Origin of the sequence: Lysobacter sp. GX 14042 (assembly GCF_021390425.1) — a bacterium.
In the GTDB taxonomy this organism is placed as follows: Bacteria; Pseudomonadota; Gammaproteobacteria; order Xanthomonadales; family Xanthomonadaceae; genus Novilysobacter.
On sequence record NZ_JAJUWY010000010.1, the window covers coordinates 1 to 57,671 of the forward strand.

Here is a 57,671-nt window from a genome sequence, read left to right on the forward strand (position 1 = left end):
CGCACCTGGTTCTCTCTCCCCTCGTTCCTCGCCGTTTGCCCCCCCAGCGCCCCGCCGCCGACAATACCGGCCCCATCATCCCGGCCCAGGAACTCCGCCCATGTCCATCCTGCGAATGACCGACCTCGAGTTGTCCGGCAAGCGCGTGCTGATCCGCGAGGATCTCAACGTGCCGATCGATGCCGAGGGCCGGATCACCTCGGAGCAGCGCATCAGCGCGGCGTTGCCGACGCTGAAGCGGGCGCTGGAGAAGGGCGCGGCGGTGATGGTCATGTCGCACCGCGGCCGCCCGGTCGAGGGCGAGTGGAGCGAGGCGGACTCACTGGCCCCGGTCGCACGCCGGCTGTCGGAGCTGCTGGGCCAGGACGTGCCGCTGGTGCGTGACTGGGTCGACGGCGTCGAGGTGCGGCCCGGCCAGCTGGTGCTGCTGGAGAACTGCCGGATGAACCCGGGCGAGAAGAAGGACGACGAGGCGCTGGCGGGGAAGTACGCGGCGCTGTGCGACGTGTTCGTCATGGACGCTTTCGGCACCGCGCACCGCGCCCAGGCCTCCACCCACGGGGTGATCCGCAAGGCGGAGGTGGCCGCCGGTGGTCCGTTGCTGATGGCGGAGCTGGACGCCCTGGGCAAGGCGCTGGACAACCCGGCGCGGCCGCTGCTGGCGATCGTCGCCGGTTCCAAGGTCAGCACCAAGCTGGAACTGCTGTCCTCGCTGGTCGGCAAGGTCGACCAGCTGATCGTCGGCGGCGGCATCGCCAACACCTTCATCGCCGCGATGGGCCACGGCGTGGGCAAGTCGCTGGTCGAGGCCGACCTGGTCGACACCGCGAAGCAGATCATGGCCGATGCGAAGGCACGCGGCGCGGAGATCCCGGTGCCGACGGACGTGGTGGTCGCACCGGCCTTCTCGGCCGATGCGACGGCCACGGTCAGGCCGGTCGACGCGGTCGAGGCCGGGGACATGATCCTGGACATCGGACCGGAGACCGCCGCGCGCTACGCGCAGATGATCCGGGCCGCCGGCACGGTGGTCTGGAACGGGCCGGTCGGGGTGTTCGAGTTCGATGCCTTCGGCAAGGGCACCGAGGTGCTGGCGCGGGCGATCGCGGACAGCGACGCGTTCTCGATCGCCGGCGGGGGCGACACCCTGGCGGCGGTCGACAAGTACGGGATTGCCGACCGGGTTTCCTACATCTCCACCGGTGGCGGTGCGTTCCTGGAGTTCCTGGAAGGCAAGGAGCTGCCGGCGGTGGCGGCACTGCGGGCGCGGGCGGGATAGGCCTGCATCCGCATGCAGGCCGGCGCGCCACGATGCTGTGCTAGCGTGCGGCGCATCCTGAGCTGACGAACGGTTCCATGTCCAAGCTGCGCCGCACCAAGATCCTCGCCACCCTCGGCCCGGCGACCGACGCGCCCGGCGTGCTCGATGCGATCCTCGCCGCCGGCGTGGACGTGGTCCGGCTGAATTTCTCCCATGGCACCCCGGGCGAGCAGCGCGCGCGGGCCGAAGCGGTACGCGAGGCGGCCGCCCGGGTCGGGCGCGAGGTCGGCATCCTGGCCGACCTGCCGGGCCCGAAGATCCGCATCGAGCAGTTCGCCGAAGGCCGGGTGCAGCTGCGCAGCGGCGCGCCATTCGACCTCATCGCCGGCGCCGATGCGCCTCCCGGCGATGCCACCGCGGTCGGGGTCAGCTACCCTGGACTGCCCGGTGACCTGGCGCCCGGCGACGTGCTGCTGCTCGACGACGGCATGGTCCAGCTGCGGGTGGAGCGCATCGAGGGCGAGCGCATCGCCACCACGGTGCTCAACGACGGCGAGCTGTCCGACCGCAAGGGCCTGAACAAGCAGGGCGGCGGTTTGTCGCTGGGGGCGATCACCGATCGTGATCGCGAGCTGATCGCGGTGGCTGCCGACGTGGGCGTGGACTTCATCGCGGTTTCGTTCTGCCGCAACGCCGGGGACATGGAGGAGGCGCGGCGGATCGCCCGCGGAGCCGGGAGCCAGGCCGCGCTGGTGTCGAAGATCGAGCGCGCCGAGGCGATCGCCAACCTGGCGGAGATCATCGAGGCCAGCGACGTGGTGATGGTCGCCCGCGGCGACCTGGGAGTGGAGACCGGCGATGCCGAGCTGCCCGGCCTGCAGAAGAAGATCATCCGCGAATCGCTGGCCCGCAACCGGGTGGTGATCACCGCCACCCAGATGCTGCAGTCGATGGTCGACAGCCCGATGCCCACCCGCGCCGAGGTACTGGACGTGGCCAACGCGGTGATCGACGGCACCGACGCGGTAATGCTCTCGGCCGAGACCGCGGCCGGCGGCCATCCGGTCAAGGCGGTCGAGGCGATGGCGCGGATCTGCCTGGGCGCCGAGCGCCAGTTCCACCACGACAGCGATTTCGAAGCCGCCCCGCGCGGCCTGCAGCGGGCCGACCAGGCGATCGCGATGGCGGCGATGTTCCTGTCCGAGCACATCGACCTGCGCGCGATCGTGGCCATGACCGAGTCCGGCGGCACTGCCCGCTTCCTGTCGCGCTTCCGCTCCAGCGCCCCGGTGTTCGGCCTGTCGCGCCACGCGCCGGCCCGGCGCCAGATGGCGCTGATGCGCTCGGTGGTGCCGCTGGCCTTCGACAGCCGCGGGCTCGACCTGCACCAGGCCACCGAGCGCGCGATCGCCGAACTCGCCGGTGCCGACCTGCTGGCCGAGGGCGACCGGCTGGTGTTCACCGGCGGCGACCACATGGAAACCCATGGCGCCACCAACACCCTGCGTTTGCTGCAGGTGGGGCCGGGTGCCCAGGCCACGCCGATCGCCGCGCTCTGAGGCGACGTAAGCTGCTGTTTCGCAATGGCCCGGGGGCGCCGGCGCGGCTATACTCGCGGGTCCATCCAACCCCCTCATCAGGACGTCCATGAGCATCGAACAGCTTGCCGAAACCGCCCAGGCCATGGTGGCCGCCGGGAAGGGCATCATCGCGATCGACGAGTCGACCGGCACCATCAAGAAGCGCTTCGACAGCGTCAACGTCGAGAGCACCGAGGAGAACCGCCGCGCCTACCGCGAGATGCTGCTCACCGCACCGAAGCTGTCCGAGTACATCTCCGGCGCGATCCTGTTCGACGAGACCCTGCGCCAGTCCACGAAGGACGGCGTGCCCTTCACCAAGGTCATGAACGATGCCGGGATCATCCCGGGCATCAAGGTCGACAAGGGCACCCATCCGCTGGCCGGCTTTCCGGGCGAGGTGGTGACCGAGGGCCTGGACGGCCTGCGCGCGCGCCTGGAGGAGTACTACAGGCTCGGCGCCCGCTTCGCCAAGTGGCGCGCGGTGATCAACATCGGCGAGGACATCCCGACCGGCACCTGCATCGATGCCAACACCCACGCGTTGGCCCGCTATGCCGCGCTGTGCCAGGAGCAGGGCCTGGTGCCGATGGTCGAGCCGGAGATCCTGATCGACGGCGACCACGACATCGACACCTGCTATGAGGTGACCGAGGTCGTGCTGCGCTCGCTGTTCGCCGCGCTGTACGAGCACAACGTGATGCTCGAGGGCACCATCCTGAAGGTGTCCATGGTGCTGCCGGGCAAGGACGCCGACGAGCAGGCCTCGATCGAGGAAGTCGCCGCGGCGACCCTGCATTGCCTGAAGGCCTCCGTGCCGGCCACCCTGGCGGGGATCGTGTTCCTGTCCGGCGGCCAGTCCGACGAGGACGCCACCGCGCACCTGGACGCGATGAACCGCATGGGCGAGAAGCCCTGGCCGCTGAGCTTCAGCTACGGCCGCGCCATGCAGTCCGCCGCGCTGAAGATCTGGGGCGAGGACATGGGCGGCAACATCGCCAAGGCGCAGGAGACCGTCTACGCGCGTGCCCGCGAGAACGGCTTGGCCGCACTGGGCGAGTGGAGCAAGGACGCCTGATCGACCACGCCATAGCGGTACCCCGGACGCCGGCCCAGTGCCGGCGTCCGTGTTTCCGCCGTCGGCCCGTCCGGTGCGCCTACTACCAAAGTCGTCTGTCGGCGGCGAGCGGGCCCCTCCTACATTCGATCCGCGGATCAACCGTGGGAGGGACACGCAATGACAGGTGACATGCTCGACCGGGTGCTGGGGCACCCGGCCTACCAGGAACTGGTCCGGCGGCGGGGCAGGGCCAGCCTGGGCTTCTTCCTGCTGATGCTGGTGGTCTATGCCGGCTTCATCCTCACCCTGGCGTTCTGGCCGGAGGTATTCGCCCGGCCGATTGGCGCCGGATACACCATGAGCGTGGGCGTGCTGTCGGCCAGCGTGGTGGCGGTCAGCGCGGTGCTGATGATCTCCGCCTTCGTGCACCTGTCCAACAAGCACTTCGATCCGCTGATCGAGGCGATCGTGAGGGACATGGAATGAAGGCCGCCCTTGCCGTTCCCGCCGCGCTGGCCGCGGCGCTCGCTCCGTTGCCGGCCTCCGCGCAGGCGCCGGGCCAGGCCAACACCTCGGCGATCGTGATGTTCCTGGTGTTCATCGTCGCCACCATGGGCATCACCTGGTGGGCCGCGCGCCGGACCCGCACCACCTCCGACTTCTATACCGCCGGCGGCGGCATCACCGGTTTCCAGAACGGGCTGGCGATCGCCGGCGACTACCTTTCGGCGGCCTCGTTCCTGGGCATCGCTGGCATGGTCTACGTCAGCGGCTTCGACGGCATGATCTATGCGATCGGCTTCCTGTTCGGCTGGCCGGTGGTGATGTTCCTGATCGCCGAGCGGCTGCGGAACCTGGGCCGCTACAACTTCGCCGACGTGACCTCGTACCGGCTGGCGGAAACGCCGCTGCGGGTGCTGGCGGCGAGCGCCTCGCTGCTGATCATCGCCCTGTACCTGATCGCCCAGATGGTGGGCGCGGGCAAGCTGATCGTGCTGCTGTTCGGGATCCGCTACGAGCTGGCGGTGAGCATCGTCGGTGCGCTGATGATCGTCTACGTGGCCTTCGGCGGCATGACCGCCACCACCTGGGTGCAGATCATCAAGGCGGTGCTGATGCTGGCCGGCGCCACGCTGATGGCCTTCCTGGTGCTGCTGGCGTTCCGGTTCAATCCCGACGCCATGCTCGCCGAGGCGGTGCGGGTGCACCCGACCGGGCTGTCGATCATGGCGCCGGGCGCGCAGGTCAGTTCCAACCCGCTCAACGCGCTGTCGCTGGGCCTGGCGCTGGCGTTCGGCACCGCGGGCCTGCCGCACATCCTGATGCGCTTCTTCACCGTGCCCAATGCGCGGGAGGCACGGCGCTCGGTGATCTACGCCAGCTCGTTCATCGGCTACTTCTACCTGCTGACCTTCATCATCGGCTTCGGCGGCATCGCGCTGCTGTGGCAGCACCCGGAGTTCTTCCAGCGCGGACCGGACGGCAGCATCGACATCATCAACGGGCTGATCGGCGGCACCAACATGGTGGCCGTGCACCTGGCCAATGCGGTCGGCGGCAGCCTGCTGCTGGGCTTCCTGGCCGCGGTCACCTTCGCCACCATCGTGGCGGTGGTGGCGGGCCTGGCACTGGCCGGCGCGGCGGCGATCTCGCACGACCTGTACGCCAACGTGTTCGCACGGGGCCGGGCGACGGAGGCGCAGCAGATGAAGATCTCGCGCATCTCCACCGTCACCCTGGGCGTGGTCGCGATCCTGCTGGGCATCGTGTTCGAGAACCAGAACGTGGCCTTCATGGTGGGCCTGGCCTTCGCGGTCGCCGCCAGCGCCAACTTCCCGGTGCTGGTGCTGTCGATCGCCTGGCGTGGCTGCACCACGCGGGGTGCGACCATCGGCGGCTTCATCGGCCTGGCGGTGGCAACGGCCTGGGTGACGCTCAGCCAGACAGTGTGGGTGGACGTGTTCGGATTCGCCGAGCCGATCGTGCCGTTCCCCAACCCCGGCATCCTGTCGATCCCGCTGGCGTTCTTCTCGATCTGGCTGTTCTCGACCCTGGACCGCAGCGCGCAGGCCGGGCGAGAGCGGGCCTCGTTCGATGCCCTGCGGGTGCGCAGCGAGACCGGCATCGGCGCGGAGGGTGCCACCGAGCACTGATCCGCGGCGGCGACAGAACGAAAGGGGCGTGCATGGGTGCACGCCCCTTTTTGCTTTGTCACGTCTGGCGCCGGCATGAAAAACGCCGCCCGGCATGTTGGCCGGGCGGCGTGGGAAACAGATCAGAAGCTGTACTTCACGTGCGTGTGCAGCCGGGTCAGGTCGCCCTCGCGGCCATCCTCCAGGTGGCGCTGGCCGAAGATCAGCTCGGCGCCCACGTCCAGCTTCGGCAGCGGCGAGTAGATCAGGTTGGCGTGGAAGGAGTGGGCCATCTCGGTGACGCCGAAGCCGGTGAAGGCGCGGTCGTTGTCGAACTGCGCGCGCGAGTACATCAGGTTGCCACGCAGCTTCGGCGAGAACGCGTGCCGCCAGGCGACGAAGCCGCCGTAGCCATCGAGCGCGTGGAGGTCGCCGCCGGCGTCGGCCGTCACGTCGCTGCCCAGCCCGAAGGCCAGGTACCGGCCGATGCCCGGGCCGGCGTTGAGGGCGTAGCGGATGTCGTCGTTGCTGCCCAGGTTGTAGCGGCCCGAGACGCTGAGCGCGCCACCGGTGTCGTCCCGGTCGCCATGCTTGAACTGGCGCAGCAGGCCGGCCACCGAGAAGTGGCCCCAGTCCCCCTTGGCGGTCCAGCGCGCGGTGGCATCGGGCAGGCTGTTGTCGCCGGTGCGGAACTGCGCCCCGCCGCCATGCGGGGTGACCGTGGTTTCCGGGTTCTCCAGCGAGAACGACCACGGTCCGTTCGTGTAGCGCAGCTGGGCCTGCCGGACGAACACCGTGCCGTCGGTGGGGCCGACGAAGTCGACGGTGTCCGGCAGCGCGCCCACGTCCATGAAGTTCGACCAGGTCTGGCCGGCCAGCCACTCGTTCCAGCTGACCCAGGCGTGGCGTACCGTGACGCCGTAGGTATTGGTGCTGGACTCGTTGCCCAGGATCGCGCCGCCGCCGAACATGTCGACCTCGATCATCGCCTTGAGCGTGTCGCCGCCGTCGGTGACGTGGTCGGTGCCCAGCCAGAAGCGCGAGAACTGGGCATGCACGTCCAGGTAGGCGTCGCCGCCATCGACCGCGTCACCGCCGACCGGGATCGCGGAAGGCAGGTAGAACAGCCGCCCGGCGCTGCCATCGGCGATCCGGCCATCGCTGGTGTCGGTGGCCATGGCGTCGAACTTGATCATGCCGCCGTAGGAAAACCGGGTGCCCGGGCTGGCCGAGGGGAGGATCGGGGTCGACTGGATGCGGGACGGGTGGTCGGTGACGGCGGCCGTGGCCCGCGCGGGCGCCGCCGGTGGAACCGGCATCGTCGCGGACGGCGTTTCGTCGGCCGCCGCCCCGGCCTGCCGCTGTGCCGCCAGCAGTTGTTCGACCACGCGCTCCAGCTGCGCCACGCGGGCTTCCAGCTCCTGCTCCCTGGGTGTTTGCGCCAGCGCCAGGCCCGGTGCCAGCAGGGCCACGGTGACGGCGGCACCGAGCAGGCGCCGCGGCATTCTTGCGACAGGCCCATGCCTGTCCTGGTGGGTCCCTTGCGGGACGGGCGGTGCAGTCATGTTTTCCCTCCGGAGTGGCAAGACGCGGGCAGGCCGTCCGGCAACGCAGGCTCCCGCCCTGGACAGCCGTGGGTCGATGCTGCGGGCCGGGGCGCCCGCCGCCTATTCACCCTTGGTCGAATGCCGCGCGCTATACCAAGGTCTAAACCGGTGCGCAGGGTGCATGCGGCACACTCGGCCTGTACGTTCCAAGGGGTGAAGCACATGACCGACCTGTATCCCGTTCCCGCCGCTTTCGCCGCGCAGGCCAACGTCACCGCGGCCGACTACGAGCGCGACTACGCCGAGTCCATCCGCGATCCGGACGCGTTCTGGGGCCGGATCGCCCAGCGCCTGGACTGGATGAAGGCGCCGACCCGCATCCGCGAGGTGAGCTTCGACCGCAAGGATTTCCATATCCGCTGGTTCGCCGACGGCGAGCTCAATGTCAGCGTCAACTGCCTGGACCGCCACCTGGCGGCCCGCGGCGACAAGACCGCGCTGATCTTCGAGCCCGACGACCCGGCCGGGGAGGCCGAACACGTCAGCTACCGCGAGCTGCACGCCCGGGTCTGCCGCCTGGCCAACGCGCTGCGCAACCTGGGCATCGGCAAGGGCGACCGGGTCACCCTGTACCTGCCGATGATCGTCGAGGCCGCGGTGGCGATGCTGGCCTGCGCCCGCATCGGTGCGGTGCACACGGTGGTGTTCGGCGGCTTCTCGGCCAACTCCATCGCCGACCGCATCCGCGACAGCGGCGCGAAGCTGGTGATCACCGCCGACGAGGGCCTGCGCGGCGGCCGCAAGGTGCCGCTGAAGGACAACGTCGATGCGGCGCTGAAGCTGCCGGGCACCAACACGGTGGAGACGGTCCTGGTGGTGCGCCACACCGGCGGCGCGATCGACATGCAGCAGCCGCGCGACCGCTGGTACCACGCGGTGGTCGAGGGCCAGCCCGACAGCTGCGCGCCGGAGCGGATGAACGCCGAGGACCCGCTGTTCATCCTCTACACCTCCGGTTCCACCGGGAAGCCCAAGGGCGTGCTGCACACCACCGGCGGCTACCTGCTGTTCGCGTCCTATACCCACGAGTGCGTGTTCGACATCAAGGACGACGACGTCTACTGGTGCACCGCCGACGTCGGCTGGGTTACCGGACACAGCTACATCGTCTACGGCCCGCTGGCCAACGGCGCGACCTCGCTGGTGTTCGAGGGCACCCCGACCTGGCCCGACGCCTCGCGCTTCTGGCAGGTGGTCGACCGCCACCAGGTGAGCATCTTCTACACCGCGCCCACCGCGATCCGCGCGCTGATGCGCGAAGGCGAGGAGCCGGTGAAGCGCACCTCGCGCACGTCGCTGCGCCTGCTGGGCAGCGTGGGCGAACCGATCAACCCCGAAGCCTGGCGCTGGTACTTCGACGTGGTCGGCGAGGGACGCTGCCCGATCGTGGACACCTGGTGGCAGACCGAGAACGGCGGCATCCTGATCTCGCCGCTGCCCGGCGCCTGGCCGACCAAGCCGGGCTCGGCGACCCGGCCGTTCTTCGGCGTGCAGCCGGCGATCGTGGACGCCGCCGGCAACATCCTGGAAGGCGAGTGCGAGGGCAACCTGGTCATCCTCGACTCCTGGCCGGGGCAGATGCGCACCGTCTACGGCGATGACCAGCGCTTCTTCGACACCTACTTCGCGGCCTACCCGGGCACCTACTTCACTGGCGACGGCGCGCGCCGCGACGCCGATGGCTACTACTGGATCACCGGCCGGGTGGACGACGTGATCAACGTTTCCGGCCACCGCATCGGCACCGCCGAGGTCGAGAGCGCGCTGGTGCTCCACCCCAAGGTCGCCGAGGCCGCGGTGGTCGGGTTCCCGCATGAGGTCAAGGGGCAGGGCATCTACGCCTACGTGACCCTGGTCGCCGGCGAGGTGGAAAGCGAGGAGCTGCACAGGGAACTGGTCACCCACGTGCGCAAGGAGATCGGCCCGCTGGCCACGCCGGACATCCTGCAGTGGGCGCCGGCGCTACCCAAGACCCGCTCGGGCAAGATCATGCGGCGCATCCTGCGCAAGATCGCCGAGGATGCGCCCGACCAGCTCGGCGACACCAGTACCCTGGCCGACCCCGGCGTGGTCGAGACGCTGCTGGCCAACCGCAGGAACCGCTGAATCGCGTGGCCACCGTCCTCATCGCCGACGACCACCCGCTGTTCCGCGAGGCGTTGCGGGGGGCGGTCGGCCGCGTGTTGCCGGAGGCCAGGCTGCTGGAGGCCGACAGCGTCGACCGGCTGGAGGACCTGGTGGCGTCCGAGCCGGACGCCGACCTGCTCCTGCTGGACCTGAACATGCCCGGTGCCCGGGGCTTCAGCGCCCTGGTGCACCTGCGCGCGCAGTATCCCGAGCTGCCGGTGGTGGTGGTGTCCGCGCGCGAGGAGCCGGCGGTGATGCGCCGCGCGCTGGACCACGGCGCGATGGGCTTCATTCCCAAGTCCGCCGATCCGGCCACGCTGCGCGAGGCACTTTCGCGGATCCTCGAAGGCGAGCGCTGGGCGCCGCCGCAGGCCCGGACCGCGGCCGCCGCCGCGGCGGAGGAGCACGAGGCCGCGCGGCGCCTGGCCGAGCTCACCCCGCAGCAGTTCCGCGTGCTGCAGATGCTCGGCGAGGGCCTGCTCAACAAGCAGATCGCCTATGAGCTGGAGGTCTCCGAGGCGACCATCAAGGCGCACATGACCGCGATCCTGCGCAAGCTGGGGGCGAGCAACCGCACCCAGGCGGTGCTGATCGCCAGTCGCCTCGCGCTGGACCCGCGCCCCGACGCGCCCTTCCTTGAGTAAGTAAGGCTCTTCTCCCAATCAAGGGAAAGCGCGCCTTGATACGACGCCGGGGCTCCGGGCAGGGGTGCCCTTTAGTCTCCATGTCCCCCGGCGTCGGCCTGCGGCCGCCACCTCCTCCTTTACTTACGACTAAAGGGCACCCCCACCCGGCGCGCCGGAATACGCGGTGGTTCGAGAAATACCGAAGCCGAGCCCCGTCGCGGCCGGGAGGCCTTTGCGCGTAAGTAAAGGAGGAGGCCTTCGCCGCAGGCGCAGGCCGGGGGACATGGAGCGCAAAGGCCTCCCGGCTGCGGCGGGGCCCGTCAGGAACAAGTCTCAGGGCGCGTGCCCCGCCGCGTGGTGGCTGCTGCGTGCGGCCAGGAACGCCCGCAGCGAGGCGGGCTTCACCGGTTTGGTGAGCACCCGGTAGCCGCGCGCTTGGGCCTCGCGCTTGAGCGTGTCGCTGCCATCGGCGGTCACCAGCGCCCCGGGTACCCGCGGGCCGCGCTCGCGCAGCGCATCCAGCGCATCCAGCCCATCCATCCGGTCATGCAGGTGGTAGTCGACCAGCAGCACGTCCGGCTCCCCGGCCATGCGCTCCAGCGCCTCGTCCACGGTGGCCGCCTGCAGCACCACGATTCCCCAGCGGCCCAGCAGGTTGGCCATGCCGGCGAGGATGTCGGCGTCGTTGTCCACGCACAGCACCCGCATGCCCTCCAGCCCGTCCGGCAGCGCCGTGGGGGAGGCCGGGCCGGGAAGCGGGGCATCGACCCCCGCCGCCCGCGGCACGCGGATCGAGAACATGCTGCCGTGGCCGCGCCGCGAACGCACGTTGAGCGGGTGGTGGAGCACGTTGGAAATGCGCTGGCAGATCGACAGCCCCAGGCCCAGTCCCTGGGCACCCCAGCCATCGGGGTCCTCGATGCGGAAGAACTCCTCGAAGATCTGCTGCAGGTGGTACTCCGGGATGCCCGGGCCGGTATCCCAGACCTGCAGCTCGACCGAAGCGCCGCGGATCCGCGCGGTCAGCAGCACCCGGCCGTTGCGGGTGTGGCGCAGCGCGTTGGCCATGAAGTTCTGCAGCACCCGGCGCAGCAACGGACGGTCGCTGCGTACCGGCAACGGACGGGCGATCACCCGCAGGCCCAGCCCGCGCGCAGCGGCCAGCGGGGCGTACTGGGCGGCGAGTTCGGCCAGCAGTTCGGCGGCGTCGAAGTCCGACAGCTGCGGCTGCAGCGCGCCGGCATCCAGCCGGGAGACGTCGAGCAGGCCCTCCAGCAACTCCTCGGCGGCGCGCAGCGAGGTGTCCACGCGCTCGGCCAGGTGGCGCTGCTCGTCGGCGCTGCCGCTCTCGCGCAGGGCCGAGGTGAACAGGCGGGCGGCGTTGAGCGGCTGCAGCACGTCGTGGCTGACCGCGGCCAGGAAGCGGGTCCGCGAGGCCTGCGCCGCCTCCGCCTCGCGGGTGCGGATGGCCACGCGCTGCTCGAGGGTCTCGTTGACCTCGCGCAACTCGTCCTCCACGCGCTTGTACTCGGTCACGTCGCTGTAGCTGGTGACGTAGCCACCGCCGGGCAGCGGCTGGCCGCGCATCTCGACCACCTGTCCGGAGGCGCGCACCCGCTCGAAGACATGCGGGGTGCCGGCGCGCATGTGGGCGATGCGCTTGTCGACTTCCGCCTGCACGTCCGGGCGTTCGCCCAGCTCGCCGCGCCGTGCGTTGTAGCGGATCAGGTCGGCTACCGGGCGGCCGACGTAGAGCATGCCGTCGGGGTAGTCGAACATCCGCGCGTAACGCAGGTTCCAGGACACCAGGCGCATGTCGGCATCGACCACGCTCACCCCCTGGTCGAGGTTGTCCAGCGTGGCCGAAAGGATGCCGCGGTCGAAGCGCAACTCCAGTCCGGCCTCGTCGAGCACCGCCACCACCTCGGCCACGTCCATGCCCGAGCCCTTCAGCGCACTGGTCATCACCAGCCGCGCGGAGGCGGCGCCGATGGCGGCGGCCATCAGGCGTTCGGTGAACTGCGCCCAGTTGCGGTCGCTCGGGCGCGAGGGCTGCAGCTGCCCTCCGCCGGCGCGCGCGTGGTCGGCGAAGGCGCGCCGCGCGGTGGCATCGCCGACGAAGCGGCCGGCGAGGGCAAGCAGGTCGCCTACCTGCATCGAGGGATGGGGCGTGTGGCTCCCGGCCGGCTGCCCACCGCTGGCATAGGGATCCAGGAACGGCGCGGTCCGCAGACGCTCCTCGAAGCCCGGCCGCCAGCGCGCCGAGACCAGGAACAGGGCACCGATGTTGGCCAGCAACGACCAGAAGGTGCCATGGGTCAGCGGGTCCCAGCCGGCCAGCCCGAACAGCTGCTGCGGCCGCAGCCAGTCGATGCCGAACGGGCCGTGCAGCACCCAGGCATCGTCCATCCAGCCGGCCTCGGTGAGGGTGGGCAGCAGCAGGGTGTAGGTCCACAGCGTGAAGCCCAGCAAAAGCCCGGTTTCCATGCCCTGGCGGCTGGCGCCGCGCCAGTACAGCCCGCCGATCAGTGCCGGGGCGAACTGCGCCACCGCGGCGAAGGACATCAGTCCGTAGGAGGCCAGGGTGGTCTCGCTGCTGCTGACCCGGTAATAGCCCCAGGCCAGCGCGGCGAAGCAGACGATCGCGATGCGGCGGATCCACAGCACCGTGGAGGCGAAGTTCCCGCCGCGCCGCTGGGCCCAGCCGCGCGCCAGCAGCGGCGGCATCACCAGGTCGTTGGAGACCATCGTCGCCAGCGCCACGCTGGACACGATCACCATGCCGGTGGCGGCCGAGAACCCGCCCACGTAAGCGAACAGCGCCAGCAGGTTGCGGCCCTCCGACAGTGGCAGCCCGAGCACCAGGGTGTCCGCGCCCGCGCCTGCCCCGGCGACGCCCGGCACGGCCAGCCCCGCGGCGGCGATCGGCAGCACCGCCAGCGAGACCAGCGCCAGATAGCCGCCGAACATCCATCGCGCCCGGCGGATGTCGCGGACGTCCGTACACTCCACCACCGCCACGTGGAACTGGCGCGGCAGGCACAGGATCGCGGTGAAGGCGAGCAGGGTCTGGCCGATGAAACCCGCCGGCACGCCCTGGGAGACCAGCGCCGCGGTCGCCTCGGCCAGCGGCAGCTCGCGCGCGCTGAACCAGAACATCGCGAACACGCCCACGAACACCAGCGCCACCAGCTTGACCAGCGATTCCAGCGCGATCGCCAGCATCATCCCCGGGCGGTGCTCGGTGGCATCGACCTGGCGGGTGCCGTACAGGATCGCGAACAGCGCCATCAGCACCGCCACGTACAGCGCCGGGTCCCCGACGCTGGCCAGCAGCGGGTCGCGCCCGCCCAGCACCTGCAGGCTCAGCGCCACCGCCTTGTATTGCAGCGCCAGGTAGGGGACCGCGGCGATCAGCGCGATCAGCGAGACCAGCGCCGCCAGCCGCTGGGTGCGGCCGTAGCGGGCGGCGATGAAGTCGGCGATGGAGACCGTGTTCTGGTGCTGCGCCACCAGCGCCAGGCGCTCCAGGATCCGCCAGCCGAACAGCAGCATCAGCAGCGGGCCGAGATAGATGGCGAAGTAGCCGATGCCGGTGCGGGTGGCGGTGCCCACCGCGCCGTAGAAGGTCCACGACGAGCAATACACCGCAAGCGACAGGCTGTAGACCAGCGGCCGCAGCCAGGTGCCGCCGGCGCGCATGTGCACCGGATGCCGGTCACCCCACCACGCGACCGCGAACAGCAGGGCCGCGTAGCCCAGCGATACCAGCAGCAGGATCCAGCCCGGCAGCATCCCCGTTCCCCCGATCAGGCAGGGGGCCAGTCTAGGCCGGGCCGGGGCCGGTGGTCAGGACTCAGGGAAGCCCGGCCAGCCACTCGTCGTCGGAGCCCTCCGGCACGTCCTCCAGCAGGAAGGTGCTCAGGTAACGCTCGCCGGTGTCGGGCAGCATGGCCAGGATCGCCGAGCCTGGCCCGGCGGACTTCGCCACCTCCAGCGCCGCGGCCACGGTGGCCCCGGCGGACACGCCGCAGAAGATGCCCTCCTCGGCCGCCAGCCGGCGCGCGGTGTCGCGGGCCACGGTGTCCTCCACGGGCAGGACCTGGTCGGCGACCCCGCGGTCCAGCACCTCGGGGACGAAGTCCGGGGTCCAGCCCTGGATCCTGTGGGGGCTCCACTCCTTGCCGGCCAGCATGGAGGCGACCGCGGGCTCGCAGGCGGTGATCCTCACATCCGGGCGCGCCAGCTTCAACACCTGGCCGACGCCGGTCAGGGTGCCGCCGGTGCCCCAGCCGCTTACGAAATGGTCGAGCCGGCGGCCGGCGAAGTCCTGCAGGATTTCCGCCGCGGTGGTGCTGCGGTGCCAGGCCGGGTTGGCCGGGTTGGCGAACTGGTTGGCCAGGAACCAGCCCTTCTCCTCCGCCAGCTCGGCGGCCTTGCGGACCATGCCGGTGCCGCGCTCGGCGGCCGGGGTCAGGATCACCTTGGCACCGTAGGCGCGCATCAGCTTGCGGCGCTCGATCGAGAAGGTCTCGGTCATCACCGCGACGAACTTGTAGCCGCGCGCGGCGCAGACCATGGCCAGGGCGACGCCGGTGTTGCCGCTGGTGGCCTCCACCACGGTGTCGCCGGGCCTGAGCTCGCCGCGGGCCTCGGCATCGAGGATGATCGCCAGCGCCAGCCGGTCCTTGACCGAACCGCCGGGATTGAAGGCTTCGACCTTGGCATACAGCGCCACGCCGTCGGGAGCCAGCCTGTTCAGCCGGACCACGGGGGTGCGGCCGATCGTGTCGAGGATGCTGTGGTGGATCATCGGTGGCTCCGTGCATTGCAGGGGGGGCAGCCAGCCTGCCACAGCGCCGGGCCGGGCCGTGAGAACACCACGGGAACGCCGGGGTGCGGCGGATGGGACGCCCGGCTTTGCCGGATCGGGCGGTCGCACCCTGCCGTCAACCTTTGGCCTACGCGCCCGTTACCCCGGTGCACCTAGACTTCACGGCTCGCATGCCTGCCGCACGCGCCCTCCCCCTCCCGGTTTTCTCCCCGATGACTCCGATGCCCCGATTCCTGCTGCGCTCCGCCTGCGTCCTCCTGTCAATCACGGCGCTGGTGGCCTGCGGCGACGAAGCGCCGCCCCGCGGCGGACAGGAAGCGGTGCCGGTGACCAGCACCGAGGTGTCGCTGCAACCGTGGAACGACACCGTCCGCGCGCTGGGTACGGTCAAGGCGCGTGAATCGGTGACAGTGACCGCCAAGGTCAGCGAAACCGTGGAGAAGGTGCATTTCGAAAGTGGCGAGGTGGTGGTCGCCGGCGCGCCGCTGGTAACGCTCAGTGGCGAGCGGCAGCAGGCCGAGCTGGCCGAGGCCCAGGCCCAGGCCGCCGAGGCGGGGCAGCTGTACCGGCGCCTGGCCGAGCTCGACAGCAGCCAGCTGATCGCCCGTTCGCAGCTCGATACCCAGCGCGCCACCCGCGACACCGCCCAGGCGCGCGTGGAACAGATCCGTGCGCAGCTTGCCGACCGCGTGGTCCGGGCGCCGTTCTCCGGGGTGCTGGGCACCCGGCAGGTGAGCCCGGGCGCACTGGTCACGCCGGGGACGGTCATCGCCACCCTGGACGCGATCAACCGCGTGTTCGTCGACGTGCCGGTGCCCGAGACCGTCCTGTCCAGCCTGGGTGTGGGCCAGAAGCTGGTGGCCCTCAGTGCCGCCTGGCCGGACCAGGTGTTCGAGGGCGTGGTCGAGCACATCGACACCCGCATCGACCCGGCGACCCGGGCGATCACCCTGCGCGGCGCCTTCGCCAATCCGGAGCACCAGCTGCGTCCCGGGATGCTGATGCAGGTGACCGTGGTCCGGCCCTCGCGCGAGGCGCTGGTGGTGCCGGAGATTTCGGTCGTCCAGGTCGGCAGCAGTTCCTACGTGTTCCGCCTGCGCGATGACGACACCGTGGAGCGCGCCGACGTGGTGGTCGGCAACCGGGTCCAGGGCCGCGCCGAGATCATCGACGGCCTGGAGGCGGGAGACCGGATCGTGGTCGACGGCACCGGCAAGCTGCGCGCGGGCATGCCGGTGGACGCCACTCCGGTCACCGGCGCACCGGCCCCCGCCATGCCGGAATCGCCGGAAGCCGGCGCCGCGATGCCCGCGCTCGCCGGTAACCTGCGATGAGCCTGTCGGAACTCTCGATCCGGCGGCCGGTGTTCGCCACCGTGATGAGCGTGCTCATCATGGTGCTGGGGGTGACCGCGTTCTCGCGCCTGACCCTGCGCGAGCTGCCGGCCATCGACCCGCCGATCGTCTCGGTGAGCGTGAATTATCCCGGCGCCTCCGCGGCGGTGGTCGAAACCCGCATCACCCAGGTGTTGGAGGATGCGCTGTCGGGCATCGAGGGCATCGAGCTGATCTCGGCGAACAGCCGCAGCGGCCGCGCCGGGGTGACCCTGGAGTTCACCCTGGAGCGTGACATCGAGGCCGCGGCCAACGACGTCCGTGACGCGATCAGCCGCATCGCCGACCGGCTGCCGGACGAGGCCGACGCCCCCGAGGTGTGGAAGGCCGACAGTGATTCCGACACCGTGGTCTGGCTCAACATGAGCTCGACCACCATGGACACGATGGAGCTGTCCGACTACGCCGAGCGCTATGTCGAGGACCGGCTGTCGAGCCTGGACGGCGTGTCCCAGGTGCGCCTGGGCGGCCGCCAGCGCTACGCGATGCGGATCTGGCTGGACAGCGCCGCCATGGCCGCCCGCGGCGTGACCCCGGCGGACGTGGAAGCCGCGCTGCGCGCCGAGAACGTGGAACTGCCCGCCGGCCGCATCGAGTCCAGCGACCGCGACTTCACCCTGCGCGTGGCGCGCCAGTACCGCGAACCGGAGCAGTTCGCCCAGATCCCGATCCGGGAGGGCGAGGGCGGCTACGTGGTGCGCATCGGCGACATCGCCCGGGTGGAGCTCGGCGCGGCCGAACGCCGTGCCTATTACAAGAGCAACGGCGAGACCAACGTCGGCCTGGGCATCGTCAAGACCTCGACCGCCAACGCCCTGGACGTGGTCAAGGCGGCCCGTGCCCAGGCCGAGGAAATCCAGAAGACCCTGCCCGAAGGCACCGAGATCTTCGTCGCCTTCGACGACACGGTGTTCATCGACGCCTCGATCAAGCGCGTGTACTGGACCCTGGCCGAGGCGATGGCGCTGGTGCTGATCGTGATCTGGGCCTTCCTCGGCAGCTTCCGCGCCGCGCTCATCCCGGCGGTGACGGTGCCGGTCTGCCTGCTGGCCGCGTTCATGCCGCTGTACCTGTTCGGCTACTCGATCAACCTGCTGACCCTGCTGGCGCTGGTGCTGGCGATCGGGCTGGTGGTCGACGACGCGATCATCGTGCTGGAGAACATCCAGCGCCGCGCCGACCTGGGCGAGCCGCCGCTGGTGGCGGCCTCGCGCGGTACAAAGCAGGTGGCCTTCGCAGTGATCGCCACCACCACCGTGCTGGTGGCGGTGTTCCTGCCCGTGGGCTTCATGGAGGGCAACACCGGGCGGCTGTTCCGCGAGCTGTCGGTGGCGCTGGCCGGCGCCGTCGCGCTGTCGGCCTTCGTGGCCCTGACGCTCACCCCGATGATGTCGTCCAAGCTGGTCCGCCCACGCCGCCGGGAGAAGGCCAACGGCTTCAACAACTGGGTGAACGGCAAGCTCGGCGCACTGTCGGCCGGCTACGCCGGGTTGCTGGAACGCCACGTCGGCAAGCGCTGGCTGCTGGCGGCGGTCATGCTCGGCGCGCTGGGGCTGAGCTACGGCCTGTTGCGCCTGGTGCCCGCGGAGCTGGCACCGGCCGAGGACCGTGGTTCGTTCTTCGTCTCGGTGATGGGGCCGGAGGGCGCCGGTTTCGACTACACGGTCGGCCAGATGCACGCGGTCGAGGAGATCTTCGCCCGCAATACCGGTGGCGACGAGGCGATCCGCCGTTACAACAGCCGCGTGCCCGGCGGCTGGGGTGCCAGCGAGGAGATGCACACCGGCAACGTGGTGGTGTTCCTGCAGGACTGGGGCGAGCGCAGCCGCAGCACCGCCGATGTCGCCGAGCAGATGCGCCGTGAGCTGTCGGTGCTGCCGGGGGTGCAGGCCCAGCCGCGCGTCGGCGGCGGCCTGGTCGGTGGCCGGGGGCACCCGATCCAGATCGTGCTCGGTGGCCCCGAGTACGAGGAGATCGCCCGCTGGCGCGACGTCATGATCGAGCGCATGGAAGCCAACCCGGGCTTCTTCTCGGTCGATTCGGACTACAAGGAAACCCGGCCGCAGATGCGGGTGGAGATCGACCGCCAGCGCGCGTCCGACCTGGGCGTCAGCGTGGCCGCGATCGGCCAGGCGCTGGAGACCATGATGGGCAGCCGGCGGGTGACCACCTTCGTCCAGGATGGCGAGGAGTACGACGTCATCGTCCAGGCCGGCCGTGACAACCGCGCCACCACCACCGACCTGTCGCAGATCCAGGTGCGCTCGCGCGGCGGCGAGCTGGTGCCGCTGTCCAACCTGGTGAGCCTGACCGAACTGGCCGAGGCCGGCACGCTCAACCGCTTCAACCGGCTGCGCGCGATCACCATCAGCGCCGGCCTGGCGCCGGGCTACAACATGGGCGAGGCGATCGGTTTCCTCGAGCAGGTCGCCCACGAGGAACTGCCGGACTACGCCCAGATCGACTGGAAGGGCCAGTCCCGCGAATTCCAGACCGCCGGCAGCGCGGTGGTGCTGACCTTCGGCCTGGCGCTGCTGGTGGTGTACCTGGTGCTGGCGGCGCAGTTCGAGAGCTTCATCCACCCGTTCGTGATCATGCTCACGGTGCCGCTCGCGGTGCTGGGCGCGCTGGTGGGGCTGGCGGTGACCGGTGGCACGCTCAACCTGTTCAGCCAGATCGGCATCGTGATGCTGATCGGACTGGCGGCCAAGAACGGCATCCTGATCGTCGAGTTCGCCAACCAGTTGCGCGACGACGGCCGTTCGATCCACCAGGCGATCATCGAATCGGCCCGGATCCGCCTGCGTCCGATCCTGATGACCTCCATCGCCACCGCCTTCGGCGCCCTGCCGCTGGTGCTGGCCGGCGGCCCCGGCTCGGCCAGCCGCGGGACGATCGGCGTGGTGATCATCTTCGGCGTTGCGCTGTCGACGCTGCTGTCGCTGTTCGTGGTGCCGGCGTTCTACGTGCTGCTGGCGCGCTTCACCGACTCCCCGCTGGCGGTCACCCGCCGGCTGGAGAAGCTGGAATCGGACACGCCGGAGGTTGGCGGACACGCGTGAAGGCGAGGAACGAGGAGCGAGGAACGAGTGAAGAGGAGTGAGAAACGAGTAAGGGCAGGAGCAAAGCAAGAGCAAAGGCAAAAGCGGAGTGGAGCCGGCTTTTGCTTTTACTCGTTTCTCGTTCCTCTTCACTCGTTCCTCGCTCCTGCGTATCGTCGGCACTTCCGCCGGTCCCGCCCGGCACCGCTCTGAGGGGGGCACGTGGAAGACCTGGTCACCGCACTCAACGACATCATCTGGAGTCCGGCACTGATTGTCCTGTGCCTGGGCGCCGGCCTGTACTTCTCCCTGCGGACCCGCTTCATGCAGGTGCGCGGGTTCCGCGAAATGATCCGGCTGATGCTCAACGGCCAGTCCTCGCAGGCGGGCGTGTCCTCGTTCCAGGCGCTGGCGATGTCGCTGTCGGGGCGGGTGGGCATCGGCAACATCGCCGGCGTGGCCACCGCCATCGCGGCCGGCGGACCCGGTGCGGTGTTCTGGATGTGGATCATGGCCTTCCTTGGCGCTTCGACCGCGTACGTCGAGGCGACCCTGGCGCAGATCTACAAGGAAAAGGACGACCAGGGGAAATACCGCGGCGGGCCGGCCTACTACATCGAGAAGGGGCTTGGGCTGAAGTGGTACGCCTGGATCTTCGCGTTCGTGACGATCATCGCCACCGGGTTCCTGCTGCCGGGCGTGCAGGCCAACGGCATCGCCCAGAGCATGACCATCGCCTGGGACATCCCGCCGCAGGTGACCGCGGCGTTCGTTGTGGTGGCGCTGGGCTTCATCATCTTTGGTGGGGTCAAGCGCATCGCCCGCTTCGCCGAGCTGGTTGTGCCGTTCATGGCGCTCGCCTACATGCTGGTCGCGCTGGTGGTCATGCTGCTGAGCTGGGACCGGGTGCCGGAGATGATCTCGCTGGTGTTCCGCAGTGCGTTCGGCCTGCACGCCGGGTTCGGGGCGATGCTCGGGCTTGCGGTGGAGTGGGGCGTCAAGCGCGGGATCTATTCCAACGAGGCGGGGCAGGGTACGAGCCCGCATGCGGCGGCGGCGGCCGAAGTCGAGCATCCGGCGCAGCAGGGCTATGTCCAGGCGTTCTCGGTGTACGTCGATACCTTGCTGGTGTGCTCGGCGACCGCCTTCATGATCCTGTCGACCGGCATGTACAACGTGGCCGGCCCGGACGGCACGATGCTGGTCAACGCGCTCCCCGGCGTGGAGGCGGGGGCGACCTTCGCCCAGTCGGCGGTGGAATCGGTGTTGCCCGGCTACGGCGCCGGCTTCGTGGCGCTGGCACTGCTGTTCTTCGCCTTCACCACGATCGTCGCCTATTACTACATGGCCGAGACCAACATCGCCTACATCAACCGCAAGGTGCACCGGCCGTGGCTGACCTACGCATTGCGGCTGGCGATCCTGGCCGCGGTGACCTTCGGGGCCGTGCGCACCGCCGGCGCGGCCTGGGCGCTGGGCGACATCGGCGTCGGCCTGATGGCGTGGCTGAACATCATCGCGATCCTGATCCTGCAGCGGCCGGCACTGCGCGCGCTCAAGGACTACGAGACGCGCAGGAAGTCCGGGCGCGAGGTCGGATTCGACCCGCTGGCGCTGGGCATCAGGGGCGCCGGGTTCTGGGAGCGCCGCCACGCAGGCGACGACGACCTGGATCCGGTCGTGGACGCGGCCGCACACGGCCGCATCGACCCGCCGGATCCGGGCTCCCCCAATGGCCGCTGAGCGCAGCCCCTACCGTGCGTGGGGGGCCGCGCGTGAACCCTCCGGCGGCGGGCGCCCGCCCGGCCGTGGGGCCGAACTGCGCCTGCATGGGTTGAACGCGGTGCGCGCGGTGTTCGCCCGGCGCCCTGCCGATATCCGCAAGCTGTACCTGGCCGAAGCCCGCATTCCCGACCTGCAGCCGTTGCTGAAGTGGTGCGTGGCCAACCGGGTCGGTTACCGGGTGGTGGCGGAGGACGACCTGCGCAAGCTGGCCGCCTCGGCCCACCACGAGGGCGTGGTCGCCGACGTGCTGCGCCGCGAGCCGGCGCCGCTGGCCGGCTGGCTGGAGGGACTCGCCGATGGACCCGCCTGCCTGCTGTGGCTGGACGGCGTGGGCAATCCGCACAACCTGGGCGCGATCCTGCGTTCGGCGGCGCATTTCGGCATCGGGGCGGTCCTGCTGCCGGCCGGTTCCGGACTGGCGCTGTCGGGCGCGGCGGCACGGGTGGCCGAGGGCGGCGCCGAGGCGCTGCCGCTGGTCCGCCTGCCCGGGGAAGAGGACGCGATGGCGCTGTTGCGGGGGGCCGGCTTCAGCCTCGCCGCGACCGTGGTCGAGGGCGGGGTGGACCTGTTCACGGCCACGCTGCCCCCGCGCCTGGTCTACGTGCTCGGCGCCGAGGGCGAAGGCATGGACCGGGACCTGGCCACGCGCTGCGACCTGCAACTGTCCATCCCGGGTACCGGCGCGGTCGAGAGCCTCAACGTGGCGGCGGCGACCGCGGTGCTGCTGGCCGCATGGGCAGCCGTGCGCTGACCCGCGTGCCGCCTTCCCCGGGGGCGCTGACCGCCAGTTCGCCGCCCAGCTGCCGGGCACGCTCGCGCATGGTGACCAGGCCCAGGCCGCTGCGGTGCCCGGCGGGCAGGCCACGGCCGTCATCGGTTACTTCCAGCAGCAGCAAGGATCCGTCGCAGGACAGGTGTACGCCGACCCGGCGCGCGGCGGCATGGCGCAGGGCATTGGTGAGCGCCTCCTGGGCAATGCGGAAACAGGCCACCTCGGCCTCCGGCGCCGGGCGCTCGCCCAGTGGCTGCAGGTCGAGGTCAAGGGCCGGGCCGCCCTTGCGCAGCAGGGACTCGGCCTGCCAGCGCAGCGCCGGCACCAGCCCGAGTTCGTCCAGCTGGGGCGGGCGCAGCAGCAGCGAGATGTTGCGCAGCTTGACCACCGTCTGGTCGGCGATGGCGCCGATGTCGGCGATGGTCTCCGCCCGGCGGCCGGCATCCTCGTCGCCCAGCAGCATCTGCGCCGACAGCTTGATGGCGGTGATGTCCTGGCCGATGTCGTCGTGCAGTTCGCGCGAGAGCGTGCGGCGCTCGTCTTCCTGCAGGGTGATCACCCGCCGGGCCAGGGCCTGCAGCTCGTGGTGCTGGCGCTCGATGGTGTGCTGGCCGGCGGCGCCGCGCCTGCGGCCGAGCAGGTAACCGGCCGCGAGCGCGGCCAACGCCAGTACCAGGATGTACAACACGGAGGCGGACGGCATGGGCAGAGTCTGCCAGAGCCGGTGGCCCGTGCGGATGCACGTTGGCCTGCGCCGGCCCCGGGTGGGGCCTGCTGCGAGTCAGAACAGCTCGACGCTGCCGGCGTCCATGCTTTGCTGCGCGACCGGCTTGTGCGGCGGGCGCTCCCATTCGCCGCGCATCTGGCCGATGCGGCCGACCAGGCGTCGCAGGGCCTGCTGCATCTCGCCGTCGTCGATCCCGCGGTGCAGCAGTTCGTGCAGCGCGGTGGCCTCGCGGTTGATCTCCAGCAACCGGTCCAGGTGCACGGTCGCCGCGCCGAGCGCCTGGGTGGCGATGTCCTCGAACTGCAGCGCACGCACCGCCTCGGCCACCGAGCCGTCGATCGACTGGCCGCAGCCGGCGATCTCGCGCATCCCGGTATCCAGCCCGCGGTTCATGCCCTCCACGCGGTCGACCATCGCCGCCGCCTCGGCACGGGCGCCGCGGGAGCGGTCCAGGTCGCGCGAGGCCATGGTGGTGACGGTGTCGCGCACCCTGGCGATCGCGTCCTTGGAGCTGTGGGCCAGCTTGCGGATCTGCTCGTTGAAGGCGGTCGAACGCTCCGACAGGTTGCGCACCTCGTCGGCGACCACCGCGAAGCCGCGGCCCGCCTCGCCCGCGCGCGCGGCCTCGATGGCGGCGTTGAGCGCCAGCAGGTTGGTCTGGTCGGCGATCGACTTCACGTCCTCAAGCAGGGCGAAGATGCCGTCCAGATGCTCGGCCATCGCATCGATGTGGGTGACCGTGTTGCCGCTCTGGCCGGCGACCTCTTCCAGCGCCTCGACCAGCTGTTCCATCTTGCGGCTGGCCTGCAGGGCGAACTGGTGCACGTCCATGCCGCCCTCGACGTCGCTGCGGTCGAGGATCCGGGTGACCACCTCGCTCTGGCGGCGGGACTGGCGGTTCATGGCATCGAAGCTGCCGCCGAGCCGGGCCACCGACTCGCGGATCAGCTCGCGGGTGCGGGTGATCTCGGTGCGCGAGCCGTCCACCTCGGCATTGACGAAGCTGCGCAGCTCGTCGAGCAGCTTGCTCTGCTCGCGGACCATGGCGGACTGGGCGCTGGGACGGTGCAGGTACCAGGCCAGGGTGAGCCAGGCGGCGGCCATCGCCACGGTGGCGCCCAGCCGGGCGGCCGCGGGCCAGTCGAGCACCTGGGCGGCCAGCACCAGGAGGGTAAGCGCCACGGGGGCGGCGAGGCGGATGACTACACGGGAATCCATTGCGGCTCTCGTCGGGGACGGTGTACCTGTGATAACGGCACCAAGCGCCCCGGCTTTAGTCGCCGGCGCCGGTGGATGCCGCCGGTACCCGCGACAGCAGGCACGCGGCGACCTCGCCCAGCGGCACCACGTCGGAGGCCGCCGACAGCGCCACCGCGGCGCCGGGCATGCCCCACACCACGCTGCTGGCGCGGTCCTGGGCGACGGTGCGCGCCCCGGCCTGGCGCAGCGCGAGCATGCCGCGGGCGCCATCGCTGCCCATCCCGGTCAGCAGCGCCGCGGCGACCCCGCGGCCGACCTGTTCGGCGGCCGAGCCGAACAGCGCGTCGACGCTGGGACGGAACGCGGCCGGCTCGTCGCTGATCACGCAGCGCAGCACGCCACCCTGGCGCCGGATGCGCAGGTGCCGGCCGCCCGGAGCGACATAGGCGCGCCCGCGCTGCAGCGGCTCGCCATCGGTCGCCTGGGTCACGGTGAGCGCGCAGTGGCGATCGAGCCGTTCGGCGAAGGCGGCGCTGAAGGTCGCCGGGATGTGCTGGGCGATCACCACCGGTGGCATGTCCGCCGGCAACGGCGCCAGCACCTGGCGGATCGCCTCGGTACCGCCGGTGGAGGCACCGATGGCGACCAGCTCGAAGCCCGCGGCGCGCGCCGGTGCCAGCCGGCCCGCTGCCGGCGCCGCAGTGTCCGGACGCACCGGTGCCGCCGCGCGTACCCGGGCCCCGGCCGCGGCCAGCACCTTGGCCCGCAGCTCGGCGGCGTAGGCGGCCATGACGTCCGGCGAATCCACGCGCGGCTTGGCGATGAAGTCCACCGCGCCCGAGGCGAGCGCATCCAGGGTCACGCTGGCGCCCTGCTCGGTGAGCGTGGAGACCATCACCACCGGCAGCGGGCTCAGCCGCATCAGCTGGCGCAGGAAACTCAGCCCGTCCATCCGCGGCATTTCCACGTCCAGGGTGAGCACGTCGGGCGCCAGGCGGCGGATCTTCTCGCGCGCGATGTAGGCGTCGGCGGCGGCGCCGACCACTTCGATCCGCGGATCGGCACCCAGCAGCGCCGGCATCAGCTGGCGCATCACCGCCGAGTCGTCGACCACCAGCACCCGGACCGGCCGCTCGCCGGCCCCGCTTGCCATGCCCCTGTCCATTTGTGTCCGTGTCTCCATCAGAACAGCTCCACGCTGCCGGCCACCGGGGTGCGGCTGAGGGTGCCCAGGTAGGCGCGCTCCGCGCGCACGATCTCGTCGTCGCCGCGGGTCGGCGGCAGGCGCTTGACCAGGCTGCGCCCGGTCTGCACGAAGAAGCAGACCTTGCGCGCCTGGATGTCGCCCAGGTCCTGGGCCACCACCGGGATTGCCTCGGCGGCGAGGTACTGGAGCACGAAGCGCGCGTTGCGGGTGCCGACCGGATCCAGGTGGAAGCCGCTGAGCACGTTGCCGCCGCCGAACACCTTGGCCTGCAGCCGCTGGCGCCGTGCCCCGCGCTTGAGCAGGTCGTTGACCAGCAGCTCCATCGCGTGCACGCCGTAGCGCGCGCTCGGGTCGCTGTCGCCGCTGCCGGTGCCGCCGGGGAGCAGGAAGTGGTTCATCCCGCCGACACCGACCGCCGGGTCGTACAGGCAGGCCGCCACGCACGAGCCGAGCAGGGTGACCAGCGCCAGCGGCTGGTCGCTGACCCGGTAGTCGGCCGGCATCAGGCGCAGGGCGTGGGTGCCCAGCTCCCGGTCCCAGTAGCTGCCCGGCTCGGTCACCGGGGGTGCTGCGGCGAGGCTCATGCCGGTACCTGCGCTGCGGCGCGGTAGGTGGTCTGGCCGCACGGCACGACCAGGTCGCTGGCGTGGGTGAAGGTCTCCGAATGCCCGGCGTACAGCAGCCCGCCCGGTGCCAGCAGCGGCACCAGGCGGCCCAGCACCGCGTGCTGGGTGGGCTTGTCGAAGTAGATCATCACGTTGCGGCAGAACACCGCCGCGAAGCCGCCGCGCAGGCGGTAATCGCCGGCAAGCAGGTTGAACGGGCGGAACTGCACCAGCGCCTGCAGTTCCGGGCGCACCCGGCACAGGCCGGCGTTGGGGCCGGCGCCTTTCTGGAAGAACGCCCGGCGCCGCTCGGCGGACAGCGCCTCGATCCGTTCCAGTGGATAGCTCGCCGAGGCCGCGGTGCGCAGCACGCTGGTGTCGATGTCGGTGGCCAGGATCCGCACCGGCGGGGCCAGGGTGCCGAAAGCCTCGCAGGCGGTGATGGCGATCGACCATGGCTCCTCGCCGGTCGAGGCCGCGCAGCACCACACGTCCAGGGGGCCGCCGTGGCGGGCGTGCATCGCCTGCAGGTGGCCGGCGAGGTTGTCGAAATGGTGCGCCTCGCGGAAGAACGAGGTCAGGTTGGTGGTCAGCGCGTTGGTGAACGCCTCCCACTCCCCGCCGCCGCGTGGCTCCGGCGGAGCCGACTCCAGCCGGTCCAGGTAATCGCAGAAGCGCCGCAGGCCGAGCGCGCGCACGCGCCGGGCCAGCCGGCTGTAGACCATGTCGCGCTTGTGCGGGTTGAGGTGGATGCCCGCCCGGGCGTGGATCAGCCGGGCGACGCGGCGGAAGTCGCGCTCGTCGAACTCGAACTCGCGCGTGTCCTGCACCGCCAGTGGGCGGGGGAGGGCGGGAACCTCAGTCATTGGCGGCGGTCCGCCCCCGGTCGCGCGGCCGATGCGCGTGGCGCAGCCAGGCGGAAGGCCGCGACCGAATCCACCAGCCGCCCGGACTGGCGCTCCAGTGCGGTGGCCGCCACGCGGGCGTGTTCGACCAGCGCGGCGTTGTGCTGGGTGCCCTCGTCCATCTGCGAGATCGCCTGGTTGACCTGGCCGATGCCGGTGGACTGCTCCTGCGCGGCGGCGCTGATCTCGGCGATCAGGCCGGCGACCTGCTGCACCCCGGCGACGATTTCGCCGATCGCGCCACCGGCCTCGCCTACCAGCCGGCTGCCGTTGCCGACGGTGGTGACCGAGGCCTCGATCAGCTCCTTGATCTCGCGCGCGGCGGAAGCCGAGCGCTGGGCGAGGGTGCGCACCTCGGCGGCGACCACGGCGAAGCCGCGGCCCTGCTCGCCGGCCCGCGCCGCCTCGACCGCGGCGTTGAGCGCCAGGATGTTGGTCTGGAAGGCGATGCCGTCGATCACCGCGATGATGTCGACGATCCGGCGCGAGGCGGCGTCGATATCGGCCATGGTCTCGACCACGCGGGAGGTCAGTTCGCCCCCGTTGCCGGCCGCCTGGGCGGTGCCGCGGGCCAGCTCGGTGGCCTGCATCGCGTTGCCGGCGGTCTGGCGCACGGTGGCGGTCAGCGACTCCAGCGAGGCGGCGGTTTCCTGCAGCGCGGCGGCCTGCTTCTCGGTGCGGCGGGACAGGTCGGCATTGCCTCCGGCGATGCGGGCGGCGGCCGCGTCGATCTCGCGGGCGCCTTCCTGGATCCCGGACACGATCGCCGACAGCTGGTCCACGGTCTGGTTGGTGCTGTCCTTCATGCGCCCGAACACGCCCTGCATGTCGGCCTCGATGCGCCGGCTCAGGTCGCCTGCAGCCAGCGCCGCCAGGACCTGCTGCATGCTTTCCAGGCTCTGACTGGTCGCCTGCAGGAGCTGGTCGATGTGGCCGGCGATCACCCGCAGGAAACCGTGCTTGTCGTCGATCCGGATCCGCCGGCTGAAGTCGCCGGCCGCGGCCGCGCGCAGGATCCCGGCGACCTCGTCCTGCATCGCCAGCGCCTCGGTGCGGTCGCGCAGCTCGGTGACCACGCCGATCTGCCTTCCGGCCTCCAGTACCGGGGTCACCGTCAGGTCCAGGCTGCGGCTGCCCAGCTGCAGGCGGTGCGCGGCGGTGTCGTCCAGTGACTGCAGTGCCGCCCGCTCCAGGCCGGTGCCGGCCAGGAGCATAGCCAGGTCACCGCCGACCAGCTGGCGGACGTCGAAGCCGGGCACCGCTACCCGTGCATCGGCGGCGATGCGGGTCAGCAGCCCGTGGGCGGCGTCGTTGGCGTACACCAGCTGCAGGTCGTGGTTGGCCACCAGCACGGCGGCCGGTGCCACGTCCAGCGCACGCTGGATCCGCGCGCTGGCCCGCGCCCGGCGCTGCGAGTCGACCACCTCGAAGCCCAGCCGCACCTGCATCGCCTTCAGGCCCTGCAGCACCCGCCCGATCTCATCGTCCCGCTCGATCTCGATCGGGTCGTCGTAGTGGCCTGCGGCGATCCGGCGGAAATGTCCCGCCGCGCCTTCCAGCCGGCCCACCACGTCGCGCGCCAGCCACCAGGCCGAGTACAGCGCACACGCGCCCAGCCCGAGCGCGGCCAGCCACGGCAGCCGCGCATCCACGCCGGTGCCGGCCAGCCACAGCAGGCCCAGCCCGCCGGCACCCGCGCCAAGCGCCGCCAGCAGCAGCCGCTGGCGCAGGGACAGCCGCCACAGCGGATTGAGTTCCTCCAGGCGGTCACGCCGGGTGACCCGGCCCACGCGCAGGCGCAACCCGCCCGCCCGCCCGGCACGGAAGGCGGCATAGGCGCGTTCGGCGTGTGCGATCTCCTTTGCCGTGGCGCGGCGCCGTACCGACATGTAGCCGGTGAGCTGCCCGTCCTCGTGTACCGGGGCGACGTTGCCGCGCACCCAGTAATGGTCGCCGTTCTTCGCCCGGTTCTTGATGATGCCGACCCAGGGCCGGCCCGCCTTCAGCGTCTGCCACAGGTCGGCGAAGACCTCCGGTGGCATGTCCGGGTGGCGCACGAGGTTGTGCGGCTGGCCGAGCAGCTCGGCCTCGCTGAATCCGCTGAGCCGGACGAAGTCGCGGTTGGCCATGCGGATCACGCCGCGGGTGTCCGTGGCCGAGACGAGAAGGTCGGTTTCGTCGAGGTCGATCGACTTGCCGGTGACCGGAAGGTTGCTACGCATGCTGTGCTCCACCCGGCGTGGGGAACCGGGCTCTGCGCGGAGGGACCGCGGCTATACCGGTTAACGGCCGGGCGTGCGGGCTCTGAAGCCGAGGCCCGCAACGCACGGGGGCGCACCGTTGCCGGTGCGCCCCCGTGGACCTGCTGCCGCTGGAACTCAGAATTCCTGCCAGTCCGCGTCGCTGCCGACAGCCTTGCGGTGCAGTACCGGGCGCGCGGGAGGGCGGGGCGGGGCGGCACGGGCCACCGCCGCGGGCGCGGCCGTCGCCGGAAGCGCACCGGCATCGCGCAGGTGCCGTTCGAAGCCGACGGCATCGCCGTTCGCCGCGTCCGCCCGGAAGACCGCCACCGTCTGCACCAGCGTCCCGGCCTGCTGCTCAAGCGCGCGCGCCGCGGCGGAAGCCTGCTCCACCAGTGCCGCGTTCTGCTGGGTGCCCTCGTCCATGTGCACCACCGCCTGGCTGACCTGCTCGATGCCGGCACTCTGCTCGGCGGAGGCGGCGGCAATCTCCGAGATGATCTCGCTGACCTTGCCGACCCGGGCGACGATCTCCTCCATGGTGGTGCCGGCCTGGTTGACCAGTGCGCTGCCGTCCTCGACCTTGGCCACCGAATCGTCGATCAGGCCCTTGATCTCCTTGGCAGCCGCCGCCGAGCGCTGCGCGAGCGAGCGCACCTCACTCGCGACCACCGCGAAGCCGCGGCCCTGCTCGCCGGCGCGCGCCGCCTCCACCGCGGCATTGAGCGCCAGGATGTTGGTCTGGAAGGCGATCCCGTCGATCACCGCGATGATGTCGACGATCCGGCGTGAGGCCTCGTTGATGCCGTCCATGGTGCGGACCACTTCGCCCACCACCTCGCCGCCCTGGCCAGCCACCTCGGCCGCGCCGCGGGCCAGTTCGTTGGCCTGGCGGGCGTTGTCGGCGTTGTGCTGCACGGTGGAGGTCAGCTCCTCCATCGAGGAGGCGGTTTCCTCCAGCGAGGCGGCCTGCTGCTCGGTGCGGCGCGACAGGTCGCTGTTGCCGGCGGCGATCTCGCCGGCCGCGGCATTGATCGCGTCGCTGCCCTGGCGGATCTGGCCGACGATCTGTGCCAGCTTGTCGACCGTGCGATTGGCATCGGCGGCCAGGCGGCCGAACTGGCCGGGGAGGGCTTCGTCGGCGCGCTGCTGCAGGTCGCCGGCGGCGACTGCGGTCATCACGCTGCCCACCTCGTCCAGGCCACGGTGGGCGCTGGCCATCAGTTCGTTGAGGCTGGCGACCATGTCGCGGTAGGTGAACTCGAAACGCGAGGCGTCCCCACGGCGGCTGAAGTCGCCGGCGGTCGCCGCCGTGACCAGCTCGCCGATGGCATCGTTGGCAGCCTGCATGTTGGCCTTGATGGCCGCCACGGAACGGGTGGTGGCGATCTTCTTGCCGGGAAGCTCCGGGAAATCACGCGAGAGGTCGCCGCGCGCGTACTCCGCGACGAACTCGGACACGGCAGCCACCGCGGCAATGTGCGATCCGGCCAGTTCATTGACCTGCTCGGCCATGCGTCCGTAGGCGCCGGGGAAACGGTCGGCGGGAATGCGATGGTCGATTTCCCCCGCTTCGTGGCGGGCGGCGATCTCGGCCTGGGCGTCGGCGAAGGACTGGAGCTGCGCCTGCATCTGGCGCATGGACAGCAGCAAGGTCGCCACTTCGTCGCGGCCCTGCGTCAGGATCGTCCCGTCGAGCTTGCCCTGCGCGATATCGCGCGCGACCACGGTGGCCTCGCCAAGCGGGCGCGTCAGGCTGCGGGTGATCAGCCAGGCCAGCAGCGCGCTGGCGAACAGGGCGAAGGCGATGATGCCCAGCATCTGGAGACGGGCGCTTTGATAGCTCTCCAGCGCATGCGCATAGGCTTCTTCGTTCTGGACCGATTGCAGGGCCAGGTTCTCGCGCAGCGCCTGCTGCCAGCGTTCGATCGCCGGCGCGGCCTGGTCCAGCAGCACGGCCTTCGCTTCGTCGTCGAGTTGCTGCATGGCCAGTCGCAGCACTTCGTCGTTGGCCGGCATGGCCTCGTTGCGGGCCTCCAGTATCCGGTCGCGCAGCGCACGGCCCTGGACGTCGGTCGGCATCGCGTCCAGCTCGCTCCAGGCGGCCTCGTAGTCGGCGCGCAGCGAATCCAGGATCTCCCGCCGCCCGCGGGCATAGGTCGCGTCATCCATCAACGCGATGTCGCGTACCAACACGGCGACCGCGGCGGTACGGTCGAACATGATCTCGATCTTGCTTGTCTTGATGTTGTTGTCGAGGGAGATCTCGTCCAGGTCGGCCTTCATGCCCGCCAGCTTGGCCAGCGCAACCGCCCCCAGGGCGATCAGGAACACAAGCAAAAGACCAAACGCAGCGCCCAGGCGGGTGCCGACTCGATAGTTGTGGATGAAACCGGTCACAGGAAGCTCCAGAAGGAAATCGCGCGCAGCGGCTTGCACTCCAGGCCGGAGCGGCATCGTTCGCTGCATTCCCGTTAACGGCGGCTCCGCGGCCAACTTCGGGACCGGCGGTTGGCTTTCCTGAACTGTTGTGCCCTGGCTAGACCTGGGTCAGGACGAACAAAAAAAGGCGCGCCGTTTCCGGCGCGCCCCTGGTTTTCCGCAGGATCGCGGCCTAGAACTCCTGCCACTCCTGGTCGTTGCTGGCGACCGCCTTCGGGCGCGGCAGCGGGCGGCGGGGAGCCGGCTGGCTTTCCGTGCGCGGGGCAGGCGGCGCCTCCGTGGAGTGCCCGGCGGTCGCCTGTGCACCGATCCGCTCGAGCTCGGCATTGAACGCGTCGGCGAGGCGGAACGCCGCGACGGTTTCCACCAGCACCGAGGACTGCTGCTCCAGCGAGCGGGCGGCGGCGGAGGCCTGCTCCACCAGCGCGGCGTTCTGCTGGGTGCCCTCGTCCATGTGGGTGATGGCCTGGCTGACCTGCTCGATGCCGCTGCTCTGCTCGGCGGAGGCGGCGCTGATTTCGGCGATAATCTCGGCGACCCGGTTCACGCTGGCGACGATCTCGCCCATGGTGGTGCCGGCGCGGTTGACCAGGGTGCTGCCGTCGTCGACCTTGGCGACCGAGTCGTCGATCAGCACCTTGATCTCCTTGGCGGCGGCGGCCGAGCGCTGCGCCAGCGAGCGTACCTCGGAGGCGACCACCGCGAAGCCGCGGCCCTGTTCGCCGGCTCGCGCCGCCTCGACCGCGGCGTTGAGCGCCAGGATGTTGGTCTGGAAGGCGATGCCGTCGATCACCCCGATGATGTCGACGATCTTGCGCGAGGCCTCGTTGATGCCGCTCATGGTCTGCACCACCTGGCCGACCACCTCGCCGCCCTGGGTGGCGACATCGGCCGCGCCGCGCGCCAGCTGGTTGGCCTGGCGGGCGTTGTCGGCGTTGTGCTGCACGGTGGAGGTCAGCTCCTCCATCGAGGAGGCGGTTTCCTCCAGCGAAGCGGCCTGCTGCTCGGTGCGGCGCGAGAGGTCGTTGTTGCCCGAGGAGATCTCCCCGGCGGCGGCGCTGATCGAATCGCTGCCCTTGCGGATCCGGCCGACGATGTCGGCCAGGCGCTCGACGGTGTGGTTGGCATCGCCGACCAGCTTGCCGAAGCGGCCCGGCAGGCCGGCCTCGGCACGGCGGGTGAGGTCGCCCTCGGCCATCGCCGCCAGCAGCACGCCGACCTCGTCCAGGCCGCGGTCGGCGCTGGCCATCAGCTCGTTGAGTCCTTCGATCATCTCCCTGTAGATGAACTCGAAGCGCCCGGCGTCGCCGCGCTGGCTGAAGTCGCCGGCCACGGCGGCTTCCACCAGCATGCGGATCTCGGCGGTGACGGCCTGGTTGCCGGCCTTGACCGCGTCCACCGCAGCGGTGACCTCGGCCTTGGTGCCGGGCAGGCGGGCGATGTCGCGGGACAGGTCGCCGCGGGCGTAGTCGCCGACGATCTCGATGGTCTGGCGGGTCAGGTCGATGTGCGACTCGACCAGGGTGTTGATCTCCTCGGCCATCGTCCCGTAGGCGCCGGGGAAGGAAGCGGTGTCCAGGCGCTCGTGGATGTCGCCGGCCTCGTGCGCGTCGTAGACCTTGCGCTGGGCGGCGGCGAAGGAGCGCAGGGCGATGACCGCGCGCTGCAGCCCGCGGGCGATGTCGCGCAGCTCGTCCTGGCTGCCGGTGCGCACCTCGTCGGGGAACTCGCCGGCGGCGATCGACTCGGCGGCGGTCTGGATGGTGTGCAGCGAGGCACGGGTGCTGCGGGTGAAACCCAGGAACAGATAACCGGCGACCAGCAGCACCAGGATCACAACCAGCCAGGTGATGTTGGCGGTGGTCTTCAGCGAGGACAGCTGCGCGGCGGCGGCGGCGTCCAGCGCATGCAGGCTGCCCATCATCGCCGCGCTCATCGCCAGGTGGGTGGCGTGCTCGCGGGCGGCCAGGGTTTCCACCGGCAGCTCGGGCATGTCGGCCTCGAGGATGTGGGTGGTGATCGCGTCGTTCTGCTTGCCCATCGCCTCCAGCGCGGTGCGCACCGGCTTGCCGCCGGTGGCGCCCAGCACCGGCATCCGCTGCTCGGCGTTGGCCAGCTCGAGCTCGATGCGCGAGCGCAGGAAATCCTGCATCGTGCGCGAGATCGCCAGGCCGGTGCGGTCCTCGACCCAGATCGCGCCTTCGCCCAGCACCCGCAGGCCGACCACGCCCTGCTGGGCGGTGTACTCGGCCAGGGTCGGCAGCCAGTCACTCGCCGCGCGCCCCATGTACAGCACCGTCGGCTCCTGCGAGTGCGACAGGCCGGTGCGTTCGGCGACCAGGTTCATCAAGCCGCTGACCTGCTCGATCGCCTCGTCGGTGGCCGAACTGGAACTGTCGGCCGCGGCCGTGGCCCAGGCCGCGCCGGCGTCCTTGAAGGCGCTTGCCAGGCTTGCATCGCCGATGCGTCCGGCGGCCCAGCGGGCGGCGGCCTCGAGCTGGCGGCTGGCATTGGCAGCCTCGGCGGCAAGCTCGTCGGCCGGCACGTTGCTGCCGGCGGCGAGGCGGACCTGCTTCTGCCGGTGGGCCTGCATGGACAGCATCGACTGCTGCAGGTGCGACAGGCCCTGCACGGCGCTGCGCTGGCGCTCGACCGCCTGGATCTCGGTGTTGGAACGGACCACCAGGATGCCGGCCAGGACGCCGCAGGTGAGCATGAAGGCGGCGCCGATCACCAGCGCCTTGTGGCCGAAGCGCAGGCTGGCCATCAGCCGCGTGGCGGGTGCCAGCAGCCGGTCGGCGAGGGAGGAGGAGGAACGTGCGGACATCGTGGCCTCGGATCAGGGTGGGTCCCCCGCGGCATCGGCCGGAGCGCCGCGATCTTTAATCGTCGATGAATCCGGGCGTGACCGGGTTCACAGCTTCCAGCCGCGGGTTAAAGAACGCCGGCTGCCGGCCGATTCCGGAAACAGGCGGCCTGTCCGCCCCGTTTCCCGCATCCCGGCACCACCGGTCGAACCCAGGAGTCCTCCCCATGTCCCGCGTCCTCGTTCCCGCCCTGCTTGCCCTGGCGATGGCCTTCCCGGCACACGCCAGCCTGACCCCGACCAAGCGCGTCGAGCCGCAGTACCCCGCCGACGCCGCCCGCGCCGGCACCGAAGGCTTCGTCGAAGTCGAGTTCAGCGTCTCCGCCGACGGCAAGGTCGAGAGCGTCTCGGTGGTCAACGCCAAGCCCTCGCGCGTGTTCGAGTCCGCCGCGGTGCGCGCGGTCAAGCAGTGGGAGTTCGCCCCCGGCGGCGGTCGCGGGAAGGTGCGGCTGGACTTTACACTTTAGGATCCCGCTGAATTGCGACGCAAAACGCGCCCTTTGGGGCGCGTTTTTTTGTTTGGAGTTTGCGGCCATCGGCCCGGGGGCGGGCTTGTGGCGGGGATGAGGAACGAGTGGAGAGGAACGAGGAACGAGTGAAAGCGGGGAGTGAGTGAAGAGGAGTGAGGAGTGAGTAGAAGCGGACGGTGCCTCTGCTCTTGCCTTTACTCGTTCCTCACTCCTCTTCACTCGTTTCTCATCCCCGGCTCTCAGGCAGCCGCCGTCACCGCCGCCGCCACCAGCCCCATCTCGCTGCTGGTCATCAGCCGCTCGATGTCCAGCAGGATCAGCATCCGCTCGTCCAGCGTGCCGATGCCGGTGAGGAACTGGCGGTCGATGGTGGCGCCGATTTCCGGCACCGCGCGCATCTGCTCGGCGCTCAGGCGGACCACGTCGGACACGCTGTCGACCACCATGCCCACCACCCGGTCGCCGACGTTGAGCACGATCATCACCGTCACCGCGGTGTAGTCGGCCCGGGGCAGGCGGAACTTCAGGCGCATGTCGACCACCGGCACGATGGTGCCGCGCAGGTTGATCACGCCCTTGATGTAGTCGGGGGCGTCGGGCAGGCGGGTGACCGAGTCGTAGCCGCGGATCTCCTGCACCTTGAGGATGTCGACGCCGTACTCCTCCTCGCCTAGGGCGAAGGTGAGGAACTCGGCGCTGCCGGCGGCCTCGGTGCCGGTGGCGGTATCGGTAGTGGAAATGCTCATGGGATCGGACCTCGGGGAGTCAGGGGCTCAGGCCGCGGCGGGCAGTGTCAGGGTGCTGCCGAGGCTGCCGGCATCGACGATCAGCGCGACCCGGCCATCGCCGAGGATGGTCGCGCCGGACACGCCGGGGATGCGGCGGTAGTTGGTTTCAAGGTTCTTGACCACGACCTGCTGCTGGCCGAGCAGGTCGTCGACCTCCAGTGCCATGCGGCGGCCGTCGGCCTCGACCACGACGGCGATCGGGTTGCCGCTGGTGGTGCCGGCCGAAGGCAGGCGGAACTGCTCGCGCAGGTTGACCAGCGGCACGTAGTCATCGCGCATCCGCAGCACCCGGGTGTCGCCGGCGATGGTGCGGATCTGCCCGGCCTCGGGCTGCAGCGACTCGATGACCATGTTCAGTGGGACGATGAAGACCTCCTCGCCCACCGCCACGCTCATGCCGTCGAGGATCGCCAGGGTCAGCGGCAGCCGCACCACCACGGTGCTGCCCGCGCCGCGGGTGCTGCGCACCTCGACCGCGCCGCCCAGGGCGAGGATGTTGCTCTTGACCACGTCCATGCCGACCCCGCGGCCGGAGACGTCGGTCAGCGCGTCGGCGGTGGAGAAGCCGGGCTGGAACACCAGGTCCCAGACCTGCGCGTCGGTGGGGTTGTCGGGCACCTGCAAACCGCGCTCGGCGGCCTTGGCGAGGATCCGGTCACGGTCCATGCCGCGGCCGTCATCGCCCACCTCGATCACGATGTGCCCGCCCTGGTGGGTGGCGTTGAGGGTGACCGTGCCGGTCTCGTCCTTGCCGGCCGCGCGGCGCTCGGCCGGGGGCTCCAGGCCGTGGTCGATGGCGTTGCGCACCAGGTGCACCAGCGGGTCGACGATCTTCTCGATCACGCCCTTGTCCAGCTCGGTGGCCTCGCCGCTGGTGCGCAGGCGCACCTTCTTGTCCAGCCGCGCGGCCAGGTCGCGGACCATCCGCGGGAAGCGGCTGAAGGCGAACTCGACCGGCAGCATGCGCACGCTCATCACCGCTTCCTGCAGGTCGCGGGTGTTGCGCTCCAGCTGGGCCAGCCCCGACAGCAGCGACTCGTGCGCCACCGGGTCCAGGTCCTCGGCGCGCTGGGTCAGCATCGCCTGGGTGATGACCAGTTCGCCGACCAGGTTGATCAGCGAGTCGACCTTGGACACGGCCACCCGGATCGAGCTGTCCTGCTCGCTCTGGCGGGCGGAGTCGGCAGCGGCTGCGGCGGCAGGCATGGCCTCGTCGGCCGAGGCCGACACCGGTGTGGGCGTGGCGGCCGGCGCGCCCACCGCCTCGACCTGCAGCGCGCACTGGTCCTCGACCCAGGCGAAGGCGTCCTCGATCGCCGCGCGCGGCACCGAACCGGGCAGCATCAGATCCCAGGCCAGGTGCGCCTCGAAGGGGTCGAGTTCGCTGAACGGCGGTAGCCGCGCGTCATCGACGTTCGCGTCCAGTGCGCCGTGCTCGGCCAGGTCGCGGAAGATCCGCAGCGGGTCGTTGCCGCTCATGAACAGCGACGGCTCCGGGGCAAAAGCAATGCGCCAGCTCTCCGGGGCCGCGTCCGCTGCGGTGTTGCCGCCGGCACCGGCCACCGCGGCGGGCGTGCCGTCCAGCAGGGCCTGCAGGCTGGCCTGCACGTGCGACAGCGCCGCGCCGTCGATGTCGCCGCCATGCTCGGCCACCTGCAGCAGGCTGCCCAGCACGTCGACCGCCTCCAGCAGCGCGTCGACCGCGGGGGCATCCAGCTGGCGGGTGCCGGCGCGGGCCTCGTCGAGCAGGGTCTCCAGCAGGTGGGTCAGGTCGGTGACCGCACGGAAGCCGAAGGTCGCCGCGCCGCCCTTGATCGAGTGGGCGGCACGGAAGACCACGTTGATCGTGTCCAGGTCCGGCTCGGCCGATTCCAGGCGCAGCAGGCCGGCCTCCATGGCCTGCAGGCCTTCGCGGCTTTCCTCGAAGAACGCGGCGTGGAAGCGGCTGATGTCCATCGTCGTCGGGCCCTCAGCCCAGCACCTTGCCCACGGTCGCGACCAGCTGCGCCGGCTCGAACGGCTTGACCAGCCAGCCGGTGGCGCCGGCGGCGCGGCCTTCCTGCTTCTTGTCGCTGCCCGACTCGGTGGTCAGCATCAGCAGCGGGGTGAACTTGTAGTCGGGCAGCTGGCGCAGCTGGCGGATCAGCTCGATACCGTCCATGCGCGGCATGTTGACGTCGGTGACCACCGCGTCGAACTTCTGGCCCCTGGCCTTGTCCAGCGCCGCCTGGCCGTCCTCGGCCTCGTGCACGGCGTAGCCGGCCGAGGACAGGGCGAAGGCGACCATCTGCCGCATGGAGGTGGAATCGTCGACGATCAACAGCTGTGCGCTCACGCGTTTTCTCCGGTATTGCTGGCGTGCATCTGTGGGGTCCGGGGGCAGCCCAGGCTGGCGTCCAGCGCCAGCAGGCGGACGGCCTCGTCCAGGGCGGGCGAGGCCTGGGCGAGAAAGGTGCTGCGGCCGGCGTCGGCGCGCTCGCGCACGAAGGCGTGCAGCAGCTGCAGCCCGGCGGTGTGCACGCGGCGCACCTGCGAGCCGTCCAGCGCGAGCGGGCCATCCTGCGCCAGGTGCGGCGCAAGCGCGGCCTGCAGCTCGGCGACATGCTCGATGCCAAGGTCCGCCTGCAGCTCGATCGGGTGGGGGGTGTCAGCCATGGGTGCGAAGTGTCCTGCGGCCGGGGAGGGCGTCGATCCCGGTAACGGCGGCCGCCGTGCGGACTTGAGCGCCGGTCACTGGAACAGGGCGGTCGCGTCCAGCAGCACGGTCGGGGTGGACATCGAGCGGGCGATGCCCAGTACCGCGCCCGGGGCGGTGGCGGTGAAGGGCTGCTCGATGCCCTCCGCGGCGATGCTGGTGACATCGTCGAGCGCGCTGACCAGCACGCCCAGCAGCTCGTCCCCGTGCTCGAGCACGATGATCCGCGAGTGCTCGTCGGGCTCCACCCGCCCGGTACCCAGCCAGGCCGCGAGGTCGGTGACCGGGACGATGCGGCCGCGCAGGTTCATCACCCCCAGCACGTGCCCGGCGGCACCGCGCATGGCGACCACCGGCGCGACCCGCACCACCTCCTGCACGCGCAGCAGCTGGAAGGCGTAGCTGTCGCGGCCGAGCCGGGCCCGCAACCAGCGGGCGGGGGGTGCCGCGGCGACCGGGGCCGGCTCGCAAGCCGGTGCCGGAACGGAAACAGGAGCGGCAACGTGGGCAGGAGCGTGGACGGGAGCGGGAGCAGGAGCGGGGATGGGCGGTGGAACGGGAACCCGGGCGGCCGCCGGCTCCAGCGCGACCGCCGGCATGGGCGCGGAAAGCCCGGCGTGCGGCTCGTTGGCGGCATCGCGGGCGGTGGTCGCAGCCTGCGCGACCGGGGCCAGCAACTCGTCCAGGTAGGCGTCGACGGCGGCGTGGTTCATGCCGCCTCCTGCTGCCGCGGCAGCACCGCCAGCAGCCAGCGCAGGGCCGATTGATAGGCGTCGGCGCCGCGGCCGGTGGGGACCTCCTCCTCGACCAGCGAAGGCGCGTCGCGCAGCCGGGTGTCCATCGGGATCGACTTGGGCCAGACGATCCCTTCGTAGCGCTCGTGCAACTGGTCGAGCACGCGCACGCCCGAGCGGGTGCGGCGGTCGTAGAGGGTCGGGATGACGTGGCGTGGCAGTGGCCGGCGGCGCGAGCGCTCGACCATCTCCGCGGTGCGCAACATGTCGGCCAGCCCGTGCATCGCCAAGGGGTCGGTCTGGCTGGGCACCACCAGCCGGTCGGCGGCGGCCAGCGCGTTGACCATCAGCAGGCCCAGGGTCGGCGGGCAGTCCAGCAGCACGTAGTCGTAGCGCCCGCGCACCGCGTGCAGCGCCCGCCCGAGCGCCAGGCCCAGGCCGGGCTGGGTGGCGCCGCGGCGCTCCAGGGTGGCCAGCGCCGGCTGCGCGGGGACCATCAGCAGGCCGGTTATCGCGGTGCGCCGCGCCAGGCTGGTCAGGTCCGCGCCGCCCAGCTCGGAGAAGATGTCGTGGGTGCCGGGAGGCGCCGGGTCGGTGGGAATGCCGAAGGCCCGGGTCAGCGAGGCGTGCGGGTCCAGGTCGACCAGCAGCACGCGCTGCTCCATGCCGGCCAGCCCACGGGCCAGCAGCAGGGAAGTGGTGGTCTTGCCGACGCCGCCCTTCTGGTTCGCGATTGCCCAGGTCTGCATGTCAGCCTGCTCCGTCAGTGACCGGCGCCAGCGCCACCAGGGCGCTGCCGGTGGCCGGGTCCAGTGGTTGGGTGGGGGTGCCGGGCGGGATCACGGTGTCCGGCCCCTGCGGCGCGGCCAGGATCACCAGCAGCACCCGGCGGTTGGCGTTGCGGCCTTCCGGCGTGTCGTTGCCGGCGACCGGCTGGTGCTCGCCGTAGCCGACCATGGCCAGTCGCCCGGGTGCCACGCCGGCATCCACCAGCTCATGCACCACGCTGGCCGAGCGCGCCGCCGACAGTTCCCAGTTGGACGGGAAGCGGGCGTTGGCGATCGGCACGTCGTCGGTGTAGCCCTCGACCCGGACCGCATTGGGTTCGTCGCGCAGCACGTTCGCCAGCCGGCGGATGGTCTCCACCGCGACCGGACCGGGCACCGCCACGCCGCTGGCGAACAGGATGTCGCTGTTGATTTCCACCTCGAGGAAATCCGGCCCGCGGCGCACCGTCACCAGCTTCTCGCGCACCAGCTCCGACAGCGCGTCCTGGATGCGCCGGCCGAGCACCTGCAGTTCGTTCCGGCGCCGTCCCGCGGCCTGCAGCTGCGCGGCATGCGCCTCGGCGATCTGCGGCTGGCGGCCGAGCGTCGGCATGTCCAGCACCTGCAGCATGCGCGGGGCGTTGACCGGGGTCGCGGCGGCGGGGCCGGCCTTGGCCGCGGCGGTCTGGATGGAGGGGCGGTCGAAGGCCGAGCCGCGCAGCTGGGTCTGGCCGAGCTGGATCGGGCTGATGGTGCGCGGCGGGCCGCCGAAGGCCGAGGACAGCGAGTCGGCCAGCACCCGGTACTTGCCCTCGTTGACCGAGGAGATCGCGTACATCACCACGAAGAAGGCCAGCAGCAGCGTCATAAGGTCGGCATAGGGGATCGCCCATGCCTCGGCGTTGGTGTGCTCCTCGTGGTGCCTGCGACGGGCCATCTCAGTCCCCGAAGCCGTTGAGCCGGGTCTCGATGTTGCGCGGGTTCTCGCCCTGGGCGATGGCCGCCAGGCCCTCGATGACCATCTCCCGGTCGGTGCCCTGGCGGTTGATGATGCCCTTGAGCTTGGTCGCCGCCGGCAGCAGCGCCAGGTTCGCGCTGCCGATGCCGTAGATGGTGGCGGTGAACGCGGCCGCGATGCCGTGGCCGAGCTTGCTCGGGTCGGCCAGGTTCTTCATCACCGCCATCAGGCCCAGCACCGCGCCGACGATGCCCAGGGTGGGCGCGTAGATGCCGGCGCCCTCGAACACCTTGGCCGCGGCCAGGTCGCGCTGCTGCTGGCCTTCCAGGTCGATCTCCAGCATCTGCCGGATGGTCTCCGGCTCGACGCCGTCGACCACCATCTGCAGGCCCTTGCGCAGGAACGGATCCTCGATCGCCTCGACCTCGGCTTCCAGCCCCAGCAGGCCCTGGCGGCGGGCGGTGCCGCTCCATTCCACGATCCGGGCGATCAGCGCGGCGCGGTCGGTCGCCGGCGGCTGCAGCACCCAGCGGCCGATCTTCAATGCGCGGCGGAAGGTCTCCACCGGGGTCTGGATCAGCACCGCGGCGATGGTGCCGAGGATCACGATCACGAACGCGGCCGGCGACCACAGGCCGGACAGCCCCGCGCCCTTGAGCACGCTGCCGCCAACCAGGGCCACCAGGGCCAGTGCGCTGCCGATTGCGGTGAGCTTGTCCATTGCCTTCGATATCGGTCCGGGGGAGGGATGCTTGAGTGGGGTGGGTGTTGTGGGTGTCGGACGCGGCCGGGGGCCGCGTCCCGGGTGCGGCCTGGGCCATTACCCGGGCTACGTTGGTCAGGCGGCGCGTGCGGGGGCCAGGCCGCTGCGGTAGAGGGTGTCGACGTCGAGGATCAGGGCCATGCGGCCGTCACCGATCAGGCTGGCGCCGGCGTAGCCGTCCAGGCCGCGCAGGCTGCGCGGCAGGGCCTTGATCACCACCTCCTCGCGGCCGCGCACGCGGTCGACCACCAGGCAGTAGCGCTGCTCGCCGGACTGCAGGACCACCGCGGTACGCTCGCCGGCCCGGTCCCCTTCCAGTCCCAGCCAGCGGCGCAGGTCGAGCAGCGGGAGCGGTTGCTGGCGCAGGTCCAGCACCGGCTGGCCGTCGATGGTCATCGGGGTGCCGGCCGGCCGGTGCGGCAGCACTTCGATCACCCGCACCAGCGGCAGCGCATAGACGTCGCCGGCGATCTCCACCAGCAGGGTCGGCAGGATCGCCAGGGTCAGCGGCACGCGGATGACGAAGCGGCTGCCGGCGCCGGGCTCGGACTGGATCTGCACCTGCCCGGACAGCTCCCGGATCCGGCTCTGCACCACGTCCATGCCGACCCCGCGGCCGGACAGGTCGCTGACCTCGCTGCGGGTCGAGAAGCCGGGCAGGAACAGCAACTGCAGGCTTTCCTCCGGCGACATCCGCGCGGCGGCGTCGGCGTCCACCAGCCCCTTGCGGATGGCGCTGTCGCGGATCCGCTCGGAATCGATGCCGGCGCCGTCGTCGCGGACCTCGATCGCCACGTGGTCGCCCTCCTGCTGGGCCGACAGCCGCACCACGCCCTGTTCGGGCTTGCCGGCCAGGCGGCGCTGCTCCGGTGCCTCGATGCCGTGGTCGATCGCGTTGCGGACCAGGTGCACCAGCGGGTCGGCGAGTGCCTCGACCAGGTTGCGGTCGAGCTCGGTGTCCGCGCCCAGCACTTCCAGCTCGACCTTCTTGCTCAGCTGCCGGGCGACGTCGCGGGTGAGTTTCGGGAAGCGGGCGAACACCCGGCCGACCGGCTGCATGCGCGCGGTCATCACCGCCGACTGCAGGCGCGAGGTGGTCGCATCCAGCGCGGCCACGGCGCGGTCGAGCTGCTCGTCGCCGAGGCGGACGCGGATGCTCTTCAGGCGGTTGCGCGCGAGCACCATCTCGCCGACCAGGTTGACCATCGCGTCCAGGCGGCGGACGTCGACCCGGACGGTCTGTTCCTCCGGGGCAACGGCCGGGCGGGCGGCGGCGGGCTTCTTCGCCGGCGCGGGGGCGGGTGATGGCGATGGCGATGCTGCCGCTGCCGGAGCGGGCGCCGGCGCCTCCGCGGCGGCGCCGGGAACCCCGCCGGCGCCATGCAGGCTGTCGAGCAGCGCGTCGAAATCGAGCTCGTCCAGGTCGCCGCCGACCAGGTCCGCGGCCGGGTCGGGGGCCACCGCCGCGGGGGCAGGCACCGCCTGCGGATGCAGGCTGTCGATCAGTTCCCGGGGCGCTTCCGGCAGCGGCTCGCCGGCGGTGATCGCATCGAGCATGTCCACCAGCAGGTCGATCGCCTGCTGGGCACCGTCGAAAGCCACCGGATCCAGCGGCCGGGTGCCGTCGCGGGCCAGGTTCAGGCGGTCCTCGAAGGCGTGGCAGAGCTTGACCATCGGGGCGAAGTCGAGGAATCCAGCGCCGCCCTTGATGGTGTGGAAGCCGCGGAACACCGCGTTGAGCCCTTCGCTGTCGCCGGGCGAATGCTCGAGCACGACCATCTGCTCGCCGAGCTGGTCGAGGATCTCGCGCGCTTCGACCAGGAAGTCGGCGCAGATGTCGCTGCCGGTGTCCACCGCCTCAGATCCCCAGCGAGGACAGCAGCCGGTTGGCCTCGTCCTGGGAAGCCGGCTCGGCATCCAGGCCGGCCACCGCCGGGCCGTGGCCGCGGGGGTCGGCCGGCAGGCGCAGCGGGGCCTCGGCCTCGCCGATCATCTCGCCCAGCCCGGCGTGCACGGTGCGCACCAGCGCTACCACGCGCAGGATGATCTGCCCGGTAAGGTCCTGGTAGCCCTGGGTGGCGGTCAGCTCCGACAGCCGGCTGCGGACGCCGGCCACCAGCGCGGCCTGCTCGTTGCTGGCCGGTTCGATCGCGCGCAGCAGGGTGCTGCATTCGTCGACCAGGTCCAGGGTGCGCATGCTGGCGTTCTCGGTCAGCGCGACCACGTGCTCCAGGCGCGCGCAGGCCTCCGGCAGCGAGGTGCCCGACGGCGAGGAAGCTTCGCCCAGCAGCGCCTGCTCCAGCTCACGGGCGAGCCGGGTGATGCCCTGGACCAGCGGCTGCGCGCGCCACTGGATCAACTCGTCGACGTTGCGGCGCCACCCTGCCTCGTCGTCGTGCTCCAGCGCGGCGAGCGCGGCCATCAGGTGCCGTGCGAGCGCGTCGCGGTCGAGGCCGGCGTTCACGCCGTGGTCCCCAGCCGCTCGAAGATCTTGGCCAGCTTGTCGTTGAGCGTGGCGGCGGTGAACGGCTTGATGACGTAGCCGTTCACCCCGGCCTGGGCGGCCTCGATGATCTGCTCGCGCTTGGCCTCGGCGGTAACCATCAGCACCGGCAGCGTCTTCATCGCGGCGTCGGCGCGGATCGCCCGCAGCAGGTCGATGCCCGGCATGCCCGGCATGTTCCAGTCGGTGATCACCAGGTCGAAGCTGGCCTTGCCCAGCTCGGCCAGCGCGGTGGTGCCGTCGTCGGCCTCCGCGGTGTTGGTGAAGCCCAGGTCGTTGAGCAGGTTCTTGACGATGCGCCGCATCGTCGAGAAGTCGTCGACGATGAGGATGCGGATGTTCTTGTCCATGGATTCGGAAGGGGCCTCAGTGCGGGTCGTGCATGATGGTTCCGCGCCAGTCGCCCAGCCGCGCCCGCAGCCGGAGCATGGCCTGGCCGTGGATCTGGCAGACGCGTGATTCGCTGATCGACAGCACCGCGCCGATCTCGCGAAGGTTCATTTCCTGCTCGTAGTAGAGCGACAGGACCAGTTGCTCGCGCTCGGGCAGCTGTCCGATGGACTCGCCCAGGCACTCGCGGAAGTTGTCGTGCTCGGCTGCGCGCAGCGGCGTGGCGTGGTCGTCGCCCGGGACCCGCGGTTCGCCGTCATGGTCCTCGGTCAGCGCCTCCAGGCTGACCAGCTGGCCGCGGGCGGACTCCTCGAGCATGCGGTAGTACTCGTCGAGCGGGACTTCCAGCTCGGCGGCGACCTGCGAGGCGGTGGCGGCGCGACCGGTCCGCTGTTCGACCGCGCGGGTGGCGGCGACCACGTCGCGGTACTTGCGGTGCACCGAGCGCGGCACCCAGTCGCCGCGGCGGATCTCGTCGATCATCGAGCCGCGGATGCGGATCGAGGCGTAGGTCTCGAAGGTCGCGCCCTGGTCGTCCTGGAAGTTCCGCGCGGCGTCGATCAGGCCGAGCATGCCGGCCTGCACCAGGTCGTCGATCTCGACACTGGCCGGCAGCCGCGCGGCCAAGTGGTGGGCGATGCGGCGGACCAGCTCGCCGTGGCGCTCGACCACGGTCGCGGCGTCGTCGCGGGGCTGGCTGGCCCGGTAGGCGGCGGTCGCGATGCTCATGCCACCGCGCTCCCCGGCTGGACGACCAGCCGCTCGGCGAAGAACTCGATGTGCCCGCGCGTGCCCGGCGGCGACTGCCACTGGCGCGCGCGCCGGGCGATGTCGGCGAAGGCCCGGGCCGACGGGCTGGAGGGGAAGGCCTCCACCACCGCCTCCTGGCGCTGCACGGCCCGGCGCAGCCATTCGTCGCGCGGCACCGCGCCCAGGTAGTTGAGGGTCACGTCGAGGAAGCGCGCGGTCACCCGCTCGAGCTTGGCGAACAGCGCCCTGCCCTCGTTGGGGTGGTGGATCTGGTTGGCCAGGATCTGCACCCGGCGCACGCCGCGGTCGCGGCTGAGCACCTTGATCAGCGCGTAGGCATCGGTCACCGAGGCCGGCTCGTCGCAGACCACCACCACCACGTCCTGCGCGGCCTGGCAGAAGGTCAGCACGCCGTCGGCGATGCCCGCCGCGGTGTCGATCACCATCGCCTCCAGCGGCACGTCCAGCTGGCTGAAGGCGTGCACCAGGCCGACGTGCTCGGCCGGGGTGAGCTCGGTCATGTGGCGCTTGCCGGACGCGGCCGGCACTACCCACATGCCGGCGGGCCCCTTGATCAGGGTGTCGCGCAGCTCGCAGCGCCCGGCGAACACGTCGGCCAGGGTGAAGCGCGGCGACAGGCCCAGCAGCACGTCGATGTTGGCCAGGCCCAGATCGGTGTCCAGCAGCAGGGTGCGCTGGCCGGCGTTGCACAGGGCCATGGCGAGGTTGACCGAGACATTGGTCTTGCCCACGCCGCCCTTTCCGCTGGCCACGGCGATGACCCGCACCGGCGGACTCGCGGGCGCCGCGGCGGCCGGAACGGCGATGGCGGGATCAGGCAGAGACATGACGGTCCTCGGTGACAAGGGGGTTATCGGCAGCACGACGCAGTTTCTCCAGTTGCAGCACCAGGCCGGAGGCGCTGGCCGCCTCCAGGTCGCCGGGAACCCGCTGTCCGCAGGTGGTGTAGGCCAGTCCCAGGCCGTTGCGGACCAGCATCGACACTGCCGCGCCCAGGCGCCCGGTCTCGTCGGTCTTGGTCAGCACCACGCCCTCGGGCGCGGCCATGCGGTAGCGGCGCACGACCTCGTTCATGTCGTGCGGATGGGCGTTGGCCGGCAGCACCAGCAGGCTGCGCAGGTTGCCGGTGGCACGCAGCCAGGTGACCTGGCCGAGCAGGGCGCGGTCGCGCGGGCCGTAGCCGGCGGTATCGACCAGCACCAGCGGGTAGTCCTGCAACTGCTCCAGGGTCCCGGCCAGGGCTTCGGGGCCGTCGGCCTCGCACACGGTGATGCCGAGCCGGCGGCCGTGGGCGTGCAGCTGCTCGCGGGCGCCGATGCGCTCGATGTCGGTGGTGACCATTGCGACGTCGCGGGCGCGGTGGCGCGCGGCGAAGCGGGCGGCGAGCTTGGCCACCGTGGTGGTCTTGCCGGCGCCGGTCGGACCGACCAGGGCGATCACCCCGCCGTCGTCGATCGGCTCACTGCGGATCACGGTCAGGGTGCGGGCCAGCTCGGCGAGCATCGGTGGGTGGATGCGCTCGGGATCCAGCGCCGGGTCCAGGCGCGAGGCGACCTGCTGCGCCAGCGACTCGTCGCAGCCGTAGCCGACGAGCAGGTCGTAGGCGGTGGCGCGCGCCGGGGAGCCGCGCAGGCGTTCCAGGGCGAGTTGGCCGACCTGCTGCTCGATCAGCTTGCGCATGTCCGACAGTTCGGTGCGTAGCGCGACCATCTCCGGGGCGGGGTCGGGCACCGCGCGCAGCGTCGGCGTGGGGCGCGCGGGTTCCCGGGATTCCGTGGCGGGCGGGTGCGCGCTGTCCGCGGTGACGGTGCTAGCGGCGCTGGTCGTGGCGCCGTTGGCGGCGGCGATCAGGTGGTCGGCGGCGTCGGGGTCGGCCAGCGCGCTCATCATCGCTTCGAAACGCGAGGGGGCGGGGCTGGCGGGGGCCGTGGCCTGGGGGGCGGCTTCCATGCTGGAAGACGGGGCTTGGGCATCCGGGGCAGCGGCGACCCGGGCGACGGGTGCAGCGGGCTCTTGGGTGAGGTCGGCGAGGGTGGGCTCCTCGGCGGAGCGGGCGCGGGCTTCGCCGAGGCGGAACACCGCGCGGGCGCGGGTGGCCAGGGTGTCGCGGACCGACGGCGCCGGGGCCGGTGCTGCGTCCGCCGCCGACGGTGTCTCACTGGCGGCCTTGGCTTCCGCGTCGGGCTGCGCGGCCGCGGCACGCGGCGTGGCGGCGGTGCGCAGGGCCTGCTGGACCAGCACCTCGTCGTAGTCGGTGGCCGCGACCACCTCGATGCCCTGGGCGACCGGACGGTTGGACAGGATCACCGCGTCGGCACCCTGGTCTTCGCGCACCATGCGCAGGGCGGTACGCATGTCGGGGGCGATGAAGCGTTTGATTCTCATGCCTGGCTGCTCATCCGTTCGTGCTGTTCGTCATCGTGCTGTTCACCGGAGCGGCGGCATCAACCGACCGATCCGACCAGCCGCAGGCGCTTGTCCTCGGGGACCTCGCCGTAGGCCAGGACCGAAAGGGCGGGAACGCTGTGCCGCACCAGTCGCGAGAGCGTGGGGCGGATCGCCCCGGGAACCAGCAGCACCGCCGGCTCGCCGCGGCCTTCCTGCTGGGTGACGCACTCGCTGAGGTTGTGGTGCAGGCGTTCGGCCAGTCCGGGTTCCAGCGCGGCACCGTTGCCGCTGACCGAGTCCTGCAATACCCGTTCCAGTGCCGGCGCCAGGGTGTAGACCGGCAGCTCCGGGCCCATGCCGTTGATCTCCTGGACGATGAACCGGCCCAGCGCGGTGCGGACCGCGGCGGTGAGGACGGCCGCGTCCTGGGTGTGGGCGCCGTGCTCCAGCAGCGCCTCGACGATCTGCCGCATCTGCCGCAGCGGCACCTTCTCGGCGAGCAGTGACTGCAACACCCGCACCACCGTGGAGAGCGGCAGCAGCTTGGGCGTCAAATCCTCGACGAGCTTCGGTGTCGTCTTGCCGACGCTGTCGAGCAGGTGCTGGACCTCGTCGTGGCCGAGCAGCTCGGTTGCGCGCTCGCGGACCACGTGCGAGAGGTGGGTGGCGACCACGGTGGCGGCGTCGACCACGGTGTAGCCCAGCGACTCGGCGTGCGCGCGCTGCGACGGGGCGATCCACACCGCGTCCAGGCCAAAGGCCGGGTCCTTGCCGGGGATGCCGTCGAGCGGCCCGAACACCTGGCCGGGGTCCAGCGCCAGGTCGCGGTCCGGGTGCAGCTCGCCGGTGGCGACCGGCACCCCGTGCACCAGCAACCGGTACTGCCCCGGCGCCAGTTCGAGGTTGTCGCGCACGTGCACGGCCGGGATCAGGAAGCCCAGGTCCTGGGTCAGCTTGCGGCGGATGCCCTTGAGCCGGGCCAGCAGCTCGCCGCCCTGGTTCTTGTCGACCAGCGCGATCAGCTTGTAGCCGACCTCCAGTGCCAGCGGCTCGACCGGGCGGACCTCGTCCCAGCTCAGCTCAGGGAGCTGCGAGGGCTCCCCCGACGCGGCCGCGGGCTCGGCGGGCCCGGCTGCTGCGGCCTGCTCCTTGCGGTGCAGTTTCCAGGCGGCGTAGCCAAGCGCGGCGGCCAGCAGCAGGAAGGGCAGGTTGGGCATGCCCGGCACCACGCCGATGATGCCCAGCAGGGTGGCGGCGACGATCAGCGCGCGCTTGTGGCCGAACACCTGCTGGCCGACCGCCTCGCCCATCTCCTGCTCGCGGCTGGCGCGGGTGACCAGCATCGCCACCGCGGTGGACACCAGCAGGCCGGGCAGCTGCGCCACCAGGCCGTCGCCGATGGTCAGCAGGGTGTAGACCTCGGCCGCCTGGCCGAACGGCATGCCGTGCTGCAGGGTGCCGATCAGCAGCCCGCCGATGACGTTCACGAACAGGATCAGCAGCCCGGCGATGGCGTCGCCGCGGACGAACTTGCTGGCACCGTCCATCGAGCCGTAGAAGTCGGCCTCGGCGGCGACCTCCTGGCGGCGTGCGGTGGCGTCCTCGCGGCTGAGCAGGCCGGCGTTGAGGTCGGCGTCGATCGCCATCTGCTTGCCGGGCATCGAGTCCAGCACGAAGCGCGCGGAGACCTCGGAGATCCGCCCGGAGCCCTTGGTGACCACCACGAAGTTGATGATGGTCAGGATCGCGAACACCACGATGCCGACCGCGAAGCTGCCGCCGACCACGAAGTTGCCGAACGACTCGATCACCTTGCCGGCCGCGCCGGGGCCTTCATGGCCGTGCAGCAGCACCACCCGGGTGGACGCCACGTTCAGCGCCAGGCGCAGCATCGTGACCATCAGCAGCACCGAGGGGAAGATCGAGAATTCCAGCGGACGCCTGACGTAGACCACCGCCAGCATCACCACCAGCGACAGCGCGATGTTGATGGTGAACAGCGCGTCGAGCAGTGGCGTCGGCAGCGGCACCACGACCATCGCCAGCAGCGCCATCACCACCACCGGGGCGGCCATCCCGCCGCGTACCGCCGCCAAGACGTTGCCGGCGGTCGGGCGCTGCACCTGGGCGCTCATCGCGCGGCCCCGGGAGCGGCATCGGCGTCGGGTGCGCCCTCGGCTCCGAGGTCGGGCTGCTCGAGTGTCGGCGCGGCCCCATGGCCGGGATTCCAGTGGCGCAACTGGTAGAGGTAGGACAGCACCTGCGCAACGGCGGCGTACAGCTTCACCGGGATCTCCTGGTCGACCTGCGCCTGCCTATACAAGGCGCGTGCCAGCGGCGGCGCCTCGACCACCGCCACCCGGTGCTGGCCGGCGATTTCGCGGATCCGCAGGGCCATCTCGTCCACGCCCTTGGCGACCACCCGCGGGGCGCGCATGGTCCCGGAGTCGTACTTGAGCGCGACCGCGTAGTGGGTGGGGTTGGTCACCACCACGTCCGCCGCCGGCACCGCTTCCATCATCCGGCGCTGCGACAGCTGGCGGGCGACCTGGCGCATCCGTCCCTTGATCTCCGGGTTGCCCTCGGTCTGCTTGAGCTCGTCGCGGATCTCCTGCTTGGTCATCTTCAGCTTGCTGCGGTGCTGGAACTTCTGCCACGGCACGTCGATCGCCGCGAGCAGGGCCAGCGAGCCGACGATCGCCAGCAGCGTGGTCGAGGTGATGTCCAGCCCGGTGCCGATCGCCCCTTCCAGGCTCATCCTGGGGATGGCCAGCAGGCGCGACATGCCGGCGCCGATCACCGTCGCGCCGACCCCGGCCACCAGCAGCACGCGCAGCAGCGAGCGCAGCAGCTCGACCAGCCCGTCCTTGCCGTAGATCCGCTTCAGGCCGCTGGCCGGGTTGAGCCGCTTGAAGTCGGGCTGCAGCGACTTGGACGCCCAGCGCAGCCCGCCCATCACCGCCGGCGAGACCAGGCAGGCCAGCAGCGCGATGCCCAGCACCGGCAGCACCGGCAGCATCAGGCCGGCGAGCAGCCGCGCGAAGTGCCCGGCCAGCCGTTCCGGGCGGCCCAGCAGTGCCGGGTCGACGCTCAACGCGTTGTGCAGCCAGTCCTGCGATGCCGTGCCGATCGCCGGCGCCAGTGCCAGTAGCGCGACCGCGGTCATGCCCAGCACGGCCAGGTTGGCCAGCTCGCGCGAGCGCGGGACATCGCCCTTCTCGCGTGCCTCGCGCAGGCGTTTTTCGGTGGGTTCTTCGGTGCGGTCCGCGCGATCTGCATCCTGCGACATCGGTCGGCCTCCGGTTCGGGCGTGCCGCCCGGGCGGGGCCGGGCGTCAGGCGGTGAGTGCGCGCGCTGCCAGGAAGGCGTCCTGGAACAGGGCTTCGACGGGTGCCTGCATTTCCCGTGCCGCGAAGCTGACCAGCACCAGCCCGACCAGCAGCGCGACCGGGATGCCGATGACGATCGGGTTCAGCGCGGCGGCCGCGCGCGAGAGCACGCCGAAGGCCAGGTTGGAGGCCAGCAGCGCCATCATCACCGGCAGGGCCAGCAACACGCCGGTGCGCAGCACGGTGGAGAAGAACACCGGCAAGGCCGAGGCCAGGTACATCGGGTCGGGCAGGGCGGTACCGATCGGCAGGGTGCGGTAGCTGTCGGCCAGCAGCTCGACCAGCGCCAGGTGCCCGTCCACGGTGAAGAACAGCAGCGCGAACATCAGGTAGAACCACTGCGACAGCACGGTCGAGGAGGCCCCGCTGAGCGGGTCGGCCAGGGTGGCCATCGACAGCGCCATGCCCTGGCTGATCAGCTCGCCGGCCAGCCGTCCGGCCTCGAAGGCCAGCCGCAGAACCAGGCCAATGGCGATCCCGACCGCCATCTCCCGGGCGACGCTGAGCACCGTGAAGGCATCCAGGGCCGCCACCGGCGGTGCCGGCAGCACCGTCGAGACCGCCGCCGACAGCGCCACGGCGACGATCAGCCGGGCCCGCATCGGCATGCCCTGGCCGCCGATCACCGGCAGCACCTGCAACGCGGCGCCGATGCGCAGCAGGTGCCACAGCACCGTGCCGAGCATGCCGAACAGGTCGAGCCCGTCCACGGTGGCGGCGGTTACCGGGTCCACGCTGGCTCAGCCGATCAGGTGCGGGATCCGGTGGAACAGCTCGGTGGTGAAGGCCACCATGCGGCCCAGCAGGAAGTGCCCGGTCAGCGCCAGCACCGCGGCCAGCGCGATCGCCTTGGCGACGAAGCCAATGGTCTGCTCGTTGACCTGGGTGGCGGCCTGGATGATGCCGACCACCACGCCGATCACCAGCACGGCCAGCAGCGGCGGGGCGGCGAGCATCAGTGCCATCTGCAGGCCGCGGCTGATCTCGGTGACGGCGGTTTCCGGGCTCATGGCGCTATACCAGGTTGAAGCTGGCGGCCAGCGAGCCGACCACCAGCATCCAGCCGTCCACCAGCACGAACAGCAGGATCTTGAAGGGGGCGGAGATCAGCATCGGCGAGAGCATCATCATGCCCATCGACATCAGCACGCTGGCCACCACCAGGTCGATGATCACGAACGGGATGTAGACCAGGAAGGCGATCTCGAACGCGGTCTTGAGCTCGCTGGTCAGGAACGAGGCCGCCAGCACGCCGAACGGCACGTCCTGCCCGGTGGCGTAGGGCCCGGTGCCCGACAGGTTGGCGAAGGTCATCAGGTCGTTCTCGCGCACCTGGGCCAGCATGAAGCCGCGGAACGGCTCCAGCGCCGCCGTCCAGGCCTGGCGGAACTCCATCTCGTCGTTGAGGTAGGGCGAGATGCCGGCGACCCAGGCGGTGTCGAACACCGGCATCATCACCATCACCGTCAGGAACAGCGCCAGTGCCAGCAGCACCTGGTTGGACGGGGTCTGGCCGGTGCCCAGGGCCTGCCGCAGCAGCCCCAGCACGATGATGATCCGGGTGAACGCGGTCAGGCCAAGCAGCGCCGCCGGAAGCAGGGTGATGCCGGTCATCAGCAGCAGCACCTGCAGCGGCAGGCTGACCGGCTCGCCGCCGATGTTGCCGACGGTCACGTCGGGCAGGGCCGGCATCGGCTGGCTGGCCGCGGCCGCCTGCGCGGCGGCCTCGGGGGCGGCCTGCGCCCAGGCGGGGCCGGCGGCCAGCAGCATCAGGGCCAGGCCGGCGAGCAACGCCAGCAGCCAGGGGGCACGCGTGTCCATCACTTCTTCTTTCCGAAATGCTGCGCAAGCACCTGCGCGAAGGGGGAGGGCGCCGTGCCTCCGGCGTCCGGCAGCGGCTGCTCCAGGGTGTGCAGGGTGCGGGTGCCGCCAGGGCCGGTGGACAGCAACAGCTGGGTGCCGCCGACGTCGACCACCACCACCCGCTCGCGCGGGCCGATGGACAGCGAGCCGACCAGCTTCAGGTGCCGGTTGCCCGCCGCCGCGCCGATGCCCGGCACGCGCCTGGCCAGCCAGGCCAGGCCGAGGATCAGCCCGACCACCAGCAGCAGCGCGACCAGGGCGCCACCGAGGGAGCCGGCGCCGGAGGCCGCCGTTGCAGTGCTTTCCACCGCGCTCACCGCAGTCGCTTGATGCGCTCCGACGGGCTGACCACGTCGGTCAGGCGCACGCCGAATCGGTCGTTGACCACCACCACCTCGCCCTGCGCGATGAGGGTGCCGTTGACGTAGACGTCCAGCGGGTCGCCGGCGCCACGCTCCAGTTCCACCACCGAGCCCTGGTTGAGCTGCAGCAGGTTGCGGATCGGGATCTTCGCCCGGCCCACCTCCAGCGACAGCGAGACCGGGACGTCGAGGATCACGTCCAGGTTCAGCTCGGGGGCGCCGCTGGGGTCGGCGGTCAGGTCGTCGAAGGACGCCCGCGGGGTCGGGTCTTCCATCAGGGGCGTTTCCATGTCCTGGGTGTCGGTCTGGCTCATTGCTTCACGAGCTCCTTGAGGTCGGGGACGTTGCGTGGCGGGCGCACGGCGGTGACCTTCACCGCGTTGCAGCCGTTGTGGGTGCCGAAGCGGCCGGTGAACACCGGGGTGCGCTCCACCTCCAGGCTCACCGCCTCGGGCAGGTCGATCGGGATCACGTCGCCGACCTTCAGCCGGCACAGCTCGCCCAGGGTGATCTCGCGGCGCGCCAGGGCGCTGGTCAGCTCGACCTTCGCGTCCAGCAGCTGCTCGCGCATGGCGCGGGTCCAGCCCTCGTCGCGCTCGACCCGGTCGCTCTGCAGGCCGGCGTCGAGCTGCTCGCGGATCGGCTCGAGCATCGAGTACGGGATGGAGACATGGAACTCGCCGCCGCCGCCCTCCAGTTCGACGTGGAAACGGCTGACCACGATGTACTCGCGCGGGCTGATGATGTTGGCGAAGTGCGGATTGACCTCGGAGTTGAGGTACTCGTACTCGACCGGCATCACCGGCGCCCAGGCCTCGGTGAGGTCGGCGAAGGTCTGCCGGAGCAGCAGCTGGATCACCCGCATCTCGGTGGGGGTGAACTCGCGGCCCTCGATCCGGGTGTGGTACTTGCCCGACCCGCCGAAGAAGTTGTCGACCACGGTGAACACCAGCCGCGGCTCGAACAGCACCAGCGCGGTGCCGCGCAGCGGCTTCATCCGCACCAGGTTGATGTTGGTCGGCACCTGCAGCGAGTGGATGTACTCGCCGAAGCGCATCAGGTCCACGCCGCGCACCGACAGGTCGGCCGAGCGCCGCAGCAGGTTGAACAGTCCGACCCGCCAGGTGCGGGCGAAGCGCTCGTTGATCATCTCCAGGGTCGGCATCCGGCCGCGGATGATCCGGTCCTGGCTGGTGAAGTCGTAGTTGCGGGCCTCGCCGGGTTCCGGGGCCTCGTCTTCGACGTCAACGGCGCCGGAATCGACGCCGTGCAGCAGGGCATCGATCTCGTCCTGGGAAAGCAGGTCGGAGCTCATCGGGCGCGCCTTACTGGGTGACGAAGCTGGTGAAGTACAGCGCCTCGACGCCGGCCGGCGCGCCCTCGGCCTTGAGCAGTGCGCGGACCTCGTCGCGGCCACTGTCCTGCAGCCGCTCCTTGGCCGCGCGCTGGGACAGCTGGTCGGCGGTGTGCTGGCCGAACATCAGCAGCAGGCGGTTGCGGATCGCCGGTGCGTGCAGTTCGATGGCGGCGGCGGTGGCCGGGTCGCGGGTCATCAGCTGGACGTCGGCTTGCAGATAGCGCACCGAATCCGGGTCGGCCAGGTTGACCACGAAGGCCGGGTCCAGCGGGAAGTAGATCGCCGGGCCGCGCTTGCCGCCGCTGGCGCCCTCCACCGGTGCATCGGCCGCCACCTCGGGAGCCGGGTTGGCATTGGCGCGCGAAAGCCACGCCCAGATGCCGGTCCCGGCCAGGGCGACGAGCAGCACGACGACGAGGATCCAGGGCAGCTTGCTGGACTTGGGGGCGGGGGCCTGCTTGGACACGCGACAACTCCGGTGGATCAGGTGTGCCGGAGTCCTGCAATCCGCGTGCCGGAAGCGCCAGCGTGACCGGGCGCACGGAAAACGGGCGGTGTCAGCGCTTTGACGAGGCCCGGCCCGGCGCCGGTGCCGGGGCTTTGACGTCAGGCGTATTCGTCGAGCAGGCCCTGGCGGTGCAGCGGGATCGCGGTGGCCGGGGCGTCGCCGGCCGGTTGGTCCGGGCCATCCCGGACAGCGGCGTCGCCGGCCGGTGCCCCGCCCTGGTTGCCGCTGCCGCCACCGCGTTGTTGTCCCGCACCCACGTCGGCGCGTGCCAGTTCCAGTCCCTGCTGGCCGAGCATCTCGCGCAGGCGGACCAGGCTGGCCTCGAGCGCGTGGCGCACGTCCTGGCTGGCCGAGGCGAGTTCCACGCTCACCCGGTCGCCGTCGAGGTCCAGGCGCACGTCGACCACGCCCAGGTGCTCGGGATTGAGCCGGATCTCGGCGCGTCCGAGCTGCTGGCCGGCCAGCCAGCCGATCCGGGCGCCGAGGCCGTCGTCGAAGCCACCGTCCGGATCGGCCGGCATCGCCATCGGCGCCGCCAGGGCGACCGGCATCGGCGCCGGGACGCGTGCCGGCGCGGCGGACTGGCCCGTCGCCAGGCTGGCCGCGACCCCCGGATCCGCATCGGGGGCGGTGGCGGCCGCCGCGGCCAGGTCCGGCAACGTCGGCAACGCGCCGGCGTCGGCTCCGGCAGCCGGGCCCGTCGCGGGTGCCAGCGCGGCGTTGTCACCGGCCCGGACGTCCGCGAGCGTCGTGCCCGTGGCGGTGGGCTGGCCGGGAAGCGGCAGGCCGGGCCGGGTCGCAGGCGCTCCGGCCGGGGCGCCGTCGTCGGGCGCCGGCGCGGACCCGGCGGCGGAGGCGGGCTCCGGAAAGGCCACGCCGATCAGCGCCAGGATGTTCCCGGCCAGGTCCACGGCATCGGCGTGGGCGGACGGCGGGTCGTCGCCGTCGCCATCATCGGGCTCGCGTCCGCCTTCGCTCGCGGCAGCAAGGGCGGCGCGGGGTTCGGCCGCCGCGTCCGCGCCGGGCTCCGCGCCGGGTCCACGGGCGCCATCCAGCAGCGCGGCGAAGCCGCCGGTTTCGCCGCGCCCGGCGCCACCGCCGCCCTCCGGCTTTCCGGCCGCGGGCCTGGCGGCCGCCGGCGACGCACCGCCAGCGGGAACCGCCCCGGCCATCACGGTGACGGATCCTGCCCGGCGGCCACCCGGCGCCGGGCACCGAGGTCGTCGAGCTCGCGCTGGGTGCGCTGCTCGGCGGCCCGGACCTCGTCGGCGTGGTAGCTGGCCGAAAGCTTCTCCAGCACGTGGGTCTCGCGGCTGGCCAGCATCAGCCGGGCGCGCTCGACCTCGCTGTGCTCGCGGCTGGTATCGACCGCGCGGCTCTGCTGGACGATCGCCTGGTCGAGCCGGGCGCGGAAGGCCAGCCGGTTGGCCAGCAGGGCCGGGTTGGTGACGCTGCCGTCGCCGACCAGTGCGTACTCGTCGGCGTACTGGCGCAGCGCCTCGAGCCGGGACTGCTGCTCGGCGAGCGCCTGCTCGCGGCTGGCCAGCTCGCGCGCGGCCTCGTCCTGGTTCTGCTGCTTCACCCTGAGCAGGGGCTGCAGGCGTTGCGATCGGGTCATCGGAGGCTCTCCTGCGCGGCAGGCGCGGCTTCGGGGTTGGCGGGACGGTCGTCGAGCAGGGTGGCCAGCGCGGCCCGGCTGGACTCGACATCGGCGGCCTCGGCGACGTCCTGGCCGAGGAAGGCCTGGATCGCCGGCCAGCGCGCCAGCGCCTCGTCGACCACCGGGTCGCTGCCGCGCTGGTAGGCGCCGATGGCGATCAGGTCGCGCTGGGTGTTGTAGGCCACCATCAGCTGCTTGAGCTTGCGGATGCGGGCGCGCCACGGCGCGTCGGTGATGTCCTGCATCACCCGGCTGACCGAAACCTCGACGTCGATCGCCGGGTACTGGCCGGAATCGGCGATGCGCCGGGTCAGCACGATGTGGCCGTCGAGGATCGCCCGAGCGGCATCGGCGATCGGCTCCTGCTGGTCGTCGCCCTCGGTCAGCACGGTGTAGAAGGCGGTGATCGAGCCGCTGCCGTCGGCGCCGTTGCCGGCCCGTTCCACCAGGGCCGGCAGGCGTGCGAACACGCTGGGCGGGTAGCCGCGGGTGGTCGGCGGTTCGCCCACCGACAGGCCGATCTCGCGCTGGGCGTGGGCGTAGCGGGTCAGCGAATCCATCAGCAGCAGCACGTCCAGGCCCTGGTCGCGGTAGTACTCGGCGATCGCGGTGGCGCGCAGGGCGCCGTGCAGCCGTGCCAGCGGCGGCCGGTCGGCCGGGGCGGCCACCACCACCGAGCGGCGCATGCCGTCCTCGCCGAGGGTAGCCTCGACAAAATCGCGCACCTCGCGGCCACGCTCGCCGACCAGCCCGACCACGATCACGTCGGCCTTGGTGTAGCGGGTCATCATCCCCAGCAGCGTCGACTTGCCGACGCCGGAACCGGCGAACAGGCCGATGCGCTGGCCACGGCCGATCGGCAGCAGCGCGTTGATCGCGCGCACGCCCACGTCC

47 protein-coding genes and 2 pseudogenes (1 of these 49 running past the window's edge) are annotated in these 57,671 nt (G+C 71.3%); 12 read left to right on the forward strand and 37 right to left on the reverse strand.

Features of this window, described 5'->3' with window-relative positions; all coding sequences use genetic code 11:
* The first annotated feature begins 100 nt into the window (after positions 1-100).
* The 5 genes from LY625_RS11900 (at position 101) to actP (ending at position 6,054) form a co-directional block, all read left to right on the forward strand.
* Entirely contained in the window at positions 101-1,279 is a 1,179-nt protein-coding gene (locus LY625_RS11900) for a phosphoglycerate kinase (RefSeq protein WP_233740429.1), read from the forward strand.
* A gap of 77 nt (positions 1,280-1,356) precedes the next feature.
* Entirely contained in the window at positions 1,357-2,820 is a 1,464-nt protein-coding gene (gene pyk, locus LY625_RS11905; protein ID WP_233740430.1) for a pyruvate kinase, read from the forward strand.
* An 88-nt stretch (positions 2,821-2,908) separates the two neighbouring features.
* Complete coding sequence (locus LY625_RS11910; RefSeq protein WP_233740431.1) at positions 2,909-3,919, forward strand: class I fructose-bisphosphate aldolase; 1,011 nt, start codon at positions 2,909-2,911, stop codon at positions 3,917-3,919.
* Positions 3,920-4,078: 159 nt separating this feature from the next.
* Positions 4,079-4,387 (forward strand): DUF485 domain-containing protein, encoded by a 309-nt coding sequence (locus LY625_RS11915; protein ID WP_233740432.1) that lies wholly within the window; start codon positions 4,079-4,081, stop codon positions 4,385-4,387.
* Positions 4,384-6,054 (forward strand): cation/acetate symporter ActP, encoded by a 1,671-nt coding sequence (gene actP, locus LY625_RS11920; protein WP_255703510.1) that lies wholly within the window; start codon positions 4,384-4,386, stop codon positions 6,052-6,054. Before LY625_RS11915 ends, actP begins: the two co-directional genes overlap by 4 nt.
* Positions 6,055-6,176: 122 nt before the next feature.
* Here actP and LY625_RS11925 read toward each other — a convergent pair whose 3' ends face one another.
* Positions 6,177-7,538: a DcaP family trimeric outer membrane transporter gene (locus LY625_RS11925; protein ID WP_233740433.1), complete on the reverse strand. Its 1,362-nt coding sequence runs from the start codon at positions 7,536-7,538 to the stop codon at positions 6,177-6,179.
* 264 nt (positions 7,539-7,802) lie between these two features.
* Here LY625_RS11925 and acs point away from each other — a divergent pair, with 264 nt between their 5' ends.
* Both acs and LY625_RS11935 read left to right on the forward strand, forming a co-directional pair.
* Positions 7,803-9,746, forward strand: coding sequence for an acetate--CoA ligase (gene acs, locus LY625_RS11930; protein WP_233740434.1), 1,944 nt, complete (start codon positions 7,803-7,805; stop codon positions 9,744-9,746).
* Positions 9,747-9,751: 5 nt separating this feature from the next.
* Positions 9,752-10,411, forward strand: coding sequence for a response regulator transcription factor (locus LY625_RS11935; RefSeq protein ID WP_233740435.1), 660 nt, complete (start codon positions 9,752-9,754; stop codon positions 10,409-10,411).
* Between the two features lie 315 nt (positions 10,412-10,726).
* On the opposite strand, the gene LY625_RS11940 is transcribed toward LY625_RS11935, so the two are convergent.
* Both LY625_RS11940 and cysK read right to left on the reverse strand, forming a co-directional pair.
* On the reverse strand, positions 10,727-14,188 hold the full coding sequence (locus LY625_RS11940) for a PAS domain-containing hybrid sensor histidine kinase/response regulator (RefSeq protein ID WP_233740436.1): 3,462 nt from the start codon (positions 14,186-14,188) through the stop codon (positions 10,727-10,729).
* A gap of 61 nt (positions 14,189-14,249) precedes the next feature.
* Complete coding sequence (gene cysK / locus LY625_RS11945) at positions 14,250-15,206, reverse strand: cysteine synthase A (RefSeq protein WP_233740437.1); 957 nt, start codon at positions 15,204-15,206, stop codon at positions 14,250-14,252.
* 242 nt (positions 15,207-15,448) lie between these two features.
* Between cysK and LY625_RS11950 the strand changes: the two genes are divergently transcribed.
* The 4 genes and pseudogenes from LY625_RS11950 (at position 15,449) to LY625_RS11965 (ending at position 22,198) form a co-directional block, all read left to right on the forward strand.
* The gene (locus LY625_RS11950) at positions 15,449-16,561 is read left to right on the forward strand and encodes an efflux RND transporter periplasmic adaptor subunit (protein WP_233740438.1); all 1,113 of its coding nucleotides are present in this window, start codon (positions 15,449-15,451) and stop codon (positions 16,559-16,561) included.
* Positions 16,558-19,683, forward strand: coding sequence for an efflux RND transporter permease subunit (locus LY625_RS11955; protein WP_233740439.1), 3,126 nt, complete (start codon positions 16,558-16,560; stop codon positions 19,681-19,683). Before LY625_RS11950 ends, LY625_RS11955 begins: the two co-directional genes overlap by 4 nt.
* 201 nt (positions 19,684-19,884) lie before the next feature.
* Positions 19,885-21,306, forward strand: a pseudogene (locus LY625_RS11960) (alanine/glycine:cation symporter family protein); the annotation flags it as partial.
* 88 nt (positions 21,307-21,394) lie between these two features.
* Positions 21,395-22,198 (forward strand): TrmH family RNA methyltransferase, encoded by an 804-nt coding sequence (locus LY625_RS11965; protein ID WP_233740441.1) that lies wholly within the window; start codon positions 21,395-21,397, stop codon positions 22,196-22,198.
* Here the strand turns inward: LY625_RS11965 and LY625_RS11970 are convergent.
* The 8 genes and pseudogenes from LY625_RS11970 to LY625_RS13450 all read right to left on the reverse strand — a co-directional run.
* A pseudogene (locus LY625_RS11970) lies at positions 22,143-22,802 on the reverse strand (sensor histidine kinase); the annotation flags it as partial. The gene LY625_RS11965 and the pseudogene LY625_RS11970 overlap by 56 nt on opposite strands.
* 198 nt (positions 22,803-23,000) lie before the next feature.
* Complete coding sequence (locus tag LY625_RS11975; protein WP_233740442.1) at positions 23,001-24,164, reverse strand: methyl-accepting chemotaxis protein; 1,164 nt, start codon at positions 24,162-24,164, stop codon at positions 23,001-23,003.
* Positions 24,165-24,219: 55 nt separating this feature from the next.
* A complete protein-coding gene (locus LY625_RS11980; protein WP_233740443.1) occupies positions 24,220-25,299 on the reverse strand; it encodes a chemotaxis response regulator protein-glutamate methylesterase in 1,080 nt (359 codons plus the stop codon).
* Positions 25,300-25,328: 29 nt separating this feature from the next.
* A complete protein-coding gene (cheD, locus tag LY625_RS11985; protein WP_233740444.1) occupies positions 25,329-25,937 on the reverse strand; it encodes a chemoreceptor glutamine deamidase CheD in 609 nt (202 codons plus the stop codon).
* Positions 25,934-26,824, reverse strand: a complete 891-nt coding sequence (locus LY625_RS11990; protein ID WP_233740445.1) for a CheR family methyltransferase — start codon at positions 26,822-26,824, stop codon at positions 25,934-25,936. The genes cheD and LY625_RS11990 overlap by 4 nt, the downstream gene beginning before the upstream one ends.
* Entirely contained in the window at positions 26,821-29,085 is a 2,265-nt protein-coding gene (locus tag LY625_RS11995) for a methyl-accepting chemotaxis protein (protein WP_233740446.1), read from the reverse strand. The genes LY625_RS11990 and LY625_RS11995 overlap by 4 nt, the downstream gene beginning before the upstream one ends.
* A gap of 156 nt (positions 29,086-29,241) precedes the next feature.
* A complete protein-coding gene (locus tag LY625_RS13445; protein WP_343223491.1) occupies positions 29,242-31,503 on the reverse strand; it encodes a methyl-accepting chemotaxis protein in 2,262 nt (753 codons plus the stop codon).
* A gap of 214 nt (positions 31,504-31,717) precedes the next feature.
* Entirely contained in the window at positions 31,718-34,372 is a 2,655-nt protein-coding gene (locus LY625_RS13450) for a methyl-accepting chemotaxis protein (RefSeq protein WP_305067675.1), read from the reverse strand.
* 206 nt (positions 34,373-34,578) lie between these two features.
* Between LY625_RS13450 and LY625_RS12015 the strand changes: the two genes are divergently transcribed.
* Positions 34,579-34,878: an energy transducer TonB gene (locus tag LY625_RS12015; RefSeq protein WP_233740448.1), complete on the forward strand. Its 300-nt coding sequence runs from the start codon at positions 34,579-34,581 to the stop codon at positions 34,876-34,878.
* Between the two features lie 242 nt (positions 34,879-35,120).
* On the opposite strand, the gene LY625_RS12020 is transcribed toward LY625_RS12015, so the two are convergent.
* The 26 genes from LY625_RS12020 to fliI form a co-directional block, all read right to left on the reverse strand.
* Positions 35,121-35,627 carry a chemotaxis protein CheW gene (locus LY625_RS12020; protein ID WP_233740474.1) on the reverse strand — a complete coding sequence of 169 codons (507 nt, stop codon included), beginning with the start codon at positions 35,625-35,627 and terminating at the stop codon, positions 35,121-35,123.
* 27 nt (positions 35,628-35,654) lie between these two features.
* Complete coding sequence (locus tag LY625_RS12025) at positions 35,655-37,625, reverse strand: chemotaxis protein CheW (RefSeq protein WP_233740482.1); 1,971 nt, start codon at positions 37,623-37,625, stop codon at positions 35,655-35,657.
* 13 nt (positions 37,626-37,638) lie between these two features.
* Complete coding sequence (locus LY625_RS12030; RefSeq protein WP_233740484.1) at positions 37,639-38,004, reverse strand: response regulator; 366 nt, start codon at positions 38,002-38,004, stop codon at positions 37,639-37,641.
* Entirely contained in the window at positions 38,001-38,324 is a 324-nt protein-coding gene (locus LY625_RS12035; protein ID WP_233740486.1) for an STAS domain-containing protein, read from the reverse strand. Before LY625_RS12035 ends, LY625_RS12030 begins: the two co-directional genes overlap by 4 nt.
* A gap of 75 nt (positions 38,325-38,399) precedes the next feature.
* Positions 38,400-39,077 (reverse strand): chemotaxis protein CheW, encoded by a 678-nt coding sequence (locus LY625_RS12040; RefSeq protein ID WP_233740490.1) that lies wholly within the window; start codon positions 39,075-39,077, stop codon positions 38,400-38,402.
* Complete coding sequence (locus tag LY625_RS12045) at positions 39,074-39,847, reverse strand: ParA family protein (protein WP_233740491.1); 774 nt, start codon at positions 39,845-39,847, stop codon at positions 39,074-39,076. The genes LY625_RS12040 and LY625_RS12045 overlap by 4 nt, the downstream gene beginning before the upstream one ends.
* Before the next feature lies 1 nt (position 39,848).
* Complete coding sequence (gene motD / locus LY625_RS12050) at positions 39,849-40,802, reverse strand: flagellar motor protein MotD (RefSeq protein WP_233740496.1); 954 nt, start codon at positions 40,800-40,802, stop codon at positions 39,849-39,851.
* Position 40,803: 1 nt separating this feature from the next.
* Positions 40,804-41,544, reverse strand: coding sequence for a flagellar motor protein (locus LY625_RS12055; RefSeq protein WP_233740503.1), 741 nt, complete (start codon positions 41,542-41,544; stop codon positions 40,804-40,806).
* Positions 41,545-41,661: 117 nt separating this feature from the next.
* Positions 41,662-43,440 (reverse strand): chemotaxis protein CheA, encoded by a 1,779-nt coding sequence (locus LY625_RS12060; RefSeq protein WP_233740505.1) that lies wholly within the window; start codon positions 43,438-43,440, stop codon positions 41,662-41,664.
* A gap of 4 nt (positions 43,441-43,444) precedes the next feature.
* Positions 43,445-44,050, reverse strand: a complete 606-nt coding sequence (locus tag LY625_RS12065; RefSeq protein ID WP_233740507.1) for a protein phosphatase CheZ — start codon at positions 44,048-44,050, stop codon at positions 43,445-43,447.
* Positions 44,047-44,439, reverse strand: a complete 393-nt coding sequence (cheY, locus tag LY625_RS12070) for a chemotaxis response regulator CheY (RefSeq protein WP_233740509.1) — start codon at positions 44,437-44,439, stop codon at positions 44,047-44,049. The genes LY625_RS12065 and cheY overlap by 4 nt, the downstream gene beginning before the upstream one ends.
* A gap of 16 nt (positions 44,440-44,455) precedes the next feature.
* Positions 44,456-45,208: an RNA polymerase sigma factor FliA gene (locus LY625_RS12075; RefSeq protein WP_233740510.1), complete on the reverse strand. Its 753-nt coding sequence runs from the start codon at positions 45,206-45,208 to the stop codon at positions 44,456-44,458.
* Positions 45,205-46,077: a MinD/ParA family protein gene (locus LY625_RS12080; protein WP_233740511.1), complete on the reverse strand. Its 873-nt coding sequence runs from the start codon at positions 46,075-46,077 to the stop codon at positions 45,205-45,207. Before LY625_RS12080 ends, LY625_RS12075 begins: the two co-directional genes overlap by 4 nt.
* On the reverse strand, positions 46,064-47,635 hold the full coding sequence (flhF, locus tag LY625_RS12085) for a flagellar biosynthesis protein FlhF (protein WP_233740519.1): 1,572 nt from the start codon (positions 47,633-47,635) through the stop codon (positions 46,064-46,066). Before flhF ends, LY625_RS12080 begins: the two co-directional genes overlap by 14 nt.
* A gap of 59 nt (positions 47,636-47,694) precedes the next feature.
* Complete coding sequence (gene flhA, locus LY625_RS12090) at positions 47,695-49,773, reverse strand: flagellar biosynthesis protein FlhA (protein ID WP_233740531.1); 2,079 nt, start codon at positions 49,771-49,773, stop codon at positions 47,695-47,697.
* Positions 49,770-50,927 (reverse strand): flagellar biosynthesis protein FlhB, encoded by a 1,158-nt coding sequence (gene flhB, locus LY625_RS12095; RefSeq protein WP_233740537.1) that lies wholly within the window; start codon positions 50,925-50,927, stop codon positions 49,770-49,772. Before flhB ends, flhA begins: the two co-directional genes overlap by 4 nt.
* Before the next feature lie 45 nt (positions 50,928-50,972).
* On the reverse strand, positions 50,973-51,713 hold the full coding sequence (gene fliR / locus LY625_RS12100; RefSeq protein ID WP_233740578.1) for a flagellar biosynthetic protein FliR: 741 nt from the start codon (positions 51,711-51,713) through the stop codon (positions 50,973-50,975).
* Between the two features lie 54 nt (positions 51,714-51,767).
* Entirely contained in the window at positions 51,768-52,037 is a 270-nt protein-coding gene (locus LY625_RS12105) for a flagellar biosynthetic protein FliQ (RefSeq protein WP_233740546.1), read from the reverse strand.
* Positions 52,038-52,041: 4 nt separating this feature from the next.
* Positions 52,042-52,848: a flagellar type III secretion system pore protein FliP gene (gene fliP, locus LY625_RS12110; protein ID WP_233740556.1), complete on the reverse strand. Its 807-nt coding sequence runs from the start codon at positions 52,846-52,848 to the stop codon at positions 52,042-52,044.
* The gene (fliO, locus tag LY625_RS12115; RefSeq protein ID WP_233740558.1) at positions 52,848-53,198 is read right to left on the reverse strand and encodes a flagellar biosynthetic protein FliO; all 351 of its coding nucleotides are present in this window, start codon (positions 53,196-53,198) and stop codon (positions 52,848-52,850) included. Before fliO ends, fliP begins: the two co-directional genes overlap by 1 nt.
* A gap of 5 nt (positions 53,199-53,203) precedes the next feature.
* Positions 53,204-53,566: a flagellar motor switch protein FliN gene (gene fliN / locus LY625_RS12120; RefSeq protein WP_233740560.1), complete on the reverse strand. Its 363-nt coding sequence runs from the start codon at positions 53,564-53,566 to the stop codon at positions 53,204-53,206.
* Complete coding sequence (gene fliM, locus LY625_RS12125; protein WP_233740562.1) at positions 53,563-54,567, reverse strand: flagellar motor switch protein FliM; 1,005 nt, start codon at positions 54,565-54,567, stop codon at positions 53,563-53,565. Before fliM ends, fliN begins: the two co-directional genes overlap by 4 nt.
* A gap of 10 nt (positions 54,568-54,577) precedes the next feature.
* The gene (locus LY625_RS13535) at positions 54,578-55,075 is read right to left on the reverse strand and encodes a flagellar basal body-associated FliL family protein (RefSeq protein ID WP_233740571.1); all 498 of its coding nucleotides are present in this window, start codon (positions 55,073-55,075) and stop codon (positions 54,578-54,580) included.
* A 140-nt stretch (positions 55,076-55,215) separates the two neighbouring features.
* The gene (locus LY625_RS12135; RefSeq protein ID WP_233740572.1) at positions 55,216-56,289 is read right to left on the reverse strand and encodes a flagellar hook-length control protein FliK; all 1,074 of its coding nucleotides are present in this window, start codon (positions 56,287-56,289) and stop codon (positions 55,216-55,218) included.
* The gene (gene fliJ, locus LY625_RS12140; protein ID WP_233740573.1) at positions 56,289-56,735 is read right to left on the reverse strand and encodes a flagellar export protein FliJ; all 447 of its coding nucleotides are present in this window, start codon (positions 56,733-56,735) and stop codon (positions 56,289-56,291) included. The genes LY625_RS12135 and fliJ overlap by 1 nt, the downstream gene beginning before the upstream one ends.
* A protein-coding gene (fliI, locus tag LY625_RS12145) for a flagellar protein export ATPase FliI (RefSeq protein WP_233740574.1) crosses the window boundary here: on the reverse strand, positions 56,732-57,671 show its 3' portion. The gene runs 470 nt beyond the window's last position; only the last 940 of its 1,410 coding nucleotides appear in the window; its start codon lies beyond the right edge, outside the window; its stop codon occupies positions 56,732-56,734. The genes fliJ and fliI overlap by 4 nt, the downstream gene beginning before the upstream one ends.

Coding starts and splice junctions, on each gene's coding strand:
- LY625_RS12015 (WP_233740448.1), top strand. CDS start 34,579: ATGTCCCGCGTCCTCGTTCCCGCCCTGCTTGCCCTGGCGATGGCCTTC.
- LY625_RS12045 (WP_233740491.1), bottom strand. CDS start 39,847: ATGCAGACCTGGGCAATCGCGAACCAGAAGGGCGGCGTCGGCAAGACC.
- motD (WP_233740496.1), bottom strand. CDS start 40,802: ATGGCCCGTCGCAGGCACCACGAGGAGCACACCAACGCCGAGGCATGG.
- LY625_RS11940 (WP_233740436.1), bottom strand. CDS start 14,188: ATGCTGCCGGGCTGGATCCTGCTGCTGGTATCGCTGGGCTACGCGGCC.
- LY625_RS12135 (WP_233740572.1), bottom strand. CDS start 56,289: ATGGCCGGGGCGGTTCCCGCTGGCGGTGCGTCGCCGGCGGCCGCCAGG.
- LY625_RS12075 (WP_233740510.1), bottom strand. CDS start 45,208: ATGAGCATCGCGACCGCCGCCTACCGGGCCAGCCAGCCCCGCGACGAC.
- flhB (WP_233740537.1), bottom strand. CDS start 50,927: ATGTCGCAGGATGCAGATCGCGCGGACCGCACCGAAGAACCCACCGAA.
- LY625_RS11965 (WP_233740441.1), top strand. CDS start 21,395: ATGGCCGCTGAGCGCAGCCCCTACCGTGCGTGGGGGGCCGCGCGTGAA.
- flhA (WP_233740531.1), bottom strand. CDS start 49,773: ATGAGCGCCCAGGTGCAGCGCCCGACCGCCGGCAACGTCTTGGCGGCG.
- LY625_RS11995 (WP_233740446.1), bottom strand. CDS start 29,085: ATGCGTAGCAACCTTCCGGTCACCGGCAAGTCGATCGACCTCGACGAA.
- LY625_RS11925 (WP_233740433.1), bottom strand. CDS start 7,538: ATGCCGCGGCGCCTGCTCGGTGCCGCCGTCACCGTGGCCCTGCTGGCA.
- LY625_RS12080 (WP_233740511.1), bottom strand. CDS start 46,077: ATGTCTCTGCCTGATCCCGCCATCGCCGTTCCGGCCGCCGCGGCGCCC.
- fliP (WP_233740556.1), bottom strand. CDS start 52,848: ATGGACACGCGTGCCCCCTGGCTGCTGGCGTTGCTCGCCGGCCTGGCC.
- LY625_RS11975 (WP_233740442.1), bottom strand. CDS start 24,164: ATGGATTCCCGTGTAGTCATCCGCCTCGCCGCCCCCGTGGCGCTTACC.
- LY625_RS12055 (WP_233740503.1), bottom strand. CDS start 41,544: ATGGACAAGCTCACCGCAATCGGCAGCGCACTGGCCCTGGTGGCCCTG.
- flhF (WP_233740519.1), bottom strand. CDS start 47,635: ATGAGAATCAAACGCTTCATCGCCCCCGACATGCGTACCGCCCTGCGC.
- LY625_RS11950 (WP_233740438.1), top strand. CDS start 15,449: ATGCCCCGATTCCTGCTGCGCTCCGCCTGCGTCCTCCTGTCAATCACG.
- actP (WP_255703510.1), top strand. CDS start 4,384: ATGAAGGCCGCCCTTGCCGTTCCCGCCGCGCTGGCCGCGGCGCTCGCT.
- fliN (WP_233740560.1), bottom strand. CDS start 53,566: ATGAGCCAGACCGACACCCAGGACATGGAAACGCCCCTGATGGAAGAC.
- LY625_RS11980 (WP_233740443.1), bottom strand. CDS start 25,299: ATGGCAAGCGGGGCCGGCGAGCGGCCGGTCCGGGTGCTGGTGGTCGAC.
- LY625_RS11915 (WP_233740432.1), top strand. CDS start 4,079: ATGACAGGTGACATGCTCGACCGGGTGCTGGGGCACCCGGCCTACCAG.
- fliM (WP_233740562.1), bottom strand. CDS start 54,567: ATGAGCTCCGACCTGCTTTCCCAGGACGAGATCGATGCCCTGCTGCAC.
- fliJ (WP_233740573.1), bottom strand. CDS start 56,735: ATGACCCGATCGCAACGCCTGCAGCCCCTGCTCAGGGTGAAGCAGCAG.
- LY625_RS11955 (WP_233740439.1), top strand. CDS start 16,558: ATGAGCCTGTCGGAACTCTCGATCCGGCGGCCGGTGTTCGCCACCGTG.
- LY625_RS12035 (WP_233740486.1), bottom strand. CDS start 38,324: ATGGCTGACACCCCCCACCCGATCGAGCTGCAGGCGGACCTTGGCATC.
- cheY (WP_233740509.1), bottom strand. CDS start 44,439: ATGGACAAGAACATCCGCATCCTCATCGTCGACGACTTCTCGACGATG.
- LY625_RS11900 (WP_233740429.1), top strand. CDS start 101: ATGTCCATCCTGCGAATGACCGACCTCGAGTTGTCCGGCAAGCGCGTG.
- cheD (WP_233740444.1), bottom strand. CDS start 25,937: ATGAGCCTCGCCGCAGCACCCCCGGTGACCGAGCCGGGCAGCTACTGG.
- LY625_RS12105 (WP_233740546.1), bottom strand. CDS start 52,037: ATGAGCCCGGAAACCGCCGTCACCGAGATCAGCCGCGGCCTGCAGATG.
- fliR (WP_233740578.1), bottom strand. CDS start 51,713: ATGCTCGGCACGGTGCTGTGGCACCTGCTGCGCATCGGCGCCGCGTTG.
- pyk (WP_233740430.1), top strand. CDS start 1,357: ATGTCCAAGCTGCGCCGCACCAAGATCCTCGCCACCCTCGGCCCGGCG.
- LY625_RS11910 (WP_233740431.1), top strand. CDS start 2,909: ATGAGCATCGAACAGCTTGCCGAAACCGCCCAGGCCATGGTGGCCGCC.
- LY625_RS12025 (WP_233740482.1), bottom strand. CDS start 37,625: ATGGACATCAGCCGCTTCCACGCCGCGTTCTTCGAGGAAAGCCGCGAA.
- LY625_RS12040 (WP_233740490.1), bottom strand. CDS start 39,077: ATGAACCACGCCGCCGTCGACGCCTACCTGGACGAGTTGCTGGCCCCG.
- LY625_RS12020 (WP_233740474.1), bottom strand. CDS start 35,627: ATGAGCATTTCCACTACCGATACCGCCACCGGCACCGAGGCCGCCGGC.
- LY625_RS11990 (WP_233740445.1), bottom strand. CDS start 26,824: ATGACTGAGGTTCCCGCCCTCCCCCGCCCACTGGCGGTGCAGGACACG.
- LY625_RS13450 (WP_305067675.1), bottom strand. CDS start 34,372: ATGTCCGCACGTTCCTCCTCCTCCCTCGCCGACCGGCTGCTGGCACCC.
- acs (WP_233740434.1), top strand. CDS start 7,803: ATGACCGACCTGTATCCCGTTCCCGCCGCTTTCGCCGCGCAGGCCAAC.
- cysK (WP_233740437.1), bottom strand. CDS start 15,206: ATGATCCACCACAGCATCCTCGACACGATCGGCCGCACCCCCGTGGTC.